Origin of the sequence: Nocardiopsis sp. NPDC006198, from assembly GCF_040613895.1 — a bacterium.
In the GTDB taxonomy this organism is placed as follows: domain Bacteria; phylum Actinomycetota; class Actinomycetes; order Streptosporangiales; family Streptosporangiaceae; genus Nocardiopsis; species Nocardiopsis tropica.
In genome coordinates this window covers 169,312-225,349 of record NZ_JBEXSY010000004.1, presented here as the reverse complement: position 1 = coordinate 225,349, position 56,038 = coordinate 169,312, and the positions used below count along the sequence as shown (strand labels likewise).

The window sequence follows — 56,038 nt, the reverse complement described above, 5'->3', positions numbered from 1 at the left end:
AGTCCACGACGGCGCGCAGGGAGCGGCCGATCAGGCGGGAGATCTCGTGGGTGCGGCCGCCGATCTTCCCGCGGACCGACTCCCGCGCCCCGCGGGTGTCGGTGGCGCGGGGCAGCATCGCGTACTCGGCGGTGACCCACCCCTCGCCGGTGCCCCGGCGCCAGCGGGGGACCCCGTCCTCGACTGTGGCGGCGCACAGTACGCGGGTGTCCCCGAACTCGATGAGTACGGAGCCCTCCGCCTGGCGCAGCCAGTTGCGGGTGATCGTCACGGGGCGGAGTTGGGTCGGAACGCGTCCGTCAGGTCGGGCCATGCCAAGAGCGTATATCCGAGGAGGGTCCGGCGGTGCTGGTGGGCACGAATGCCCCTCCTGTGCGACGCCCGCCGCGTTCCGCCGGCCGGTCAGCCGCCGATCGCGTGCACCTGGCCGCTGCGGGCCAGGCCGATCGGCCCCGCGAAGGTGGAGCTGGCCTCGGCGAGGGTGACCTCGTCGTCGTTCCACGGCACGAGGTGGGTGAGGAGCAGTTCGCGGGCCCTCGCGCGGTTGGCGTGGTCGCCCGCCTCGCTGCCCGTCAGGTGCATGTCCTTGGGGTGTTCCAGGTGGTCCTGGAAGGCCGCCTCGCACAGGAACAGGTCGGTGTCGGTCGCGAGTTCGACCAGGGAGTCGCAGACGCCGGTGTCCCCCGAGTAGGCCATGGACGCGCCGCCGTGCTCCAGGCGGATGCCGAAGGCCTCCACCGGGTGGTTGACGTAGTCGACCCGGGCGGTGAAGGGGCCGATCTCCAGGGCGCCGGGGACGAGCTCGTGGAAGTCGAAGACCTCGGTCATGCCCGGGTCCGGTTCGAGCCCGTACGCCTCCGCGACGCGGTCGGCCACGCCCCTGGGCCCGTAGACCGGGATGCGGGGCTTGGCGCCCTCGGGGTGGAACATCCTCGCCACCCAGTAGGAGCACAGGTCGAAGCAGTGGTCGGCGTGCAGATGGCTCAGGTAGACGGCGTCGACGGAGTAGATGTCGATGTACCGCTGGAGTGCTCCGAGCGCGCCGTTGCCCATGTCGAGCAGGAGGCGGTAGCCGTCCGCCTCCAGCATGTAACAGGAGGCCGGGCTGTCCGGCCCGGGGAAGCTCCCCGAGGACCCGATAATCGTGAGTCGCACGTCGTCGTCGCCTTCTCGATGGGCCGCGCGGCGTCCGTGGCACCCCAGGCGTGTGGTGAGGAGTGCGGATGGCGGCTGGTTCTGCGGATGTCCCGTTGTTACGGGTCTACCCCAATGCCCGCCCGGGTGGTACAAAATGTGGCCCGCGTCTCACGCGACCTCGGTCACGTGTGAATTTTTCACACACTTTGACGCTTTCTGTCTTGTTTGTTCAGGGCATGTTTCGGGCGTGTTCAGAACAGCAAGAGGGCCGGCACCCATCGCGGGTGCCGGCCCCCACCGCCTTCCGGTCCGGGAGGCGTCGGACGGCTCAGGCCCAGAGCTGGCCGTCGAGCCGGTCCTCCGCCTCCTCCAGGGTGCCCTCGTAGGCGCCGGTGGACAGGTACTTCCACCCCGCGTCGGCGATGACGAAGGCGATGTCGGCGCGTTCGCCCGCCTTCTCCGCCTTCGCGGCCACGCCCATCGCGGCGTGCAGGGCTCCGCCGGTGGAGATCCCGGCGAAGATGCCCTCCCGGTCGAGGAGCTCGCGGGTGCGCCGGAGCGCCGCCTCGGCCGGGACCGAGAAGCGGGTGGTGAGCACCGACTCGTCGTACAGTTCCGGGACGAAGCCCTCGTCGAGGTTGCGCAGCCCGTACACCAGCTCGCCGTACCGGGGCTCGGCCGCGACGATCCGGACGTCGGGCCGCTGTTCGCGCAGGTAGCGCCCCGCTCCCATGAGGGTCCCGGTGGTACCGAGACCGGCCACGAAGTGGGTGATCCCCGGCAGGTCGGCGAGGATCTCGGGGCCTGTGGTCTCGTAGTGGGCCCGCGCGTTCGCCGGGTTGCCGTACTGGTAGAGCATCACCCAGTCCGGGTGCTCCTTCGCCATCTCCTTGGCGACGCGGACCGCCTCGTTGGACCCGCCCGCCGCCTCGGAGTAGTGGACCTCGGCCCCCCACATGGCGAGCAGCTGCCTGCGCTCCGCCGACGTGTTCTCCGGCATGACGCAGACCATGCGGTAGCCGCGCAGCTTGGCGACCATCGCCAGCGAGATGCCGGTGTTCCCCGAGGTCGGCTCCAGGATGGTGCAGCCGGGGGACAGCAGGCCGTCCTTCTCGGCCTGCTCGATCATGAAGAACGCGGTGCGGTCCTTGATCGAGCCCGTGGGGTTGCGGTCCTCCAGCTTGGCCCAGAGCCGGACCCGGGGCGAGGGCGAGAGGCTCGGCAGGCCGACGAGCGGCGTGCCCCCGAGGGAGTCGAGCAGGGAGTCGTAGCGCATGCCCGGCCTAGCGGCTTCCGCCGGCGACGGCCGGCAGGACGGTGACGCTGTCGCCGTCGGAGAGCTCCGCCTTCAGGCCGCCGACGAAACGCACGTCCTCGTCGTTGAGGTACACGTTGATGAAGCGGCGCAGCTTGCCGTCCTCCACCAGGCGCTCGCCGATGCCCGGGTAGCGGCCGTCCAGGTCGGTGAACAGCTCTTCGAGGGTGGCGCCGGACCCCTCGACGACCTTGGCGTCGTCGGTCAGGTTGCGCAGGATGGTGGGGATGCGGACCTCGATGGCCATGAAGAGTGACTTCCTTCGCGGTGGTTGGTGTGCGTTCATTTCCAACAGGGGACGTCTCGCGGCCATTCCGGGGCGGGGCCCACGAGACGCGGCGCCTACCGGCCGGCGCCCGTACCGGTGATCTCCACCGGCTCCTCGGTGACCTCGCCGTCGACGATCCGGTAGGACCGGAACTCGACGGTGTCCGGCTCACGGGTGGAGACGAGCACGTAGTGCGCGCCGGGCTCGGACGCGTAGGAGATGTCGGTGCGCGAGGGGTAGGCCTCGGTGGCGGTGTGGGAGTGGTAGATCACGACGGGCTCCTCGTCCCGGTCGTCCATCTCCCGCCAGACCTTGAGCTGTTCGAGGGAGTCGAACCGGTAGAAGGTCGGTGACCGCTCCGCGTTGGCCATCTCGATGAACCGCTCGGGGCGGTCGGACTTCTCGGGTCCGGCCACGACGCCGCACGCCTCGTCCGGGTGGTCGCGACGGGCGTGGGAGACGATCTTGTCGTAGATCGAGCGATCAATCCTCAGCATGCGACCAGGGTACCCGCATCCTGTTCCCTACCAACCGAATGGGTATTGTTAGCGACCCAGGGAGGCCCCGCCGTTCCGGGGCTGGTGGGGCGGCCTCCGTGGCCCATCGCACACGGATTAGGCTCGTGCCCATGAGCGACGACAGCAGCAGCGCGCTGCTCACCGACCACTACGAACTGACGATGCTCCAGGGGGCCCTGCACAGCGGCGCCGCCCCGCGTCGGTCGGTGTTCGAGATGTTCGCCCGGCGCCTCCCCGAGGGGCGGCGGTACGGGATCGTCTCCGGGACCGGCCGCTTCCTCGACCTCCTGGAGAGGTTCAGGTTCGACACCGGGGAACTGGACTTCCTGTCCGACAACGGGGTGGTGGACGACCGCACGCTCGCGTGGCTGGCCGACTACCGGTTCTCCGGGAACGTGTGGGGCTACGGCGAGGGGGAGGCGTACTTCCCCGGCTCCCCCATCCTCGTGGTCGAGGGCACGTTCGCCGAGGCCGTGATCCTGGAGACCCTGGCGCTGTCGGTGTACAACCACGACAGCGCCATCGCCTCCGCCGCCAGCCGGATGTCGGCCGCGGCGGGCGACCGCCCCCTGATCGAGATGGGCTCGCGCCGCACGCACGAGCGGTCGGCCGTCGCCGCGGCGCGCGCCGCGTACGTGGGCGGGTTCGCCACCTCCTCCAACCTCGAGGCGGGGCGCACCTACGGGGTGCCGACCGGCGGCACCGCGGCGCACGCGTTCACGCTCCTGCACGACAGCGAGAGACACGCGTTCAAGGCCCAGTTGGAGTCCATGGGCACGGGGACGACACTGCTCGTGGACACGTTCGACGTGGAGCGGGCGGTGGCCACCGCCGTGGAACTGGCCGGCCCGGAGCTGGGCGCGGTGCGCATCGACTCCGGCGACCTCGGCGCGACCGCCTCCCGGGTGCGCGCACAGCTGGACGCCCTCGGCGCGACCGGGACCCGCATCGTGGTGACCGGCGACCTGGACGAGTACTCGATCCTGGCCCTGGCCGTGGCGCCCGTGAACGGTTACGGGGTGGGTACCTCTCTGGTGACGGGGTCGGGGGCGCCGACGGTGTCCCTCGTGTACAAGCTGGTGGCGCGGGCCCGCGGCCTGGAGCCGGACGCCCCTCTGGAACCGGTGGCCAAGCGCTCGGTGGGCAAGCCCAGCCGGGGCGGCCGCAAGTGGGCGTCGCGACGCCTGGACGACAAGGGGACCGCCGTGGCGGAGGAGGTGTTCCCCCATGACCCGTCTTCGGGCGTGGGATTGCGTCCGCTGCTGCGGCCCCTGGTGTCCGAGGGCGTCGTGGTGGGAAAGGAGAGCGTCCACGACGCGAGGGAGCGGCACCGCGCGACGGTCGCCGAGCTTCCCGAGCAGGCGCTCCGGATGTCGCGGGGCGAGGCCGCGCTGCCGACGGTCTTCCACTGAGCCGTTCCGGGAGACCGGCCCCTGAGTTCCGAGACCTGACCGACAGACGCGAGAAAGGGGTGCCGGGATGACCAGGGCACTCATCGTGGTGGACATCCAGAACGACTTCTGCGAGGGCGGGAGCCTGGGGGTGAGGGGCGGCGAGCGGACGGCGGCCGCCGTCACCGACCACGCCCGGGCCAACGCCGACTCCTACGACCACGTGGTGGCGACCCGCGACTACCACATCGACCCGGGACCGCACTTCTCCGAGAACCCGGACTTCGTGGACAGCTGGCCCCGGCACTGCGAAGTGGGGACGCCGGGGGCCGAGTTCCATCCGGAGTTCGACGCCTCGCTGGCCGAGGAGGTGTTCAGCAAGGGGCTGTACACGGCGGCCTACAGCGGTTTCGAGGGGACCGCGGGGGACGGGACGACCCGGCTGGCCGACTGGCTGCGCGAACGGGGGGTGGACAAGGTGGACGTGGTGGGGATCGCCACCGACCACTGCGTCCGCGCGACGGCGGTGGACGCGGCTGCCGAGGGCCTGCGCACGCGGGTCCTGCTCGGCCTCACCGCGGGTGTGTCCGGGGACACCGTGACGACCGCGCTGGAGCGGCTGCGCGCGGCCGGGGTGGAGCTGGAGGGCGAGCCGCTGGTGGGCTGACGCACGGGCGGGGGCGGCGCGGAGCGCCGCCCCCGTGGCCTGTCGCGCCTCAGGCGACGCCGACGGCGGCGCGCACCCGGTCGATCGTGGCGCGCGCACGCTCGCGGGCGCGCGCGGAACCGGCCTCCAGGATCGCGTCGATCTCGGAGGGGTCGTCCATCAGCTGGTCGTAGCGCTCGCGCTTGGGGCCGAGTTCGGCGTTGACCGCCTCGAACAGCTCGTTCTTGAGATCGCCCCAGCCCATGCCGCCGGCCTCCAGCCGCCGCCGGACGTCGGCGACCTTGTCGGCGTCGGCGAAGTGGGCCAGGAGCTGGAAGGGCACCGAGCCGTCGGCGTCCTTGGGGTCCTCCACGGGGGTGGAGTCGGTGGGGATGCGGCGGATGGCCTTCTTGAGCTTGTTCTCCGGCAGGAACAGCGGGATGTGGTTGTCGTAGGACTTGCTCATCTTGCGGCCGTCGGTGCCGGGCAGGATGCTGCCGTCGCCCTCGTCGATGACGCCCTTGGGGACCGGGAAGGAGTACCCCTCGCCGAAGCGGTGGTTGAAGTACCCGGCGATGTCGGCCGTGTACTCGATGTGCTGGGACTGGTCGCGGCCGACCGGCACGTGCGTGCCCTCCATGACCAGGATGTCGGCGGCCATGAGGATGGGGTAGTTGTACAGCCCCATGTTGATCCCGGCGTCCAGGTCGCTGTTCCCGGCCGCGGTGTTGCGGTCCCGCGCGGCCTTGTAGGCGTGCGCGCGGTTCATGAGGCCCTTGGGGGTGAGGGCGCTCAGGATGGTGGTGAGCTCGAAGGTCTCGGGGACCTTGGACTGCTGGTAGACGACCGTGCGCTCGGGGTCGAGGCCGCACGCGAGCCAGGTGGCAGCGCCCGACCGGATGCTGTGGCGGAGCTCGGCCGCGTCCTTGACGGTGTTGAGCGCGTGGTAGTCCGCGACGAAGTAGTACGTGTCGTACTCACGGGCCGCGGCCAGGGCGGGCTTGATCGCGCCGACGTAGTTGCCCAGGTGGAATTCCCCGGTGGGCTTGATGCCGGTCAGGTAGGTGTTCGCTGCCATGTCCTCAGCCTAGCGGCGTTCGGGGGCGCTCCCCCGTACAGGTCCTCCCGGCGGCCGTCCCCGGACCGGGGCCCTCTCCCTCCGGGCCGGTGTGGTGTCCGGGGGCCCGGGGCTCATGCCCCGGGGCCCCGGACACGGCCGCCCGTACCGCCGTGTCAGGAGCGGAAGGCCGCCCAGTGCTCGACGATGCGCCGGGCCTGCCCCTCGGTGAAGTGGGTCATGCAGCCGTCGTCGCTGTAGTTCATGAAGTTGGTGACGGGGTCGTCGCCCTTCTTGCGGGGGCAGGAGTCCCTGCCGACCGGGCAGCCGGACGCCGCCTCGCGCTCGTAGGGGGTGTCGTCCACGTAGTCCCCGGGCGAGGCGCACCCGTTCTGGAACGTGTGGAACAGCCCCAGCCAGTGGCCGACCTCGTGGGTACCGGTGTGGCCGAGGTCGAAGCCGTCACGGCCCCCGCCGGGCAGGGTGTCGTGGGAGAGCACGACCCCGTCCTGGTCGGGCGCCGCCTCGTAGTCCTGCGGGAAGGAGGAGTACCCGAGCAGCCCCGTCCCCAGTTGGGCCGTGTAGACGTTGAGCGTCCCGGCGCCGCCCCGGTGCAGCTCGGCCCGGATCGTGTCGCGGTACTCGTCGAACCGGGTGAACCAGGTGTCGTTCACCGTGCGGGTGGTCTCGGACAGCTCGAAGCGGAAACCGGTGTCGGCGCCGTCCGTCCCGTAGCCGCCCGAGAAGGCGGTGTTGAGGACCTCGATCTGGTCGTCGACACGGGCCTGCGGAACGTCGCCCCGGCCGTCCTCGGCGGAGATGACGTGCACCACGACCGGCACGTTCCGGGGCGCCTGCATCTCCTGGCCGCGCAGGGGAACGAGGGCCTCGCGGAACCGCCTGTCGTAGTCCTCGGCCTGCTGCGGGGTGAGCTCCCCTCCCTCGGGCACCGCCGCGTCGGGATCGCTCACGCGGGCGGCCTGGCCGGCGCGGCCCGGCGGGCACTCCTCCAGGAGGGAGCCCTCCTCCCCCGGGGCCAGGGTCCGGGCGGTCTCGGCCCCGGCCGGTTCGGGCGGCAGGCCCGCGACCGTCCCGGTCAGAGCGAGACCGCACATGAGCAGTCCGGTCCAGAGCGCGGCTGTGCCGCCGCGAGAGCTTCGTCGATTCACATCACGGAATGTAATCAAACGGGCACGTTGCGCACAGCAGCCGTGCGCACGCTGACGAAGTGTTTGCCCTTTTCGGGACAACCGGGACTACTTGCCCCCGACCGCCCAGGTGCGGAGCTTGGCGATCCGCTCGCGGATCTGGGTCGGGGAGGCCTGCGCCACCGGCGGGCCCCCGCACGCGCGGCGCAGCTCGTTGTGGATGACCCCGTGCGGCTTGCCCGTCCGGTGGTGCCATGCGCCCACCAGTCCGCTCAGCTCGCGGCGCAGCTCCGCCACGACCTCGTGGGTGGGGCCCTCCTCCTCGGCCGGGTCGTCCTTCTTCGCCCTGCGCTCACCCGCGCGGATGTCGGCCTTGCGCTTGCGTAGGAGCTGGGAGACCTGTTGCGGGTCGAGCAGGCCCGGAAGCCCCAGGAAGTCCTCCTCCTCGGAGGAGCCCGGGACACCGCCGTACTCGGCCCCGTCGTAGAGGGCGCGGTCGAACTCGGCCGCCGACTCCATCGTCTCGAACGGCAGCTCCTCGCCGGCGTCCGGGCTGTCCCGCTTTCGGTTGGCCTCCTTGAGGAGGTCCTCCTCCGGGTACTCGTCGTCACCGGGCGGCGGCTTGTCCAGCACGTGGTCGCGCTCGCGCTCCATCTCGCCCGCGTACTCCAGCAGGGTCGGCACCGAGGGCAGGAACACCGACGCCACCTCGCCCCGCTGGCGCACGCGCACGAAGCGGCCGATGGCCTGGGCGAAGAACAGGGCCGTGCTGGTGGAGGTGGCGTACACGCCGACCATCAGCCGGGGCACGTCGACCCCCTCCGACACCATGCGCACCGCGACCATCCACCGGTCGTCGCCCACGGCGAAGCGGGAGATCTTCCGGGAGGCCGTGGGGTCGTCCGAGAGCACCACGGTCGCGCCCTTGCCGGTGATCTGCCGGATGATGCGCGAGTAGGCGCGGGCGTTCTCGTGGTCGGTGGCGATGACCAGGCCGCCCGCGTCGGGGTGCGTCTTGCGGACCTCGGTCAGGCGCCGGTCCGCGGCCTGGAGCACGCGCTTGATCCAGTCGCCCTTGGGGTCCAGCGCGGCGCGCCAGGCCTGGGAGAGGGCGTCCTGGGTGAGGGGCTCCCCGAGTCTGGCCGCGAGTTCGTCCCCGGCGCGGGTGCGCCAGCGCATCTCACCGGAGTAGGCCATGAAGATGACGGGGCGCACGACCCCGTCCTCCAGGGCCGGGCCGTACCCGTAGTTGTAGTCCCACGAGCAGCGGCGCACCCCCGCCGCGTCGGGGACGTAGTCCACGAAGGGGATGGGGTTGATGTCGGAGCGGAAGGGGGTGCCGGTGAGGGAGAGCCTTTTGGTCGCCGGGTCGAAGGCCTCGCGCGCGGCGTCGCCCCAGGAGAGGGCGTCGCCCGCGTGGTGGACCTCGTCGAAGATCACGAGGGTCTTGCGCGCCTCGGTCCGGTTGCGGTGCAGCATCGGGTGCGCGGCGACCTGCGCGTAGGTGACGGCCACCCCGATGTACTGGCGGCCGAGCGCCCCCTGGCCGTTCTTGAAGTCGGGGTCGATGGCGATGCCGAACCGGGCGGCGGCCTCGGCCCACTGCTTCTTGAGGTGCTCGGTGGGGCACACGATGGTGATGGCCCTCACCGCGTGCCGGTGGAGGAGTTCCGTGGCCAGGGTGAGCGCGAAGGTCGTCTTGCCCGCACCGGGGGTCGCCACGGCGAGGAAGTCGCGCGGCTCCCGGCGGAAGTACTCCTCGAACGCCTCCCGCTGCCAAGCGCGGAGCCCGCGCAGGCGGTCCTCCGTAGTGGTCTGCGTCACCGTCATTCTCAGAACCGTCCCCCGTTGCTCACCTGCTAGAGGTTAGCGGTCGTGGCGGACCGGACCGGGAGCCCCGCCAGTGGTGCCGCCCACACGACCGCGCCGCGGCCCCGGACCGGGCCCGGGGCCCCGCGGGCGGCCCGGGGCCGGGCGGACGTCAGCCCCCTGCCCCGGGGACCTCCGCCCCGGAGGCCCCCTCTTCCCCGGAAAGCCCTTCGGCCCCCGGGTCCTCGGAGACCTCTCCCGTGCCCGCCTCCCCGCCCGTGCCGACGCCCTGGGTGTCGACGGCGCCGTCGTTGAACGGCATGTGCGGGGAGATCGCCGGGAAGGCGAAGAACCACAGGAGCGCCGCGGCGCCGGCCAGCAGGCCGACCGCCATGATGAACTTGGAGGCCCAGGGGCCGGGCAGGATGCGCCAGATCAGACCGTACATTCGCGTTACCCCTACTCGGCCTCGGCGGTCTCGGGGGCCATGTGCGCGATCGAGTCGGGCATCCCCTCGGACTTGGGCGTGGTCTCGACCAGCTCACCCCAGACGATGAGCCGGTGCGTGTTGTTCAGCTTCGGCGCACAGGTGGTCAGCGTGATCAGGGACCGCTCGGGCTCCCCCTCGCCCGCCCCCTCGACGTCGTCGAACGGGTCCGGCTCGATCACCCACACGTCGGTGGGCAGGACCGTCTCCTCCTGGAAGACCTCGTACGTGTAGAAGTTCTCCCCGTCCTCCAGGACCAGCACGTCACCGTTGTCCAGCAGGTCCATGTCCCAGAACAGGCCCGGGGTCCGGTGGGCGGCGATCGCGTAGTTGCCCGCGCCGCCCGCGCTGCTGGGGTACTCGGTGTAGTGGCCGGGGCTGTAGCGGATGTCGTCGGGGGTGGTGCCGTTGACCACGACCCAGTCCAGGTCGAGGCTGGGGATGTAGAGGCGGCTGTCGGCGCTGCCGGGCAGCGGCTCGGAGTCCGGACCGGACTCCTCCGCCGTGGCCGCCCACGCCTCGTTCAGCCCGTCCGCCAGGCCCTGCTGCTCGCGGTCGGTCTCCCACTGGGAGCCGTAGACCTCGTACCCCGCGTAGAAGAGCATGAGCAGACCGGCCGTCAGGAGGATCTCGCCGACGAACCGGACGAAGCCGCGCACGACGTCTCCCGGGGTGGCCCTGGGCCGGGGCGCCCGGCGGCGTCGGCCGCCCGCGCTCCGTCCACGCCCCTCCCGCCGCTCGTACGGTGGCTCTTCGTGTGGCTGCCGTTCAGTTGTGGACACCAATACGACCTACTCCTGTGGACGCTCTCATGTGCGCCGGACACCTACCGGAGGGGCACGACCAGCGGGACCCCGGTACGCGGGTGCGGCAGGACTTCGACCTCGTGCTGGTAGACGTTGCCGAGCAGGGACGCGGTGAACACGTCGGCGGGGGCTCCCTGCGCGGCGATCCGTCCTCCGGAGAGTATCGCCACACGATGGGCGTAGGCCGCCGCAAGCCCCAAATCGTGCAGGACCACGATAACCGCACCACCGTCCTCCGAGATCTGACGCGCGATGGACAGTACGAGTTCCTGGTGCCTGATGTCCAGGGCCGCCGTCGGTTCGTCGAGCATCAGCACCTGCGTGTCCTGGGCGAGGACACGCGCGAGCATCACCCTGGCCCGCTCTCCCCCGGAGAGCGTGGGGAACCGGCGTCCGGCCAGGTGGGCGACGCCCGTGCCGTCCATGGCCGCGGCGACCGCGGCGTCGTCGGCGCCGGGGGCGCACAGCCCCGCCCAGGGGGCCCGGCCCATGGCGACGAGCTCGGCGACCGGGAACGGGAAGCTGACCGACGCCTCCTGCGGGAGGACGGCCCGCCGCAGCGCGAGCTGTGGCGGGGTCCACTCCGGCAGGGGCCGGCCGAAGAGGAGCACGGCGCCCTCGTCGGCCTCCCCCCGGGCGGGCCCGCCGGTGACGTCGCCGGACAGGGCGGCCAGCAGGGTGGACTTGCCGGCCCCGTTGGGGCCCACCAGGGCCAGGAGCTCTCCGGCGCGCACCGTGAGGTCGACCCCGTCCAGGAGGGCGCGTCCGCCCCGGCGGACGGTGACCCCCTCGGCGCGGACCACCTCCGAGCCGGTCGCGGCGCGGACGGGGAGCGCGGGGGGACGGGACAGGGGGGCGAAGGCGGCGGAGACCCGCCGGCGCAGACGGGGAAGGGTGTTCACGACCATCCTCCCTGCTTGGCGCGGGTGCGGTGCAGAAGGTAGAAGAAGAACGGCCCGCCGAGGGCGGCGGTGACCACGCCGAGGGGGATCTCGGCGGGTGCGGCGACGGTGCGGGCGAGCAGGTCGGCGGCGAGCAGGAGGAGCCCTCCGCCGAGCGCGCTGGCGGGCAGCAGGACCCGGTGCCCGGGACCGGTGACCATGCGGATGATGTGCGGGACGACCAGGCCGACGAACGCGACGATCCCCGCGAACGCGACGGCGGCCGAGGTGAGCAGCGCCAGGGCGCAGATGAGGACGAGGCGCATGCGCTCGACGTCCACGCCCAGGTGGCGGGCGGGCCCCTCGCCGAGCGCGAGCAGGTCGAGGCGCCGGGCGTAGAGGGGGATCACGGCCAGTCCGGCCAGGAGGCACGGGGCGATGGCGGCGACCTTGGACCAGGTGGCGGTGGAGACGCTGCCGAGCTGCCAGAAGGTGATGGTCTGGATCTCGGCGTCCTGGGAGAAGTTGGTCATCAGGCCGATGGCCGCTCCCGCCACGGCGTTGACGGCGATGCCCGTGAGGAGCAGGGTGACGACCTCGGTGCGGCCGCGCGAGCGCGCGAAGACGTACACGAACAGGGTCGTGGCCAGGCCGAACACGAACGAAGCGGCGATGATCGTCCAGTGGCCGAACACGGTCAGGCCCGTGAAGACGACCGTGATCGCGCCGACCGCCGCGCCGGAGGAGACCCCGATGACGCCGGGCTCGGCGAGGGGGTTGCCGAAGATCCCCTGCATCATGGCCCCGGCGGCGCCGAGGGCGGCGCCGACCATGACCGCCAGGACGACGCGGGGGAAGCGCACGTCCCACAGGACGGTCCGGCCGATCCGGTCGGGGGGTGTGCCGACCTCCAGCCCGACCGCGTGCAGGACCGAGGAGGCGACCTGGCCGGCGGGCACGGGGTAGGCGCCGGCGCCGGCCGCGACGAGCGAGACCGCGACCAGGCCCGTGCCGAGCCCGGCCAGCAGGAGCACGGCCCGGAGGCGGTGTGCGGCGCGCCCCCCGGGTCCCGGCGGGGGGCCGCCGTCCACGCCGGCCCGTTCGGGGGCGGTGGTGTCGGGGGCGGTCACCGACCCTCCCCCTCCGCCTGGAACGCGGCCAGTTCGTCCGCGAGGGCCGCGACGACCTGCGGCGTGCGGGGGCCGAAGTTGAGCAGGACGCCGTCCTCGAAGTCGACGACCGCCCGTGCCGCGCCGGCCGGTGTCTGGGCGACGCCGGGGATCTCGACGAGCCCGTCGACGCCGCCCACGGACTCCAGGCCCTGGGTCATGACGAGGAGCACGTCGGGCCGGGCCGCGATGAGGGCCTCCGTGGTGATGGGGGTGAACGGTGTGGTCAGGCCCATCTCGACCCCGGCGTCGCGCGCGCCGGTCTCGGCGAGCACGGCGTCGGCGCCCGAGCCCTCGCCTCCGAGGAGGTAGACCCCGGCCGTGCCCCGCAGGTAGAGGAAGGCCACGAGCGGGCCGTCGCCGGAGCCGTCCGCCTCCTCCCGGACCTCGGCCATCTGCGCCCGCGTGCGCTCGGACAGGGCCGCGCCGTCGTCGGGGACCCCGAGGGCCTCCGCGACCCGCTCGAAGCGCGGGTACATCTCGTCGATGGACCAGGCCTCCTCGACGATGACGACGGGGACCCCGGACCTCTGGATCTGCTCGACGGCCTCGGACGGGCCCGTCTGGGTGTCGGCGAGGATCACCGTGGGTTCGAGGGCGAGGACGCTCTCGGCGGAGACCTCGTGCCCCTCGCTGATGACGGGGAGGCCGGCGGCCTCCTCGAACGTGGCGGCGACGTCGCGGCCGACCACGTTGTCGCCGAGGCCGAGCGTGAAGACGATCTCGGCGAGGCTGCCGGTGAGCGGGAGGATGCGGCTGACGTCGTCGACCTCGACCTGCTCGTACTCCAGGGGGTCGGAGCTCGTGCGGTACGGATCGAGGACGACGGAGTCGACGGTGACGGGGAGCTCGGGCTCCCCGGTGCCCTCCAGCGGCTGGAGGCGGTTCTCGGAGAAGTCGGGGATGTCGGCGGCGCCGTCCCCCCGCGAGGGGGCCTCGGGCGCACCGCCTCCTCCCACGGCGCAGCCGGCCAGTGCCAGCGCGAGGGCGCAGGCCGCGGCGAGGGCCGGGACGGATCGTGCGTGCGGGCGGTGTCCGCGCGGGCGGCGCCGCGCGTCGGCGAGTGGCATGGGGGTCGCTTTCGGTGGTCCGTGTGCCGGGTGCACGGGCGGGTGTCGCCGGGGAGCGGGGAGGCGACAACGCCCTTTATATGACACTTCGTCATCATCTTGACAAGCCTGATGCTTCGGTGTTCAACTGTTCCGGCGCGGACTTCGAGTTAGGCAAGGCTCACTTCACAAAGGTAAGCGTAACCTAAAGAACTCTCCCCACCTCACGCGGAGGGCGGTCTCCCACCGCCCCGCACGAAGCGAAGGCCTCTGATGCAAGCAGCGGTTTCCCCCCGCCCGGGCCACGGGCGGCGCCGCGGGCTCGTCCCGCCCCTCGCAGCCACCGCCGTCGCGGCGGTGCTGTCCACGACGGTTCCGGCGGCGGCGCTCGCCGAACCCGTCCCGTCCCCGGACGGCGAACACGGCCGCCCCCGCGTCACCACCGTGGACCGGACCGGGGGCCTCGACCCCGCGGGCGACACCGTCACCGTCTCCGGGATCGGCCACGCGCCCGGCTCACTGGTCGAGGTCGCCACCTGGGCCGTGCCGGCCGGTTCCGCGGACACCCGTTCCGCCGACGACGGCGCCGTCCCCGACGACGGCAACGCGGTGACGGTCGAGGTCGGCTCGCGCGGGACCTTCACGGTCGTCCTCGACACCGGGGCGGGGTTCGCCGCCGGGGCCGGCCTGGACGCGGAGGAGGACCCGTTCGAGATCCGCCTCCTGGAGCTCGCACCCGCCCCCGCCGGGGAAGCGGTCGCGGCCGCCGGGGGGACCTGGGCGCCCGGCCCGGCGGAGGACACGGGCGGGGGCGCCGGGGAGGACGCGTCCGGGGACACCGGCGGGTCCGCGCCGGCCGCCTCCCCCGGTGCGGGGACGAGCGTCTCCGAGGCCGTCCCGGAGGCTCCCTCCGCCCCGGTCGTGGTGGGCCGGGTCCCGGTGGCCTTCGCCGTCACGGGCGCCGTCCCGGAGACGGCGCCCGTGACGGTCCCCCAGGCGGAGCCGCGGGCCCGGCCCGCCGCCCCGCAGGCCCCCGCCCCCCGGGAGCCCGGCACCCCCGCGCTGACCGTCTCCAGGACCTCGGGGCTCGACCCGGCCGGTGAGACCGTCACGGTCACCGGCACCGGCTACGACACCTCCAAGGGCGTCTACGTCGCCCTGTGCGACACCAGCTCGGCCGGCCCGGCGCAGGCCCCCGGACCGTGCATCGGCGGCGTGGACATGGACGGCTCCGGCGGCGCATCGGTATGGGTCTCCAGCAACCCCCCGCCCTACGGCGAGGGGCTGACCACCCCCTACACCGGCAGCGGCGCCGACGGCGGCTTCAGCGTCCAGCTCGAGGTCCGGGCCGGTGACGAGAACACCGACTGCACCGCCTCCGGCACGGAGTGCGCGGTGGTCACCCGCAACGACCACACCCGGTCCAGCGACCGCGGCCAGGACGTGTTCGTCCCGGTCTCCTTCGGCTCGGGCTCGGGTTCGGGCGACGGCGGCTCCGGTTCCGGCGGCGAAGCCGGGAACTCCGGCGGCGGAGGCGGAGGCAACGGTGACGGCGGGAACGGCTCCCCCGGCCGACTCCCCCGGACCGGCGCCGAGCTCCACGGCCTCGTCCTGGCCGCCTCGGTGGCCGCCCTGGCGGGCGCCGCGGCCCTGTTCGCCACGCGCCGCCGGCGCGGGAACGACACCGCGACGGACCCGTCCGCCGGCTGACCGCCCCCAGACCCCCCACCGGCGGGCCCCGCCGCCCCCGCTCGGCAGGGGCCGCCGACCCGCCGGCCCCCGGCACGCGCCGGGGGCCGTCCCCTCCACCCATCCCCCTCACGATTGGACCGACGAATCCCATGACCACGACCACGACAGGCGGGAGCGGAGCCCCGGGCAGAGCCCGCCGGGCCCTGCGCGCCCTCACCGCCTACGCGGGTGTCGCCGCCCTCGGCGCCTCGCTCGCCGTCGCCGCGGCGCCGGCCTCCGCCGACGAGACCGTGCCCCTCGAGGGGGGCTCGGCCGTCTGGGGCGTGAAGCAGTCCTTCCGCAACTACATCTCGGGGCCGATCGCCCACGGCGGCTACGAGGCCTCCGACGGTGCGACGGTGCTGGCCGACGGCACCGTGGACTTCCCCACGGCGGGCGGCTCGGTGTCCAAGGAGGACGCCTCCGGTGAGGTGGACTTCGCCGGGACCGTCGTCTTCAGCGGCCACGACTACGGCCGGGGCCCCGTCCTGGAGGTCCGGGTCTCCGACCCGCGCGTGGTGTTCGACGGCGACGCCGCCACGGTGTACGCCGACGTGACCAGCCGCGAGTTCGGCGGCGCCGACCCGAACCTGCCCCCGGGCGACCTGGTCGGGTACGGAGAGGTCGCGGTCGCCGAGCTGACCGGCGCCGAGCTGACCGTCGAGGGCGAGGAGATCGCCTTCACCTCCGCCTCGGCCAGCCTGCACGCCGACGCGGTCGAGCCGTTCGCGAGCTTCTACGCCGCCGGGTCCCCGATGGACCCGCTGTCCTTCACCGCCGGCATCGCGGACGTCACCGAACCGGGCGGGCCCGACCCCGCTCCCCGGGTCACCGTGGCCCCGGACTCCGGCCTGGACCCCGAGGGTGACACCGTCACCCTCGAGGGCGCCGGCTTCCGCCCGGGCCAGGGCGTCTACGCTGCGCTGACCGCCCTCCCGCGGTCGGCCGACTCCTTCCCGGCCCACTACACCGGAGCGGTGTGGCTGCGCGGCGCCACCGCCCCGGGCGAGGACGGCGCCTTCAGCGCCGAGGTGGCGGTGACCGGCTCCTACGACAAGGACGGCACCACCTACGACTGCGTCGAGTCGCAGTGCTACGTGGCGGTCTTCAACGACCACACCGACATCGCCAACCGCGACCAGGACGTGTGGACGCCCGTCTCCTTCGCCTCCGGGGAGGAGCCCACCGAGGAGCCGACCGACCCCACCGAGGAGCCGACGGACCCCGTCGACCCCACGGACCCCGACGGCCCGCTGACCGTCCACAACGGCCGCGCGGACTGGGGGGTGAAGGAGTCCTTCCGCGACTACATCACCGGCAACATCGCCCACGGTGAGATCAGCACCCGCAACGGCGCGACGACGAACGAGGACGGCACCTACGCGTTCACGAACGGCAGCGGCGAGGTGGACCTGTCCGCGTCCACGGCCGACATCGGCTTCGAGGGCACCGTCGTCTTCGAGGGCCACGTGTACGACGGGGCCGACCCGCTCCTGCACATGACGGTCAGCGACCCCCGAGTGGAGATCGAGGACGGCGCGGGCGTCCTGTACGCCGACGTGGTCAGCAAGTCGCTCGCCGGCGAGGAGCTCGTCTCCTACGAGGACGTCGCGTTCGCCGACCTGGACCTGTCCGGGGTGGAGTACGAGCTCGCGGACGGCGTCCTGAGCTGGGACCCGATCCCCGCCTCCCTGACCGCCGAGGGCGTGCCCGCCTTCGCGGACTTCTACGCCGAGGGGGCGGCGCTGGACCCGGTCGCCCTGACGGTGAGCGTGGACGAGGACGTCACGGTCCCGGGCGGCGGCGACGGCGCCGGGGGCGCCCCCGGCGGTCCGGGCGACGGCGGGGGTGACGGCGGCGGCGACAATCCCGGCCTGCCCAACACCGGCGCCGCCCTCACGGGCCTGCTCGCCGCCGCCGCGGTGGCCGTGGCCGCCGGCGGCACGGCCGTGTACGCCGCCCGCAGGCGCCGCGCCCCGGTCCCCGAGGACGCCGCCTGACCCCGGAGCCGCTGGGCGGGCGCCCGGACCGGAGGCCCTGAGCGGGCACGGCCCGGGCGCCCGCGGGGCCCCGGAGGCCGCGGAGCGCGTCCGCCGGAGAGCGGGGGCACGCGCGCGGCGGCCGGGGGCCCGCGGAGAGCACGAAGGCCTTGGCACGTTCGTGTGCCAAGGCCTTCCGTGTGGCGCCCACCGCGTGGAGGCGACGTGGAGACGTCCTACTTCATCATCTCCTCGTAGGCCTTCTTGCAGTCGGGGCACACCGGGAACTTCTTGGGGTCCCGGTTGGGGACCCAGACCTTCCCGCACAGGGCGATCACGGGGTTGCCGGTGACGGCGCTCTCGGTGATCTTGTCCTTCTGCACGTAGTGGGCGAACCGCTCCCGGTCCCCGCTGTCGTGGGAGATGTCCGGCCTGGTCTCGCTGTCAGGAAGGACCTTGTTGAGGATGTCCATCGCCATCGTGCCTCACACCTTTCGACGTCTGCGTTCCACGGTATAGGGTGCCGCACCCACACCGGTGGGCGCTCAGTTCATGGTGGGATCGTCCGGGTAGGTGGACAGGAGCGCCATCCGCCCGCCCTGGCGCCGCAGCACCCGGGCCCACAGGCCCTCGGGGGACGTGGTGAACACGTCCGAGGGGACCGCGTCGACCACGAACCACGCGCCCTCGTCGATCTCCTCCCGGAGCTGGCCCTCGCTCCACCCGGCGTAGCCGGCGAACACGCGGAACGCTCCCAGGGCCGTCCCGAGCACCTGCGGGGGACCGTCCAGGTCCACCACGCCGACCGCTTCCAGGCCCAGCCCCGGGGCGAGGCCCTCCAGGGGCGCCCAGCCCGGAGGCGGCTCCCCGACCCCGGCCGCGCCCAGGGCTATCCCGGAGTCGGCCCCGACGGGGCCGCCCGAGAACATCACCGCCGGTTCGCTCGCATAGGCGCCCCAGTCGGTGACGACCTCGTCCACGGCCATACCCAGGGGGCGGTTGAGGATCACCCCGAGTGTGCCGTCGGCCGTGTCGTCCACGACGAACACCACCGAGCGGCGGAAGGAGTCCTCCTGGAGGAGGGGGGCGGCCACCAGGAGCCGCCCGGTCATAGTCGACTGGTCCATGCTGCACCTCTACCCCGGAACAGCCGCCGATCCGCCCGTGTTCCCAGGCCGTTACACGCCCGGGTCCACCGCTCCCTCCCGCGGGGCGCCGCCCCCGGGTCCGGCGTCACTGGACCTGGTCGCGCAGCCCGCGCTGGGCGACCTCGCGCACCGCGGTCGCCACGTGGGTGGACAGGTCGGAGTGGAACACGCTGGGGATGATGTAGTTCGGGCCCAGCTCGTCCTCGCTGACGACGTCGGCGAGGGCCTCGGCGGCGGCGACCATCATGTCGGAGGTGACGTGGTGGCTCTGGGCGTCGAGCAGCCCGCGGAAGAAGCCGGGGAAGACCAGGACGTTGTTGATCTGGTTGGGGTAGTCGCTGCGGCCCGTGGCCACGACGGAGGCGTGCAGGTGCGCGACCTCCGGGTCCACCTCCGGGTCGGGGTTGGCCAGCGCGAAGATGATCGAGTCGTCGTTCATCTCGGCGATGTCCTCGCCCTCGAGCAGGTTGGGGGCGGAGACGCCGATGAAGACGTCCGCTCCGGCGACGGAGCCGCGGAGGTCGCCGCTGTAGCCCTCGGGGTTGGTGTGCTCGGCGATCCACCGGAGGTTGGGGTCCAGGTCGTCGCGCCCGGTGTGCACCGCGCCGCGGACGTCGCTGACGATGATGTCGCGGGCCCCGGCGTGCATGAGGAGCTTGAGGATGGCGGTGCCGGCCGCACCCGCGCCGGACATGGCGATGCGGACCTCGCCGAGCTTCTTGCCGACGACGCGCAGGGCGTTGCGCAGGGCGGCGAGCACGACGATGGCGGTGCCGTGCTGGTCGTCGTGGAAGACGGGGATGTCGAGCAGCTCGCGCAGGCGGGCCTCGACCTCGAAGCAGCGGGGCGCGGAGATGTCCTCCAGGTTGATCCCGCCGAACCCCGGGGCGATCACCTGGACGGTGCGGACGATCTCGTCCACGTCCTGGGTGTCCAGGGCGATGGGCCAGGCGTCGATGTCGGCGAAGCGTTTGAACAGGGCGGCCTTGCCCTCCATGACGGGCATGGCGGCCTCGGGGCCGATGTTGCCCAGGCCCAGGACGGCGGACCCGTCGGTGACGACGGCGACGCTGTTGCGCTTGATGGTCAGGCGGCGGGCGTCGTCCTTGTTCGCGGCGATGGCCTGGGAGACGCGGGCGACGCCGGGGGTGTAGGCCATGGAGAGCTCGTCGCGGTTGCGCAGCGGCACCTTCGACTTCATCTCGATCTTGCCGCCCAGGTGCATGAGGAAGGTCCGGTCGCTGACCTTGTGGACGACCACGCCCTCGACGGCGCCCAGCGCGTCGACGATGGCCTGCGCGTGCTCGGTGTCGCGGGCGGCGCAGGTGACGTCGATGCGGATGCGCTCGTGCCCGGCCGCGGCCACGTCCAGCGCGGTGATCATGCCGCCCACCTGCTCGACGGCGTTGGTGAGGCTGCCGACAGCGCTGCCCCCAGCGTCGAGTTCGAGGCGGACGGTGATGGAGTACGAAACGCTGGGAAGGGTGGCCACGTGTTGCTCCTCGGCTCTGGCTCGGTGTTGTGCGCCCGTCGGGCACGCGGACGGCCCCTCACGGGGACGCGCTGCCGGCGTCGGGGGACCCTCCCGCCGCGGGGCCGCGCCGCGCTCTCGCGGCCCGGCCGGGGCCCGGTGCGGTAGGCGCGTGCGCGGGGCGGCGCTCGCGTCCCGCCCGTGTGCGGGGCGAGGGTGTCCTGCGTGTCCGGTTCGCGCGGTCCCACCGTGGTGGCGGCCGCACGCGGACCTCGGTTGCGGGTGGGGGCTGGTCGGGACCCGGAACCAAGTCGCCTTACCTTACCCGAGTCAAGCGCCCACCGTCAGCACAAGGTGACAATTACCGCGATGGTAAAAAATCGCACAAATTACGACGAATCAGAAGTGTCGTCGGGGCGTCGGCCGGCCTGGGGCGGGAGGTCCCCGGCGGGGGCCGCCCGGTCCCCGGCGGCCCTCACGACAAGGTCGGTACAGGCTTCCAGGGACAGCGCCGAGGTGTCCAGGACCAGGTGGTAGTGGCGCGGGTCGGCGGGGTCGGCGCGGTAGAAGCGGCGCACGTACGAGGCCCGGGCGCGGTCGTTGTCGTCCAGCAGCCGCAGCGTGGGCACGCCCTCCCCCCAGCCGTGCCCGGAGCACTCCTCCCGGGCGCCCGCCTCCCACAGGGCGCGGGCCCTGCGCAGGCGCGCGTCGCGGTCGCCGTCCAGGCGCACGTGCAGGGCGGCGGGGTGGTCGGCGAGGACGACGGCCCCGGCGCGCCCGAGGACGACGCCGCCGCTGTGGGCGACCTCGCCGATGACGAGTTCGGTCTGCTCCACGAACTCGTGGTCGTAGAGGAGTCGCCCCTCCTCGTCGGTGGTGCCGATGAAGGCGGTGTCGACGCTTCCCAGCGTGACGGTGGGAAGGCGTGCGGCACTGGCGAGGAGGCGTTCGAGCCCTCCGGGGGCGCGGTCGTCGCGCTGGAGGACCTCGTCCAGGGAGCAGCCGATCTGGGCCGCCACGGCGCTGGGGATCGCGCGGTCGAGGAAGGCCACGCCCAGCCGTGCGGCGACGGCCGGCCCCACCGCGCTGCCTCCCGCGCCGTAGGTGGCCGAGATCGTGACCACGGGCTCGCCGGTCCTGCGGGGGTCGTCGTCGCTCGCCATGGGACACCTGCCGGGTCGACCTGCGGGCCGTGCCGGCCCGCCTCTTGCGGACTCTTTACCCAGGCGGCGGCGGACCACCCGTGATCGCCCGCGCAAGAAAGCGCCGGTTTTCCGCGGCCCCCGGACCGGTCGGCGGACCTCCGTGGCCGGTTCCGGACGGAACCCGCCGGGGTCCGCCCGTGCCGGTCCCGGTCGGAGCGACCGGGGCCGGCACGGGCGGACCGCTCCCCCGCTCCGTCCTCAGAACAGCGCGGAGGTGAGCTTGCGCCGGGCCGCGCCCACACGCGGGTCGCCCGGGGGCAGCAGGTCGAACAGCCCCAGCAGGTGCTGGCGCGCCCGGTCGCGGTCCTTGTCGCGCGTCGCCCTGACCGTGGCGACGAGGCGGTCGAAGGCGTCCTCGAACTTGCCTCCGTACATGTCGATGTCGGCCGCGGTGGTCTGCGCGTCCACGTCCGCCGGGTCGGCGTCGGCGGCCGCACGGGCGGCGTCCGGGTCGACGTCCTGGAGGCGCCCCACCAGGCGCACCTGGGCGAGCTTGCTCCTGGACTCGGTGTCGCCCGGGTCGGCCTCGACGGCCTTGGCGTAGACGGCCGCGGCGGCGTCGAAGTCGCCCCGGTCCAGGGCCTCCTGGGCCTCGGCGTCCACCGGGCGGCCCTGGGGCGCCTCCGGCTGCGCGCCGGCGGCGTCCTCGGGCCCCGGCTCCCCCGCGAGGGTTCCGGGGTGGCCCGGGGGCAGCGCGCCCTGCTCCTGGAGGGCGGCGAACGCCTCGGTGAGCCAGCCGGTGAGCTGCTCCTCGGTCGCCGGGCCCGCCGGGCCGGGCAGGAGCTGCCCCTGGACGGCCACGATGATCATCGGGGCCGTGGGCACCCGGAGGGCCTGGACCAGCTGAGGGCTCGCGTCGCTGTCGACCTTGGCGAGGAACCAGTTCCCGCCGGAGGCCGCCGAGAGCTTGTCCAGGACGTCCTCGAACTGCTTGGACTGGTCGGACCAGCCGGCGAGGACGGCCAGCACGACGGGAGCGGTCATGGACCGCTCGAGGACCTGGGCCTGGAAGGAGGACTCGTCGACGTCGAAGGCGTAGGGGTTGGATCGACCCGCCGACTCCGCCGCACGCTGTTTGGCCTCGCGTTCCATGGCCGCCTTGCGCGCGCCGAGGTCAACGGCACTGTTCGGTGAAAAGTCCGAAGGCTGCATGCTTCCATCCTGCCGTATCCGCGGGGAGGGCGTGGACCGCCCGCGAAGGGGCCGGGCCGTGTTCGGCCGAACACGGCCCGGGGGCGGGCCTCCCCTCCTGCCCCCGCGTGACGAACGACGGGCCCCGCCGGAGGGTTCCGGCGGGGCCCGTGCGGATCGTGGGAGCCCGGTCTCAGAAGCGCGGGTCCTCGGTGTAGGTCCCGAACTCCTCCCCCATCGTCGCGCAGATCTCGCCCATCGTGGCCTCGGCCCGGGCGGCGTCCATGATGAGGGGGATCAGGTTGCGGTCGTCCGCGCGGACCCCCTCCAGGAGGGCCGCCAGCGCCGCGTCCACGGCGGCGCCGTCGCGGCGCGACCGGCGCTCGGCCAGCTCGCGCTTCTGCTCGTGCTCCACCTCGTGGCTGATCCGGAGGATGTCCAGTTCGCCGGAGACGGTGCCGGTGTGGCAGTTGACCCCCACGATCCGCTTGTCGCCCTTCTCCAGGGCCTGCTGGTACTGGAAGGCCGACTCGGCGATCTCCGAGCTGAAGTAGCCGTTCTCGATCCCGGCGAGGATGCCCGAGGTCATCGGGCCGATCGCGTGCTCGGCCCCCTCCCCGCCGCCCATCCGCAGGATCTCCGCGAAGATCCGCTCCGCCTCGGCCTCCAGCTCGTCGGTGAGCGCCTCCAGGTACCAGGAGCCGCCGAGCGGGTCGGCCACGTTGACGACTCCCGTCTCCTCCATGAGCACCTGCTGGGTGCGGAGGGCGATCTCGGCGGACTGCTCGGTCGGCAGCGCCAGGGTCTCGTCCAGGGCGTTGGTGTGCAGGGAGTTCGTGCCGCCGAGCACCGCGGCGAGGGCCTCGACCGCGGTCCGGACCACGTTGTTGTAGGGCTGCTGGGCCGTGAGGGAGACGCCGGCCGTCTGGGTGTGGAACCGCAGCCACTGGGCCTTCTCCGTGCGGGCGCCGTAGACGTCCCTGAGGCGGCGCGCCCAGATGCGCCGGGCGGCCCGGAACTTGGCGATCTCCTCGAAGAAGTCGATGTGCGCGTCGAAGAAGAACGACAGCCCGGGCGCGAACGCGTCCACGTCCAGCCCCCGCGAGAGGCCGAGCTCGACGTAGCCGAAGCCGTCGGCGAGCGTGTAGGCGAGCTCCTGCCCGGCCGTGGCCCCGGCCTCGCGGATGTGGTAGCCCGACACCGACAGCGGTTTGTACGCGGGGATGTGCTCCGCGCAGTACTCCATGAGGTCGCCGATGAGCCGCAGCTGGGGCTCCGGCGGGTACAGCCACTCCTTCTGGGCGATGTACTCCTTGAAGATGTCGGTCTGGAGCGTGCCGTTCAGGGTGCGGGTGTCGACGCCCTGGCGCTCGGCGGCGACCAGGTACATGCAGAACGCCGGGACGGCGGGGCCGCTGATGGTCATCGAGGTCGTGGTGGCGCCGAGGGGGATGCCGTCGAAGAGCAGGTCCATGTCGGCCACGGAGTCGATCGCCACCCCGCAGTGGCCGACCTCTCCCAGGGCGTGGGGGGAGTCCGAGTCGTGGCCCATGAGGGTGGGCATGTCGAACGCGACCGAGAGCCCGCCGCCGCCGGAGGCCAGGATCATCTTGTAGCGCTCGTTGGTCTGGCGGGCGTTGCCGAAGCCGGCGAACTGGCGGATGGTCCACGCCCGCCCCCGGTAGCCCGTGGAGTGGAGTCCGCGCGTGAAGGGGAACTCGCCGGGCCAGCCGACGCGCTCGAAGCCGGGCACCTCGGCCCCGGGCGCGGGCCCGTAGACCGGCTGCAGGGGGCGCCCGGACAGGGACGTGAAGTCGGCGTCGCGTGTGCGCGCGGAGTCGTAGCGGCGCTGCCAGCGCTCGCGCCCGGCCTCGATCTCCTCGGCCCCGCCGCCGTCGGTGGGGTCGCTCGTGGTGTTCGCCATGACGAAATAGTAGGACGTCCAACTAAATATGTACAGGGACGACACCTGCGGCGCCCCGCCCGGAGCGTGCGGTTCAGCGACCCTCGGCGGCCCCGGACACGGGTTCGGGGAAGTCGCCGAAGTCCACCCTGAGCTTGGTGAACGTCTCGTGCATGCGCCACAGCTCCTCGTCGGAGTAGCAGCCCAGCCCGAAGTCCATGCCCAGCAGCGCCCGGGTCGCCTCCTCGGTGACGGCGCGCCCGGTGTCGGTGATGTCGGCCAGCACGCCGCGGCCGTCGCTCGGGTTGGGGCGGCGGCGCACGAAGCCCTGCCCCTCCAACCGGTCGATGGTGTTGGTGACGCTGGTCGGGTGCACCATCAGGCGCTCACCGATCTTGCCCAGGGGCAGGGAACCGGAGGCGCTGAACGTGAGCAGGACGAGGGCCTCGTAGCGGGCGAAGGTCAGACCGAACGGCTTGAGTGCACCGTCCAGCTCGCCGATCAGGATCTGCTGCGCGCGCATGACCGAGGTGACCGCCGCCATCGCGGGCGAGGCACCCCATCTGCGCGTCCAGTTGTCGTGTGCGCGCTCGATCGGGTCGAACGGAAGATTCAACGGGTTTCCCACGCCGTCACTCTAGGGCGTACCCGGAGGGCGCCGTCCGCCACGAGGGACGACCACCCGCCGTAGCATTCGCACGACGCGGAGTCAATGGCTTCCGGTGGCCACAAGGGGACACGGGCACCCCAGGAGGCCGGTCCACCCCTCCAACTCGGAAAACCCGAAACCACGGCGGATGGTCTCCAGAAAGTTCACGGGAGGCCGTTGACGCCACCCGTAATTATTAGTTAAGTTTCCTAAAAATTTATCCCCCCACGTCAGAGGCACCGGAACGTTTTCCAGGACCTCACTTCACTCGTGGACCACCCCTGCCGGAAGACCGCGCAGGCGCCCTCCGACCGACCGGCCGCAGCCCATCCCACCCGCTCCGCGGTGCGACGGTCATCCCCCCGCCCCCCCGCTCATGACCAGGAGATCTCCCGACGTGAGAGCACGACGTTCCGGCACCCTGCTCGCGGCCCTCGCCGCAGCAGTGCTGGCCGCCCCACTGGCGGCGGCACCTTCCACCGCCGCCGCAGAGGAGGCCGACGCCTCCGACCTCACGGTCACCTACGTCGAGTCCGCCCGCTGGAACACCGGCTACACCGGTGAGATCACCGTCCACAACGCCTCGGACACCCCCGTGAGCGACTGGACCGTCGAGTTCGCGCTGCCCGACGGCAGCCGCATCCACGAACTGTGGAACGCGAGCCTGGCGGGCACGGCCGAGGGCTACACGATCACCCCGCCGCGCTGGGGCGCCACCGTCCCCGCCGGCGGCGAGTACTCCTTCGGCTTCAACGGCCTGCACGCCGACGGAGGCACCGACCCCGTCGGCTGCCTCGTCAACGGCTCACCCTGCTCCGGCGGCGAAGGCCCCTCCCACGACAGCTACTCCGTCGCCTACTTCACCCAGTGGGGACCGAGGGAACGCGACTACCACGTCCGCGACCTCGTCGACAGCGGCAGTGCCGAGAAGCTCACGCACGTCCAGTACGCCTTCGGCAACGTCAGTGCCGAGGGCGAGTGCGTCATGACCGACGAGGAGGGCCAGGGCGACGCCCTCGCCGACTACGGCCACCCCGTCCCCGCCGACCAGAGCGTCGACGGCGTCGCCGACGACCCCGCCCAGCCGCTGCGCGGCAACTTCAACCAGATCCTCGAGCTCAAGGAGCAGTACCCCGAGCTGGCCGTCAGCATCTCCCTCGGCGGCTGGGAGTGGTCGCGCCACTTCTCCGACGCCGCGCTGACCGCGGAGTCCCGCGAGAAGCTCGTCAGCTCCTGCATCGACCTCTACCTCCGGGGCGACCTCCCCGAGCTCAACGGCGCGGGCGGCGAGGGCGCCGCCGCGGGCGTCTTCGACGGCATCGACCTCGACTGGGAGTGGCCCGGCTCCGACGGCAACCCGCACAACGTCGTCCGCCCCGAGGACAAGGAGAACTTCACCGCCCTCGTGCAGGAGTTCCGCGACCAGATGGACGAGCTCGGCGCCGAGGACGACCGCCACTACGAGCTGACCGCCTTCCTGCCCGCCGGCGGCTGGCGCCTGGACGCCGGCTTCGAGCTGGACGAGCTGATGCCGAACTTCGACTTCGTCACCGTCCAGGGCTACGACTACCACGGCACCTGGGAGTCGGTCACCAACCACCAGTCCAACCTCGTCACCGACGCCCGCGACCCCGAGCCGGTCATCTCCGCCGAGCTCATCCACCAGGCCTACATCGACCGCGGGGTCGACCCGGCCAAGCTGGTCCTGGGCATCCCCTTCTACGGGCAGGGTTGGACCGGCGTGGAGCCCGGCCCCGACGGCGACGGCCTCTTCCAGCCCGCGACCGGCCCCGCGCAGGGCACCCACGGCACGGGCACCGAGGACTGGAAGGTCCTCCGCGGACTCACCGACGAGGGCTACGAGCTGTACCGCAACGACGAGGCCGGGACGGCCTGGCTCTACGACGGCCGGACCCTCTGGACCTACGACGACGAGACCGCGGTCGCCCAGAAGACCGACTGGGCCCAGGCCCAGGGCATGGGCGGCGTGATGATCTGGTCCATCGACGGCGACGACGCCGAGGGCAGCCTCATGGCGGCCATCGACGCGGCGCTGGCCGACTGACCCCTCGAACCCCCGGTCCGGCGTCCCCGGACCGGGACCGGGCGGCGTCGGTGCTCTGATCCGGGGAGCACCGCCGCCACGGCCGGCGCGGACCGATGTGCGACGGTCCGCGCCGGCCCCTCCCCCACCCCTCCTCCACCCCACGGGAGGACCCGCCATGCCCCTGCCACGCACACGCCACCGCTCACGCGCACCCCCGCCCCGGTCCCTGTCAGCTCCGATCACCGCACTCCCTGGGCGCACACCCCCGGCCGAGCGCCGCCCGAGACACTCCCACGGCGAACGGCACCCCCCACACCGCTCACGCTCCAGGAGCAACCAGTGAGAGCACGACGACTCAGGAACCGCCTCGCGGCACTCGTGGCCGCCGTCATCGCCGTCCCCCTCGCCCTGTCCGCCACCCCCGCCGCCGCGGACACCGCCGGCGTCACGGTCACCTACGTGGAGACCAGCCGCTGGGAGACCGGCTACGGCGGACAGATCACCATCTCCAACACGTCCGACACCCGCCTGACCGACTGGTCCGTCGAGTTCGGGCTCCCCTCCGGCACCGCCATCACGTCCCTGTGGAACGCCACCCTGGCCCGGTCCGGCGGGACCCACACCCTCACCCCGCCCTCCTGGGGCGCCGACGTCCCGGCCGGCGGCAGCTACTCCATCGGGTTCAACGGCACCCACAGCGGCGGCGACACCGCCCCCGTGAACTGCCTGATCAACGGCAACAGCTGCTCCGGCGAGCCCGGCGCGCCCGACACCGAGCCGCCCACCGCCCCGGCGGGGCTGACCGTCACCGGCACCACCTCCACCACCGTGACCCTGGGATGGCAGGCGGCGACGGACGACGTCGCCGTCACGGGCTACGAGGTCCTCTCCGGCGGACAGGTCGTCCGCGCCGTCACGACCGAATCCGCGACCGTCACCGGGCTGGCGCCCGCGACACAGCACTCGTTCACGGTGCGCGCCTACGACAGCTCCAACAACCGGGGGCCGGAGACCGCGGCCGTGACGGCCACCACCGACGCCGGGGGCGGTCCCACCGATCCTCCCCAGGAGCGCCGCGTCGCCTACTTCACCCAGTGGGGCATCTACGACCGGGGCTACCTCGTCCGGAACCTGGAGACCTCCGGCACCGCCGAGAAGCTGACCCACATCAACTACGCGTTCGGCAACATCAACGCCAACGGCGAGTGCTTCATGGCCAACCAGCTCGGCCAGGGCGACGCCTGGGCCGACTACGGGCGCTCCTTCACCGCCGACCAGAGCGTCGACGGCGCGGCCGACACCTGGAACCAGTCCCTGCGCGGCAACTTCAACCAGATCCTCAAGCTCAAGGAGATGTACCCCGACCTGAAGGTCAACATCTCCCTCGGCGGCTGGACCTGGTCCGAGCACTTCTCCGACGCCGCCCTGACCCCCGCCTCCCGGGAGCGCATGGTCTCGTCCTGCATCGACCAGTTCCTGCGCGGCAACCTGCCGCTCTTCGACGGCGCGGGCGGCCCCGGCTCCGCCGAGGGCGTCTTCGACGGCATCGACCTCGACTGGGAGTGGCCCGGCTCGGCCGGGCACGAGCACAACACCATCCGCCCGGAGGACAAGGAGAACTTCACCGCCCTCGTCTCGGAGTTCCGCACCCAGCTGGACGCCCTCACCGCCGAGACCGGCCGTCCCTACGAGCTGACCTCCTTCATGCCGGCCGACCCCAGGAAGATCGACCTCGGCTTCGAGATGCAGCCGCTCATGGCCGACTTCGACTTCATCACCGTCCAGGGGTACGACTACCACGGCGCCTGGGAGAACACCGCCAACCACCAGTCGAACCTCGTGACCGACGCCGCCGACCCCGGCCCCGACGTCTACTCCACGCAGACCACGGTCCAGGCGTACCTCGACCGCGGCGTCGACCCGGCCGACATGGTCCTCGGCGTCCCCTTCTACGGCCGCGGATGGACCGGGGTCTCCCCCGGGCCGAACGGCGACGGGCTCTTCCAGCCCGCCACCGGAGCGGCCCCCGGCCGCTACGAGGCGGGGATCCAGGACTGGAAGCTGCTCAAGGACCTGACCGGCTACCAGCTGCACCGTGACGACGCGTCCGGGACGGCCTGGCTCTACAACGGCTCCACCTTCTGGAACTACGACGACGAGATCTCCATGGCCCAGAAGACCGACTGGGCCCAGGCCAACGGCCTCGGCGGAGTGATGATCTGGTCCGTCGACGGCGACGACGCGAACGGCAGCCTCATGAACGCCATCGACACGGCGCTGGCCGACTGACCCCGGCCGGCACCGGACCCGACAGGGCCCGCCCCCCGGCCGGGGCCGGGCGGGGCCGTCGCGGACAGCCGTCCGCGGCGGCCCCGTCGCCGCCCCCGGGGCGGCGCCCCACCGACGCCGCCCGGCCGCGGAGGCCGCGCCCGGCCGTGTCGGACGGCCCCGACCGCCGCACGGCGGGGCGGGCACCCCCGCACGCCCTACGCCCCGAGCTCCTCCAACAGCACCTCGGCAGCGGCGTACGGGTCGCTCCGCCCCTCGGCCACCTCCCGGGCGAGCGCGTCCAGGCCGGTCTCCTCCCCGAGGCCGCCCAGACGGGAGCGCAGGCGCTCCAGCACGATCGCCTGGACCTCGGCCCTCGCCCGGGCCCGGCGGCGCACGGCCAGCCCGCCGGTCGCCTCCAGGTGGGCGAAGTGCTCCTCCACCCGCTCCCACAGCTCGGCGACGCCCTCGTCCTCCGCCGCGACGGTCATGACGATCGGCGGCTTCCACTCGTCGTCGGCGCGGTCCTTCATCGCGACCATCTGGCGCAGCTCGCGCAGGGTCACCCTCGCCCCGTCCCGGTCCGCCTTGTTCACGGCGAACACGTCGGCCACCTCCAGCACACCGGCCTTCGCCGCCTGCACCGCGTCCCCCATGCCGGGCGCGGACAGCACCACGGTCGTGTCGGCCCGGCCCGCGATCTCCACCTCGGCCTGGCCCACGCCCACCGTCTCGACCAGGATCACGTCGAACCCGGCGGCGTCCAGCACCCGCAGCGCGTGGGGGGTGGCCCAGGACAGCCCGCCCAGGTGTCCCCTGTTGGCCATGGAGCGGATGTAGACGCCCGGGTCGGTGGCGTGCTCCTGCATCCGCACGCGGTCGCCGAGCAGTGCGCCCCCCGTGAACGGGGACGAGGGGTCCACCGCCAGGACGGCCACGGTCAGGCCCTTGGCCCGCACGGCGCGCACGACGGCGTTCGTGGTCGTGGACTTGCCCACGCCCGGCGAGCCGGTGAACCCGACCACCCTCGCGCGCCCGGTGCCGGGGGCCAGGCCCGCCATGATCGCGCTCAGTTCCTCGGCCCCGTTCTCGACGAGGGTGATCGCGCGGGCCAGGGCCCGGCGGTCACCCTTCCGAACCCGTTCGACCAGCTGGGGGGCGTGCATGGGACTCCTAGGTGTCGGCAGGAGCAGGACGGGGCGAGGGCTCGTGGCCCCCGCCCCGCCGCTGTCGGGTGCGTCGCGCGCTCCGGGGCTCCCCCGGGCGCGGTGTGTCTTCGGAACAGTGTCTTCGGACGCGCCGCCCCCGCCGGGATCCGCCACGCGGGCGGCCGGGGGTCGCCCGGGACCGCGCGCGGGCCGGGGGGACGGGCGTCCGGCCCCTGTGGCGCACGGGGCGCCCGGGGCCGGGCGCGCTACTCGGCGGGAACCGTGAACAGCAGGGCGTCGCCCTGGCCGCCGCCCCCGCACAGGGCCGCGGCGCCGAAACCGCCTCCGCGGCGGCGCAGCTCGTTGACCAGGTGCAGCGCGATGCGGGCCCCGGAGGCGCCGATCGGGTGGCCGATCGCGATCGCGCCGCCGTTCACGTTGACGATGTCCTCGGAGACGCCCAGGTCCCTGATGGACTGCAGGCCCACCGCGGCGAACGCCTCGTTGATCTCGATCAGGTCCAGCTCCTCCACGGACCTCCCGGCCTTGGCCAGCGCGTGCCGGATCGCGTTGGACGGCTGGGAGTGCAGCGAGTTGTCCGGGCCCGCGACGTTCCCGTGGGCGCCGATCTCGGCGAGGACCGGGACGCCCAGCTCCTCCGCCCTGGCCCGGCTCATCACGACCACCGCGGCGGCGCCGTCGGAGATCTGGGACGACGAGCCCGCCGTGATGGTGCCCTCGCTGTCGAAGGCCGGGCGCAGCTTGCCCAGCCCCTCCGCCGTGGTGCCGGGCCGCACGCCCTCGTCGGCGGCGAACACGACCGGGTCGCCCTTGCGCTGGGGGATCTCCACGGGGACGATCTCCGCGTCGAAGTACCCCGCCTCCGCCGCTGCGGCGGCCCGCTGGTGCGAGCGGGCCGAGAACTCGTCCTGCTCGCGGCGGCCGATGCCGAGCTTGGCGTTGTGCCGCTCCGTGGAGGCGCCCATGGAGTCGCCCTCGAAGGCGTCGGTCAGACCGTCGTGCGCGGTCGCGTCCAGGACCTCGATCGACCCGTACTTGTAGCCCTTGCGGGACTTGGGGAGCAGGTGCGGGGCGTTGGTCATGGACTCCATGCCCCCGGCCACCACCACGTCGAACTCGCCCGCGGAGATGAGCTGGTCCGCGAGGGCGATCGCGTCGAGGCCCGACAGGCAGACCTTGTTGATCGTCACCGACGGCACGCTCATGGGGATGCCCGCCTTGACGGCGGCCTGGCGCGACGGGATCTGCCCGGCGCCGGCCTGGAGCACCTGTCCCATGACCACGTATCCGACCTGTTCGCCGCTGATGCCCGCGCGTTCCAGGGCGGCCTTGACGGCGAAGCCGCCGAGATCGGCGGCGGAGAACCCGGCGAGGGAGCCGAGGAGTCTGCCGGTGGGGGTACGCGCCCCACCGACGATGACGGAACCGGGCATCGTAACTGGCCTCCAAGTGATGGGTGACGCACCTGGTCTGCAACGATACCCACACCGCCGTCCTCGACCCTCGGGAGGTTCACGACATGGGCGAAGCACCCGGCCCGGCCAGCGCGTTCCCCGGCCTCACCCGCCTCGACCACGTGGGGATCGCGTGCCGCGACCTCGACGCGTCCATCGCGTTCTACAGGAGGACCTACGGCTTCGAGGTGGAGCACGAGGAGGTGAACGAGGAACAGGGCGTCCGCGAGGCGATGCTCCGGATCAACGGCACGGACGACGGGGGCGCCACGTATCTGCAACTGCTCGAACCCACCCGCGACGACTCCCCGGTCGCGAAGTTCCTGGAACGCAACGGCGAGGGGGTGCACCACATCGCCTTCGGCACGTCCGACGTCGCGCGGAGCGCCGAGGGGATCGGCGCACGCGGGGTGCGTGTGCTGAACCCCGAGCCCCGCACCGGGACGGCCGGGTCCAGGATCGTCTTCCTCCATCCGAAGGACAACGGGGGCGTGCTCACGGAGTTGGTGCAAACCGCGCACTGACGCGGACGCGATTCCGAAACGACGTCACAAGGGCGTTCCGGACACATCACATCTTGAGTTCCAGCCGCACGGCTGACCTCAGACCCCGGCGGAAGTTACACGAAACCCTCTTCCCAGGGGTTCCACGCTTGATAAAGTCGGCTAGCTGCCGGATGTGTTTTCCGGAGCTGGTCCATGTCTTGCAGTCCGGTGGTCGAGCCGGGTGGGCCGTCACACCGTGCCGCCGTGTCGTGATGGCATGGCGTACGCGGACGACATCGGAGGCGGTCAGGGGCTGCCGGGCCCGCCGCACCGGTCCACCGCCCCCCGGTTCGCACACCCCCTCCGGACACGCCCGTCCACCGGGGACGGCGCCACCGCCCCCATGTCGTCCCCGGTCCGTTTGCAAGTTAGCCGTCTCGCACCCGTTCAGGATTCCGCCACATGCCGTCAAACAACATTGACACCCAGCTCAACAACATCTTCGACGAAGACAACACCCCGCCCGAATTCGACGTGGTGCTGCGTGGCTATGACCGCACCCAGGTGACGGACTACCTGGACGGCCTGCGCAACGAGGTCAAGCAGAACAGCAAGCAGATCGAGAAGTTCAAGGCCGAGCTCACCTCCAAGAACCGTCAGCTCCAGGAGCGGGAGCGCCCCTCCTACTCCGGCCTGGGCTCGCGGATCGAGGAGCTGCTGCGCCTCGCGGAGGAGCAGGCCAACGAGCTGGTCCAGAGCGCGCAGATCGACGCCAACGACATCCGCTCGGCCGCCAAGATCGAGGCCGCCGAGATGCGCGCGGCCGCCGAGTCCGAGGCCACCGAGGTCCGGACCCTCGCCCAGCGCGAGGCCGACGAGCTGCGGCAGACCGCCGAGGCCGAGGCCGAGGAGATCAGCACCACGGCCCGCCGCGAGGCCGACGAGCTGGCCTCCACCACCGAGCGCGAGGTCCAGAAGAAGCGCTCCGCGGTCGACCACGAGATCGCCGAGAAGCGCGCCACCTTCGAGGGCGAGATCGCCAAGCTGCGCACGACCACCGAGCGCGAGTGCGCCCAGGCCCGTGCCGCCGCCAAGCGCGAGCGCGACGAGACCATCCAGTCGGCCAAGAGCCAGGCCGAGGAGCTGCGCAAGAACGCCGAGCGCGCGTTCGCCGAGTCCGAGGCCCGCCGCACCGAGACCGAGGACCAGTTCGAGCTCCAGCTGGCCGACCGCCGCGCCGAGGCCGAGCGCCAGGACGCCGAGCGCCTGGCGGCCGCCCAGGCCGCCACCCAGAAGATGGTCAACGAGGCGGAGGAGCGGGCCTCCAGCGCCGAGCAGCGCGCCACCAAGGCGAGCCAGCAGGCGGAGCAGACCCGCCGCGACGCCGAGAACCACGCCAAGCAGCTGGTCGGCAACGCCAAGAAGAACGCCTCGCAGATCGAGGCCGAGGCCAAGTCGAAGTCGGAGCACCAGCTCAGCGACGCCAAGGCCGAGGCCAACCGGATCATGACGGCCGCCCGCAAGGAGGTCGACGAGCTCAACCGCCAGCGCGACAGCATCCAGTCGCACCTCCAGCAGCTGCGCCAGCTGCTCGGTGGCGGCGCCGCCCCGGCTCCGGCCCCGGTCGCCCCCGCCGCCCCGGCCCCCGCCGCGATCGCCCACCAGGAGCCCGCCGCGGCCGAGGAGACCAAGCAGCCGGCGCACTCCGGCAAGGGCGCCGACGACGAGGACTGGTGGCAGGAGTAGCGCCCAGGCCGCACCGCGGCCGCCGCGTCCCCGCCCCGGGCGGAGCCGGTGAGCGCACGGAAGGGCCCGCCTCCCCCCGGGGAGGCGGGCCCTTCGCCGTCGAAGGCCCGTGACCTGCCACGCGGCCGACGGTGACGGCACGTTCCGCCCGTCCGTCCGGGCCCGCGCGGGCCGAGGCCGACGTGACCACCGGGGCCGGAGCAGCCGCAGGGGTCGATGTGGCTCAAGAGGCCCCCGGGATCGAGAACGCCTCCACGGGGAGACGTACGACTCATCTCCCCCGCGGGGGTCCGCTCCTACGCGAGGGTGCGGACGTCCTTCTCGTAGGGGCCGTCCCACTCGGTCGGCAGCGGGTACGCCTCCGGGCTGACCCTTCTGACGATCTCGTCGAGCACCCGGCGCACGTACGGCTCGCCCACCCACAGGTGCTTGGCCCCGTCCACACCGATCACCTCGGCCTGCGTGAGCGGCTTGAACCGCTCCCTGGCCTCGGCCGGGCGCAGGTAGTCGTCGTGCTCGGGGACCAGGGCCACCACCGGCTTGCCGGTCTCGGCCCACGCCGCCATGTCGGACTCGTCGGCGCGGTGCAGCGGCGGGGACAGCAGGAGGGCGCCCCGCACCTGCGGGTCTGCGCCCCACTTGAGGGCCAGCTCGGTGCCGAAGGACCAGCCGAGCAGCCAGGGCTCGGGCAGGCCCTCGAACTCCGTGAACTCGATGGCCGCGACCACGTCGTGGCGCTCGGTCTCGCCCTCGCCGAACTCGCCCTGGCTGGTGCCGTGGCGCGACGTTGTGCCGCGCGTGTTGAACCGGAGCACCGCGACGCCGGCCAGTGCGGGGAGCCGGAACGACGCCTTGCGCAGGACATGGCTGTCCATCATGCCCTCGGCGGTGGGCAGCGGGTGCAGGCACACCAGCGTGGCCACCGGGGCCCGGTCCTCGGGCAGGGCCAGCTCACCGACCAGCTCCAGGCCGTCGGCGGTGTGCAGGGTGATGGGTCGTCTCACGGCGGGCAGCACCGTGGTGGCTCGAATCTCCATGGCTCCTCGTCTCCTGGGTGGGTGGGCGCCCCGCGCGGCGGGCCTGCCGACGCGGGCCCGCGGGAGGCGGACCGGGGCGGGGTGTGCGCCGGGGCGGGGCGGACCGGGGGCGGGTCCTCCGGGCGGCCGGGCTCAGCGGCGCGGGGCCCGGGGGGAGCGGTGCGAACGCCGGTCCCAGCAGGAGGAGTGCCAGTGACGCCGGTCCCCGCCGTCGCCGTAGGGGCGCCAGGCCACCACGTGGGGCATGCCGGACGGGATCTCCTGCGCGCAGCCGGGGCACCGGTAGGCCTTGACGGCGGACGCCCCGGGGATACGACGTGTGACCCACTCCCCGTCCGGGCCGGCCTCGCGGCGCTGCCCGCCGGTGACGCGCAGCATGAGTGCGTCCTCGTCGGGGACCCCACCGGAGGAGTCACGGCCCCGGGTGGGTTTGCGGCGGGGGGAGTTTCGTCGCGGGCTCACACCGTCAAGGGTAGGAGAGAAACAGCAGTGGCCGCCGTCACACCGGCGACGGCGGCCACTGCGTGAGCGGGCCCGGAGCGGATCAGCCGTGGCAGGCGCAGCCGCCGCCGTGGCCCTGCCCCTCCTCGGCGTCGGGCAGCTGGTCCATCAGGAGCGGTGCGGGCACCGCGATCGTGGTCAGGCTGTACTCGCCCATCGCCATCAGGGTGGTGACCACGGACTCCGCGCCGCGGTCCGCCAGGAGCTCGGTCGGACCCTTGGGGTAACCGCAGCCGAACCGCATCGCGGTGTCGACGTCCTTGGCCGAGGCGTAACCGTCGCCGATCATGCGCAGGGCGTCGTCGATCTGCGGGGCGATGAGGATCTCCCCGAGGTCGAGGGTCTCCTCGTCCCGGATCATCTCGGCGTAGCGGCTCTCGGCCCGGGGCTCCGGCTCCTCGGAGCGGCCCTCGTGGAAGCCCAGGCCGGTCTTGCGGCCCAGCTGTCCCGCGGCGACCATGCGGCGCAGCAGCGGCGAGGCGGTGAAGCGCGGGTCGCGGTTCTCCTCCCACAGGACGTCCATGACGGCGAGGCACACGTCCAGGCCGACCAGGTCGGCGAGGGCGAGCGGCCCCATGGGCAGGTCCGCGGCCTTCTGGGCGGCGGCGTCGATCTCCGCGCGGGTGGCGATCCCCCGCTCGTACAGGCGGACGGCGTCGTTGATGTAGGGCACGAGCAGTGCGTTGGCGACGAACCCGGCACGGTCCCCGACCGCCACGGGCGTCTTGCCGATGCGCTTGGCGACCTCGGTGACCACGTCGACGGTCTCTTCGCCGGTGGACACCGTGGTGATCACCTCGACCAGCTTCATGACCGGCGCCGGGTTGAAGAAGTGCAGACCGACGACCTTCTCGGGCCGTCCGGTGAGCGCCGCGATCTCGGTGACCGACAGGGACGACGTGTTGGTGGCCAGGATCGTCCCGGGCGGACAGATCCTGTCCAGGTCCGCGAAGACGTCCTTCTTGACGTCCATCCGCTCGGGGACGGCCTCGACGACGAAGTCCGCGTCGGCGAGATCCTCCCGCGAGGTGGTGAACGTCAGGCGGGCGTCGATCCCGGAGCGTTCCTCCTCGGTGAGTTTGCCCTTGCTGACCGCGCGCGAGAGGGACTTGTCCATGTGGCTGCGGCCGCGGTCGACGGCGGCCTGGTCGATCTCGACCCCGATGACGTTGAACCCCGCGCGGGCGAACACCTCTGCGATGCCCGCGCCCATCGCGCCGAGTCCGACGACACCGACCTTGTCAAATTCCTGCACCATACGCCCAAGACTAAAGGGCGGGACCCCGTGGACGGCGCACGGGATGCCCCGGGCGGGCACTGCGTGCCGCGGGCGGCGCCGAAGCGCCGGCACCGAGGCGCTCCCCGCCTCCGGCGCGCCCCGGCCGCGTCCGGCCCCGGGCACGGGGAGGAGGGCCCCGGACCCGTCCGGGGCGGCCGCTCCCGGCGGGAGGGCGGTTCGGGTCCGCCCGCCCGCCGGAGGCGGTAACGTGGCGTTTCGTGCGTCTCGTCATCGCTCGGTGCAGCGTCGACTACGTCGGCCGGCTCACCGCACACCTGCCCATGGCTCCCCGGCTGATCCTCATCAAGGCCGACGGGAGCGTGTCCATCCACGCCGACGACCGGGCGTTCAAACCGCTGAACTGGATGAACCCGCCGTGCAAGCTCCGTGAGGAGACCGTCGAGGACGGGCCGGACCTGTGGACCGTCACCCACGGCAAGTCCGGCGAGAAGCTGGTGCTGACCGTCGAGGAGGTCATGCACGACACCTCCCACGAGCTCGGCAAGGACCCCGGCCTCCAGAAGGACGGCGTCGAGGCCCACCTCCAGGAACTGCTCGCCGAGCACATCACCACGCTGGGCGAGGGCTACACGCTCATCCGCCGCGAGTTCCCGACGGCGATCGGCCCGGTCGACATCCTGTGCCGCGACGCGGGCAACGCCACGGTGGCCGTCGAGCTGAAGCGCCGGGGCGACATCGACGGCGTCGAGCAGCTCACGCGCTACCTGGAACTGCTCAACCGGGATCCGCAGCTCGCCCCCGTGCGCGGCGTCTTCGCGGCTCAGGAGATCAAACCCCAGGCCCGCGTCCTGGCCGAGGACCGCGGCATCTCCTGCGTGGTGCTGGACTACGACGCGCTGCGCGGTATCGAGCCCGACGTCCTGCGCCTGTTCTGACCCCCTCCCGGCCGCCGCCCGCGGCGCCGGACCCCACCCGGCTCTCCGAGGCCCCCGGCGACACCCGCCGGGGGCCTCCGCCGTGCCCGCCCCGCCGCTGTCGTCCGATCGGAGGACCCCCGGCGGCCCGGCGGCCGATACCCCCGGCGGCCCCGTGCCGGAAGAGTCGGTCCCATGAGCGGAGAAGCGATCGAGGTACGCGGCCTCACCAAGAGATACGGGGACGACACAGCCGTGGCGGGCGTCGACCTGACCGTGCACCGCGGCGAGGTGTTCTCGTTCCTCGGCCCCAACGGCGCGGGGAAGTCCACCACCGTCGAGATCCTGGAGGGCTTCCGGCGCAGGGACGGGGGCGCCGTCCGCGTCCTCGGCGAGGACCCGGGCACGGCCGGGCGCGTGTGGCGGTCGCGGATCGGCGTCGTCTGGCAGCAGGAGACCCAGGTCCCCGCGCTCCCGGTACGCGACCTGGTCCGCCACTTCGCGGGCTACTACCCCGAGAGCCACGACCCCGACGAGGTGGTCGAGCGGGTCGGCCTGGCGGAGAAGGCCAAGGCGCTGCCCTCCTCCCTGTCCGGCGGACAGCGCCGCCGGCTGGACGTGGCCCTCGGCATCGTGGGCCGTCCCGAACTCCTGTTCCTGGACGAGCCCACCACGGGGTTCGACCCGCAGGCCAGGAGGGACTTCTGGTCCCTCGTCCGCGAGCTCGCCGACGGGGGGACCAGCATCGTGCTGACCACCCACTACCTGGAGGAGGCGGAGGAACTCGCCGACCGCGTGTGCGTGATCGCGCGCGGGAGGGTCCGGGCCCTGGGCGATCCCGCCACCCTGGGCGGACGGGCCTCCGCCCGGGCCACGGTGCACTGGACCGTCGAGGGGCGTCGGCGCGAGACCGTCACCGACGAGCCGGCCCGGCTCGTGGGCGAGCTGTCCGCGTGCTTCGGCGGCGAGGTGCCGGGGCTGAGCGTGCACCGCCCCACCCTGGAGGAGACCTACCTGGAACTGATCGGACAGGACGGCGGCGCGGAGGCCGCCGGGAGGAGCACCGTATGAGCACCGACACCGCGCCGGCCCCCGGGCCGGCCCCCTCCGGACCGGGGCACGCCCGTCGGCTGCCCGGCGCCCTGCGGATCGGCCTGTCCCGGGGACGGGTCGAGATCCGGTCGTTCAGCCGGGAGTGGGAGAGCCTGGTCTTCACGTTCAGCCTGCCCGCGCTGATCCTGGTCCTGTTCGCGTCCGTCTTCGACGGCATGTTCGACATGGGCATGCCAGCCGTCGACCACTACCTGCCGGGCATGATCGCCATGGGCCTCATGTCGGTGAGCTTCCAGCTCCTGGGCACCGGCATCGCCGGTGAGCGCGAGAACGGCGGGCTGCGCCGCCTGCGCGGCACGCCGATGCCGCCGAGCGCCTACTTCATCGGCAAGACCGTGCTGGTGGCCTTCCTGTCGTTCGGCCAGACGGTCCTCCTGCTGGGCGTCGCCGTCCTGGGGTTCGGCGCGCGGCTGCCCTCCGACGCCGGGTCGTGGGCCACCCTGGCGTGGGTCCTCCTCCTCGGCACCGTCTCGTGCGCCCTCCTCGGGATCGCGGTCAGCTCACTGGCCCGGTCCGCGCAGGCGGCCTCCGCCGTGGTGGTCGTGCCCTTCCTCGTCCTGCAGTTCACGTCGGGCGTCTTCGTGCCGGTCGCGGCCCTGCCCGACTGGGTGGTGGACGCGGCGGGCCTCTTCCCCCTCCTGTGGATGGCCCAGGGCATGCGGGCCGGGTTCTTCCCCGAGGAGATGGCCGCCCTCGAGCCCGGCGGCTCCTGGGACCTCCCCCAGGTGGCCCTGGCCCTGGGCACGTGGTGTGTGGTGGGCTTGGTCCTGACACTGGTGACGTTCCGGTGGAAGACGCGAAGGGACGGGTGAGCGACGTGGCCGAGGCTGTCGCCGACCGGGACCGGGGCGCGGACGGCGACGGGCGGCCCGCCGTCGGGAAGGACCCCGGTGCCGGCGAGCGGCACGCGTGGGACCTGGGCGGCTGGTGGGACCTGTACTTCACCGGCACGATGCTCGGTATGGTCCTGCTCGCCCTGGTGAGCGGCGATCCGGACGGGCGCTGGCTGCCCGCGTCCCTGACGGCGGGCGTCATCGCCGTCTACTACGCGTACGGCAGGAGGCTGCTCCTCCTGGACGGTTCCGACTGGGACCTGCCCCGCTCGCTGGTGCTGAGCGCGCTCCTCCTCCTGTGCATCCTGCCCGCGGTGCTCCTCAACCCGAACCTGACCTTCATGCTCATCGCCGTCGCCCCGCTCTGCTTCATGACGTGCGGGTCCGCGGTGGCCGTCCCCACGGTGGCGGTCGTCCTGCTGCTGCCGGGACCGGTACGGGGGCTGGCCGGCACGGAGGAGTGGAACACGGTCCTGGTCACCGCGCTGGTCCACGGCGCGATCGTCGGATACGCCCTGTGGTTCGGGCGGTGGTTCGAGCTGATCGTGGAGCAGAGCTACGAGCGGTCCGAGTTGATCGCCGAGCTCCGCGAGAGCCGCTCCGAGGCGGTCAGGCTGTCGGAGGAGTCCGGTGCCATGGCAGAGCGCGAACGCCTCGCCCGCGAGATGCACGACACCCTGGCGCAGGGGCTGACCAGCATCGTCGCCCTCACCCAGGCGGTGGAGTCGGAGCTGGACTCCGATCCCGCGACCGCGCGCCGCCACCTGGCGCTGATGCGCGAGACCGCCGCGGAGAACCTGGCGGAGGCGCGGGCGATGGTGGCGGCGCGCCAGCCGGCGCCCTTCGCCGCCGGGGACCTGGAGGCGGTCCTGGCGAGGATCACCGCGCGACTCGGCGACGAACTCGCCGCCACCGCGCACTCCAGGGTGGAGGGCTCCCCGGCGCCTCTCACCAACGACCTGCAGATCTGCCTGCTGCGCACCGCGCAGGAGGCACTGTCCAACGTGCGCAGGCACTCCGGGGCCCGCCGTGTCGAGGTGGTCCTGGGCTACACGGAGGCGTGCGTCGAACTGACCGTCTCCGACGACGGACGCGGATTCGTCCCCGGGGAGGTCTCCGCGGGCCGCGGTCTCGCCAACATGGGGCACCGGGCGGCGAGTGTGGGCGGGACCCTGGACGTCGAGGCCGTCCCCGGTTCCGGCACTACCGTCCGCATGTCCCTCCCGTCGGCGGGGGCCTCCGCCCCCGGCCGAACCCTCACCGGCCCCACTTCCCATGAGACACACGAGGAGCGCATACCGTGATCCGCGTCCTGCTGGTCGACGACCACCCGGTGGTCCGCGAGGGGATCCGCGGCATGCTCGGCGCCGAGCCGGACCTCAGCGTGGTCGGCGACGCGGCCTCCGGACCCGAGGCCCTGGCCCTAGTCGCCGCGCTCTCCCCCGACGTCGTCCTCATGGACCTGCGCATGCCCGGCGGCGACGGGGTCTCGGCCACCGAGCGCATCACCGCCGACCACCCCGGCGCGCACGTCCTGGTGCTCACCACCTACGACACCGACGGCGACATCCTGCGGGCCGTCGAGGCGGGCGCCACCGGCTACCTGCTCAAGGACACCCCTCGCGCGGCCCTGGCCGACGCGGTCCGCGCCGCGGCCCGCGGGGAGACCGTGCTCACCGGCCGGGTCGCGGGCAAGCTCCTGTCCGGGATGCGGCAGCGGACCGCCCCTCCCGCGGCCGTCCTGTCGCCCCGCGAGACGGAGGTGCTGCGCCTGGCCGCCGAGGGTCGGACCAACGCGGCCATCGGCCGCGCCCTGCACATCAGCCAGACGACGGTGAAGACCCACCTGGTGCGGGTGTACGACAAGCTCGGCGTGGGCGACCGCACGGCGGCCGTCTCCCGGGCGATCCGCCGCGGGCTGCTCCCGGACCGGTGACTCCCGGGGAGGGAGGGGCGCTTCAGGGTCGGCTCAGGGATCCTCCCGGATGGCACGCGCGTGCCGCCGGGGAAGAATCGTCATATGGTGGACCCGATGAACGACGCCAATCCCCCCGAGCACGGTCGGCTGCGCGCTTCCGACGCCGACCGCGACTCCGTCGCGCACCGCCTGCGCGAAGCCCTCGCCGAAGGCCGCCTGGACCCGGACGAGCACAGCGAGCGCCTGGACGCGGTCTACCGCGCCAAGACCATCGGCGAGCTCGTCCCCCTCACGGAGGACCTGCCCGCGACCGACGGCGGCCCCTCCTCCCTGACCCCCGTCTCCGGCGACTTCCGCTCGCCCCGCCCGATCTACGGCAGCGGCCGGGTCACCCCCCGGGCGACCCCGACCAGTACCGCCGCCGTGGCCGTGATGGGCGGCTCCGACCGCGCCGGGGCGTGGGTGGTCCCCAAGAACTTCTTCGCGCTCGCCCTCATGGGCGGCGTCGAACTGGACCTGCGCGAGGCGCGGTTCGTCCACCGCGAGACCACGATCTGGACCGGCTGTGTGATGGCCGGGATCGAGATCAAGGTCCCCGACGACATCCAGGTCCGCGTCCACGGGCTGCCGATCATGGGGGGCTTCGGTACCGAGGGCGGCGATCCGCCGAGCGTGGTGGACCCGGACGCGCCGATCGTGCACATCCGCGGCCTCGCGGTCATGGCCGGCGTGGGCGTGGTCTACAAGCGGCGCAAGCACCAGCGCAAGCGCGACCGGGGCGACGAGGACTGAGCCGCGCCCCGGGGGCCGGCCGCTGGACGATCGGTCCCTCCGGGGCTCCGCCACGGGCACAGTGCGCACCGAACGCGTAAGTTGCGTGGCTGATTGTGGCAATCAGGCTTGTCACTCCTTGCCGGGAACACCGTTCCGGTGACAGGCTGCAGCGAAACTTCACCCACCAGAGGTGTCCACCCCCCACGCCGCGGAGCGGTGGACCCCCGCACTCCGGAGGAAGACCGTTGCGCCCCACACACCGACGGGCCACGCTCGGCAGAGCGTCCGCCTTGGCATCCCCCTCCTCCCCCCGGCCCGGCGGGCGCACCGCCGCGGCGGGCCTCGCCGCCGTCCTCATGGCCTCCGGGGCCCTGGCGTCGGGCCCCGCCCACGCCGAGAGCGAGCCCGACCGCCTCGCCGACCTGGTCACCGCCGGCGCCGTCCGGGAGCACATGGAGAACCTGGACACCATCGCCGAGTACAACGGCGGCAACCGGGCGACGAACACCCCCGGATACGACGTCGCCGCCCTGTACGTGGAGGACCAGCTCGAACGCGCGGGCTACGAGACGTACCGGCACGAGTACGACTACGAGCTCTGGCGCGAGCAGTCGCCCTCCGTCCTGGCGCAGACCGCGCCCGGCGAGGCCGTCTACGAGGCCGATGTCGACTACGTCCCCATGAGCTACTCCGGCTCAGGGGACGTCACCGCCCCGGCCGTCGCCGTCAACGCGGACAGCACGGCGAGCGGGTGCTCCCCCGACGACTTCGCGGGCTTCCCCGAGGGCGCGGTCGCGATCACCGTGCGGGGCACCTGCCCCTTCTCCGAGAAGGTCCAGAACTCCGCCGACGCGGGCGCCGCCGCCGCCGTCGTGGTGAACAACGCGGACGAGGTCTTCCTCGGCACCATAGAGACCGTCTCCGCCATCCCGGCCGTGGGAGTGTCCGGGCTGACGGGCGCCGACCTGATCGCCGCCGACGGGCTCGAACTCCGGGTGAAGGTGGACGCCACCGTCTCCGCCGAGAGCTCCTACAGCGTCCTCGCCGAGACGGCGGAGGGCCGCGACGACAACGTCGTGGTCGTGGGCGCCCACCTCGACAGCGTCGAGGACGGCCCCGGCATCAACGACAACGGCAGCGGCACGGCGTTCGTGCTGGAGACCGCTATCCGCCTCGCCGAGCAGGCCGACCCGAACAACAAGGTCCGGTTCGCCTTCTGGGGCACCGAGGAGGAGGGCCTGGTCGGGTCGACCGAGTACGTGGCGGACCTGACGGAGCAGCAGCTGGAGGACATCGCCCTCTACCTCAACTTCGACATGATCGGCTCGCACAACTACGGCCGGTTCGTCCTCGACGGCGGCATGGAGCTGCCCGACTCCTCGGGAGCCCCCTCCGGGTCCGGGGCGATCGCCAAGGTCTTCGCGGACTACTTCGCCTCGCAGGACCAGGTGAGCGAGCCCGGCGTGCTGAGCGGGCGCAGCGACTACAGGGCCTTCATGGAGTCCGGCATCCCGTCCGGGGGGCTGTTCAGCGGCGCCGACGGCATCAAGAGCGAGGAGCAGGCCGAGTGGTACGGCGGCACCGCCGGTGAGGCCTTCGACCCGTACTACCACACGGCGGACGACACGATGGAGCACATCGACTGGGACTCGGTGGCGGAGCTGTCGGCCGCCGGCGCCCACGGCGTGGAGTTCTTCGCCGAGAGCACCCTTCCGGTCAACGGTGTGCTGAGGTCCTCCGCACCGGCCGAGCTGCCGCGCACGGGAGACGCCTGGCTCCGCTAGGCGGGCGGGTCCGGGGTCCCCGCGGGGGCTCCGGGCCCCGGCGCCCCGGCCGGGACGCCGCACATGGGGGCGGGCGGTGTGAACCCCCCGGTTTCACGCCGCCCGCCCCTCGCGGTGCCTCCCCCTGCGCGGCGGCCCCGGGTGGCCCCCTCTTCCCACCCGGGACTTGACGCGTAGAACACCACCGGAAACTACGTTGAGTAGCCCCCTCGTGTCTCAATGTATCAGTGAGGTGCATCACCTTCACCCCTTGATACTGAACAGTTATCCTCCGTGACGAACGGAGTGCGGGCGTCCCGCCCGCAGCCCGGGGCGGCGCTTCCGGTCGGCCCTCCCCGGCGGGCCCGCGGAGGCGGCGCCGGTGCGAGCGGGCCCGACCCGGCGCACCCGTGCCCGCCGACGGTTCCGCCGCCCGGACGGGCCGCGACCGGGGGACGGCGGCGCCGGAGTGGCGCGGGGCCGCCGCACTAGGGTGGGGGCATGACCACACGGGACAAGGACAAGCCGGTCGTTCTGTCGAAGATCTACACGCGTACCGGCGACGCCGGTACGACGGCCCTCGGCGACATGAGCAGGACCGGCAAGAACGACACACGCCTCGTCGGCTACGCCGACACGGAGGAGGCCAACGCGGCCATCGGCGTCGCGCTGGCCCTGGGGGACGTCCCCGGGGACGTGCGCGCCCTGCTCGGCCGGGTGCAGAACGAACTGTTCGACCTGGGCGCCGACCTCTCCACGCCGATCGTGCCGGACCCGGAGTACCCGCCGCTGCGGGTCCTCCCCGAGTACGTCACCCGGTTGGAGGAGGCCTGCGACCACTACAACGCCGGTCTCCCCACCCTGCGCAGCTTCATCCTCCCCGGAGGCTCCCCCACCGTGGCGCTGATGCACACGGCGCGGATCGTGGTGCGCCGTGCGGAGCGCAGCGTGTGGGCCGCCGTCGAGGAGCACGGCGACACGGTCAACCCGCTCACCGCGCAGTACCTCAACCGGCTCTCCGACCTGCTGTTCATCCTCGGCCGGTACGTGGCGGACGAGGGCGACGAGGTGCTCTGGAAGCCCGGGGGCGAACGCTAGGACTGCTCCGCGGAGCGTTCCGGGCCCGCGGCGACCGGCGCAGGCGCCGAACCCGCCGACAGCACCCGCGGACCACGCGCCGGCCCGTGTCCCGGCCGTCTCAGCACTCGGGCGGGAACTCCTCCTGCGGGACCGCCCCGGCGGCGGAGGCGCCGTCGGCCTCCGTGTACACCCCCTGCTCGGCGGCCAGCGCCCCGGTGGTGAAGGTGAGCGTCCCGATGTCGTGCTCGGCGGGCTCCCCGGGCTCCGCCTCGGCCGACCCCACGCCGAGGGTGTACTCCTCGTCCGGGGATTCCGGGCCCATCCTGTAGACGGCCCTGCCGTCCTCGTCGAGGATCTCCCAGTCCTCCCCCGGCGCGGCCAGGTCGACCTCCAGCTCGCTCCCCCCGAACTCGCGGGTGGCGACGAGGTGCAGGCTCCGGGATTCCCCCGCCAGGTCGATCTGGCGGGGCGGGTCGTCACCGCACCAGGTGACGATCACGACCGGGAACCGGTGCTGGGCGGTGAAGTGGCCCGTGGCCACAGCACCGACGTGGCCGCCGGACGGGTAGCAGCCGGCGAGCAGGGGCGCCAGGAGTAGCGGCGCGAACAGGACGCGGAATCGGGAAGTGGCCATGGAACCGCATACTGCCGTGTCCGACCGGTTCCGCGGAAGGACCCGGGGGCCTCAGGAGTCGCCGAGTTCCCGTTCGACGGCCTCGACCTTGCTGTGCAGGCCGTCCGAGACGCCCTCGCGGATGTCGGCCTTGAGGGTGAGGGACACCCGCGAGGAACCCTCGCCCGCGGCGGCGACGGCCCGCTTGACGACGTCCATCACCTCGTCCCACTCGCCCTCGACGCTGGTGAACATGGCTGTGGTCTCGTTGGGCAGCCCGCTCTCGCGTACGACCTTCACGGCCCGCGCGACGGCGGGGGCGACGGACTCGCCGGCCCCGAGCGGAGAGACAGAGAATGCGACGATCATGCGGCCATGCTAGGCACAGCACGGGTCGGATGTGAACCCTCTCGGGGTCACGCCTCCCACTGTGTCCCCGGGGGCATCGACTCCAGCCAGGACAGGAACCCCGTCAGGGCGCTCTCGCTCATGGCGATCTCGTACACCGCCTCCCGGGGCTCGCTGCCGTCCTCAGCGGCCCAGCCGATCCGCACGACGGTCACGTCCACGGGCAGGTGCTCGGTGTCCTCGCCGCTCGGGACCCGCCTCCCCACGACGACGAGGCCGCGGCGCGACAGGAACACTGTCGGCCGCGGCCTGAGGGAGAAGATGGGGAACCAGCCGAGGTTCTCCGTTCCGTACCGGCCGAAGCCGATACGCCAGGAGCCCCGGCGGCCCCGCCCGCCCGGTGTGCGCAGGTAGCACTCGACCGCGCCGCCCCGCTGGACGAGTACCCAGCGGCGCACGGTGACGGCGAGCACCACCGCGAGGAAGACGAAGAGCAGGGCGAAGAACACCCACTGCGCGGACCCCAGCCAGGAGCCCGGTCCCGCCTGAGCGGGAAGCGGTCGTTCCATGCCCACTGCCGTTCCGCCGTCCCGGTTCGCTAGGCGACGTCCTCGCCAGCAGCGCGCAGGCGGCTCCGAGCGCGGCCCAGGGCGACGGTGTCGCCGGCCTCGGCCGCGTTCTTCAGCGCCGTGCGCGCACGGTCCACATCGATGTCCTCGGCGAGCTCGGCGGTCTCGGCGAGGATGGAGACACGACCCTCACCCGAGACCGAGACGAACCCGCTGTGCGCGGCGGCCCGGACCTCTCCGGTCTCCCGCGCACCCAGTACGCGAACGACGGCGTCGTGGGCCAGCAGCGAGAGCACCGGGATGTGCCCGGGCTGGACGCCGATCTCGCCCTCGACGGTCTTCGCGATGACCATGTCGCCCTCGCCGGCCCAAATCTCACGTTCGGGCGAGACGATCTCGACGAAAAGCTTCTTCGACACTGCCACAAACTCCTCGGCTAGCGGGTGGGTTCGGCCGGGCCGGCCCCGACGTGTTGTCGTTCGGGACCGGCCCGGCCGGAGAAACTGTCCCGCCCGTCGCCCGCCACCACCCTGAACGGACGCTTCGCGCGGTTCTAGCCCTGAAGCTGCTTGGCCTTCTCGACCGCCATGTCGATGTTGCCGACGTCGAGGAAGGCCTGCTCGGGCAGGTGGTCGTACTCACCGTCGCACAGGCCCTTGAAGGAGGCGATGGTCTCCTCCAGGGGGACGAACACGCCCGGGGTACCGGTGAACTTCTCGGCCACGAACATGTTCTGCGACAGGAAGCGCTCGATGCGGCGGGCGCGGTTCACGACGATCTTGTCCTCTTCGGACAGCTCGTCCATACCGAGGATGGCGATCTGGTCCTGGAGGTCGTTGCTCCGCTGGAGGATCTCCTTGACGCGCTGCGCCACCTGGTAGTGCTCCTCGCCCACGTACTGCGGGTCGAGGATGCGGGAGGTGGACGTCAGCGGGTCCACCGCCGGGTAGATGCCCTTCTGCGAGATCGGGCGGGAGAGCTCGGTCGTCGCGTCCAGGTGGGCGAAGGTGGTCGCCGGCGCCGGGTCGGTGTAGTCGTCCGCGGGCACGTAGATCGCCTGCATCGAGGTGATCGAGTGACCGCGGGTCGAGGTGATCCGCTCCTGGAGCTGACCCATCTCGTCCGCCAGGTTGGGCTGGTAGCCCACGGCCGAGGGCATGCGGCCCAGCAGCGTGGAGACCTCGGAGCCCGCCTGGGTGAAACGGAAGATGTTGTCGATGAAGAGGAGCACGTCCTGGTTCTGGACGTCGCGGAAGTACTCCGCCATCGTCAGAGCGGACAGGGCGACCCGCAGACGGGTGCCCGGGGGCTCGTCCATCTGGCCGAAGACGAGAGCGGTGTCCTGGAGGACCTCCATCTCGTCCATCTCCAGGAACAGGTCCGTACCCTCACGGGTGCGCTCGCCGACGCCGGCGAACACGGACACACCGCCGAAGTTGCGGGCGATACGGGTGATCATCTCCTGGATCAGCACGGTCTTGCCGACACCGGCGCCACCGAACAGACCGATCTTGCCACCGCGCACGTACGGGGTGAGGAGGTCGATCACCTTGATGCCCGTGACCATCATCTCGGTCTTGGACTCGAGCTGGTCGAAGGACGGGGCCTTGCGGTGGATCGGCCAGCGCTCGGTGACGCCGAGCTCCTCCGCCGACACGTCCAGGGGCTCGCCCAGGGTGTTGAACACGTGGCCCTTGACGAGGTCGCCGACGGGCACGCTGATGGGCGCGCCGGTGTCGCGCACCTCGGCGCCGCGGACGAGGCCGTCCTGCGGGGCCAGGGAGATGGTCCGCACCAGGTTGTCACCCAGGTGCTGGGCGACCTCCATGGTGATGGTCTTGGCCTTGCCGCCGACGGTCACGTCGGTGTGCAGGGCGTTGTAGATGGCGGGCAGGGAGCCGACGGGGAACTCCACGTCGACGACCGGCCCGGTCACCCGGGCGATACGGCCGGTGGCGGTGCCAGCCCCAGCCGTCTCTTCAACTGTCGCAGTCACTTTTGCTACTCACTTCCTGCGCTGGCAGCGGAGAGGGCGTCGGCACCGCCGACAATCTCACTGAGTTCGTTGGTGATCTCGGCCTGGCGCGCCTGGTTGGCCAGGCGTCCCAGGTTCTTGACGAGGTCCTCGGCGTTGTCCGTGGCGGCCTTCATGGCCGCACGGCGGGACGCCTGCTGGGAGGCGGAGGCGTCGAGGAGCGCGAAGTAGATCCTGTTGGTCACGTACTGCGGGAGCAGCGCGTCCAGCGCCTCCTCCGCGGACGGCTCGAACTCGTACAGCGGCAGCGGCTCACTTCCGTGGGCGGCCTCGAGTTCGCTCTCGTCGCTCTCCTCGACCTCCAGCGGCAGCGCGCGGACGGTGCCGGCCCGCTGGGTCAGCATCGAGACGAACTCCGTGGAGACCACGTGGATCTCGTCGACGCCGCCGTCGGACGTGTCCGCCAGGAACTTCTCAATGAGGGCGGAGCCGATCTCCTGGGCGTGCGCGTAGGTCGGACGCTCGGTGAAGCCCTCCCACTGCGCCTCGATCGGACGATCGCGGAACTTGTAGAAGGCCACGCCCTTGCGGCCCACCATGTAGGTGAGAACCTCCTTGCCCTGCTCCCGGAGGAGCTGGGTGAGGGATTCCGCCTCCTTCAGCACGTTGGCGGAGAAGGCGCCGGCCAGGCCCTTGTCACTGGTGATGACCAGGACGGCAGCGCGGGTCGGGTTCTCGGACTCGGTCAGCAGCGGGTGGTCCGACACCCGGCTGGCCAGGGCCGAGACCGCCCGGGTGATCTCCCGCGCGTAGGGCCCAGCAGCCTCAGCCGCACGCTGCGCCTTGGTGATGCGCGTCGTGGCGATGAGCTCCATCGCGCGGGTGATCTTCGCCATCGACTTCGTCGAGCGGATCCTCCGGCGATAGACGCGAAGCTGTGCACCCATGGGTTACTTCCCGCCCTTGGCGACCTTGATGGTCTCCTGGCCGACCTTCTCCTCGGAGAGCGCCTCGGCCTCGGCCTCGGTGCCCAGGAGGGAGCCCGCGGAGGTCTGGAAGCCCTGCTTGAACTTCTCCAGGGCCAGGTCGAGCGACTTCTCGGTCTCGGACTCGAACTTGCCGGTGTCCCGGATCGTCTCCAGGATGCCGGCGTGCTCGCGGCCGAGGTGCTCCAGGAAGTCGTCCTCGAAGCGGCGGACGTCCTCGACCGGGACGTCGTCGACGCGGCCGGTGGTACCGGCCCAGATCGACACGACCTGCTGCTCCATGGAGTAGGGCGAGTACTGGCCCTGCTTGAGGAGCTCCATCAGACGGGCGCCGCGCTCCAGCTGCTGCTTGGAGACGGAGTCCAGGTCCGAGCCGAAGGCGGAGAAGGCCTCGAGCTCGCGGTACTGGGCCAGGCCCAGACGGAGGGTACCGGAGACCTTCTTCATCGCCTTGGTCTGCGCCGCGCCACCGACACGGGAGACCGACACGCCGACGTTGATGGCCGGACGCTGTCCCTGGTTGAACAGGTCGGACTCCAGGAAGACCTGGCCGTCGGTGATGGAGATGACGTTGGTGGGGATGTACGCCGAGACGTCGCCCGCCTTGGTCTCGATGATCGGCAGCGCCGTCATCGATCCGCGGCCCATCTCGTCGGAGAGCTTCGCGCAGCGCTCCAGGAGACGGGAGTGCAGGTAGAAGACGTCACCGGGGTAGGCCTCACGGCCCGGCGGGCGGCGCAGCAGCAGCGACACCGCACGGTAGGCCTCGGCCTGCTTGGTGAGGTCGTCGAAGACGATGAGGACGTGCTTGCCCTCGTACATCCAGTGCTGGCCCAGGGCCGAACCGGTGTAGGGGGCCAGGTACTTGAAGCCGGCCGCGTCCGACGCCGGGGAGGCGACGATCGTGGTGTACTCCATCGCGCCGGCCTCTTCGAGGGCGCCGCGCACACCCGCGATGGTCGAGCCCTTCTGGCCGATCGCGACGTAGATGCAGTGCACCTGCTTGTCGGGGTCGCCCGACTCCCAGTTGGCCTTCTGGTTGATGATCGCGTCGATGCAGACCGCGGTCTTGCCGGTCTGACGGTCGCCGATGACCAGCTGGCGCTGGCCGCGGCCGATCGGGGTCATCGAGTCGATCGCCTTGATACCGGTCTGGAGCGGCTCGTGGACCGGCTTGCGCTCCATCACCGAGGCGGCCTGGAGCTCCAGCTCACGCCGCTCGGTCGACTCGATCTCGCCCTTGCCGTCGATGGGGGCGCCCAGGGGGTCCACCACGCGGCCGAGGAAGTTGTCACCCACCGGCACCGAGAGGAGCTGGCCGGTGCGACGCACCTTCTGCCCCTCCTCGATGCTGGTGAAGTCGCCCAGCACGACGACACCGATCTCGCCGACCTCAAGGTTCTGGGCCAGACCGAGGGTGCCGTCCTCGAACTTCAGCAGCTCGTTCGCCATCGCCGAGGGAAGGCCACCGACGCGGGCGATGCCGTCACCGGAGTAGGTGACGGTACCGACCTCTTCCGCGCGGGTGGCTTCAGGCTCGTACGACTGGACGAAGCGCTGTAGCGCGTCCCGGATCTCGTCCGGCCGGATCGTCAGCTCCGCCATCTCTACGTTGTCCTTGCTCTCAAATGGCGCCGGGCTGGCGCCGTGCGTGCTTGCCTTGCGTACTGTCAGCCGGCCAGGCGGCGCTGGACCTCGGCGATACGCCCGGCGATGGTCCCGTCGATGACCTCGTCACCCACCTGGATGGACAGGCCCCCCACGATCTCGGGGGCGACCTCGGTGTTGAGGTGGATGTCGCGGCCGTAGGCGCGCGAGAGCGCGGCCCCGAGCCGGGACTGCTGGCTCTCGCTCAGGGCGACGGCGCTGCGGACGACGGCCACGTAGCGCTTGGCGCGCTCCGAGACGAGTCCCCCGAAGTGGTCCAGCGCCTGCTCCAGCGTACGTCGCCGGGGTCGGGTCACCGCCTCGCCGACCAGCGTCAGCGTCGCGGCGTTCACCTTGCCCGAGAGCAGGCTCTCCAGGAGGGAGAGGCGCTGCTCGGGGGCGACCCCCTCACGGGTGAGGGCGTCGCGCAGCTCGGGCTGGGCGGCGACGATCCGCTGGAAGCGGAACAGCTCGTCCTCCAGCTCGTCGAGCGCCGAGGCGTTCTGGAGCGCGGCGACGGTCGCGTAGACCGCCATCCGCTCCATCGCGTCCACGAGGTCGCGCGGACCGGACCACTTCGCCGAGACCACGTCGCCGGCCACGATGACCGTGGACGGGGAGACCTTGGTCTCCAGCAGCTCGCCGATCAGCTCGGTCTTGCGCTCTGCCGGGTTCGCCTGGTCGGCGAGCCACCGGCGGAGCGAGTGCTGGCTCCCGAGAAGGGCGACGACCTCGAAGAGCTCGCTGCCCAGGGAGACACCACTCTGCGCGGTGCCGGCCGACGCCAGGACGTTCTCGTCCAGGCGCCGGGTCACCTCGACCAGCGACGTGCGGCTGATACCACGCATCAGCGCACCTCTGCTTGCTGCGTGCTCTGGCTCTGCTCCAGCTCGTCCAGGAACCGGTCGATGACGCGGTTCTGGACGGCGCTGTCGCTGAGGGTCTCACCCACGATGCGACCGGCCAGGTCGGCGGACAGGCCGCCGATCTCGCCGCGCAGCTGCACCATGGCCTGCTGGCGGTCGGCCTCGATCTGGGCGTGGGCCGCCTCGACGATGCGGCGCGCCTCGGCCTGGGCCTCCTCGCGCGCCTCGGCGATGATCGCCGCCCGCTGCTCCTTGGCCCTCTCGAGCTCCTGGGCGGACTCGCGGTGCGCCTCCTCGAGCTTCTCGCGGTACTGCTGGCGGATCTCCTCGGCCTCGGCCTCGGCGCGCTTGGCCCGCTCGATGCCGCCCTCGATGGCGTCATGACGCTCGTCGAGGACCGCCATCACCTTGGGAACCGCCTTGCGGGCCACAAAGAAGTAGACCACGGCGAGCGCGATCGCACCGAAGGTGAACTTCACCCAGTCGATCCGCAGAATGTTGTAATCGGCTGCCAACTCCACCAACATGGTCAGCCCTCCTTCGCGTCAGTTGCCATCAGAAAACGGTTGGCAAGTTCGACTAGCCCTGGGGAGCGGCGAAGGCGAGGACGAAGCCAAGGATCGCCAGGGCCTCGATGAGGGCGAAGCCGAGGTAGATGTTGGTCTGCAGCGGGCCGCGGGCCTCGGGCTGGCGGGCGATGGCCTGCATGCCGAGACCGAACACGATACCGACACCAATACCGGCGCCGATGACGCTGATGCCGTAGCCGATGGTGTTGATGTTGCCGGTGATCGCAGCGATGTCCATTGATGTTTCCCTTTACTCGACGTCCGGCGTTGCTCGTCGCAATTGGTCAGTTCGCCGGTGTGGACGGGTCAGTTCTTCTCGCCCCTGGCACGGCCGGTCGGCCGCGCAGGAGGGGAAGGGGGTCTAGTGGGCCGCTTCGAGCGACTGGTTGATGTACAGGCTCGCCAGCAGCGTGAAGATGAACGCCTGGACGAGCATGATCACGATCTCGAAGACGAAGAAGGCGAGGTAGCCGAACAGCGCCGCTCCCGAGAAGAGGAGCGAGACACCGACCAGCAGGGGCTCGGCCGTCAGGTTGAGCATGTACCAGCCGCCGTAGGCGAACACGGCGAGCAGCAGGCTGCCCGCGAACATGGTCGCGAACAGACGCAGGGCGTGCGTGACCGGGCGGATCAGGAAGACCGAGAGGATCTCGATCGGGGTGACCAGGATGTAGATCGCCTTGGGCATCCCGGGCGGGAAGATCTGGTTCCGGAAGTAGCCCCAGCCGCCCTGGTTGCGGATGCCGATCACGATGGTCATCACGTAGATGACCCCGGCGAACATCGCGGTGAAGGCCAGGTTGCTGTTGACCGGGAGCATGCCCGGGATCAGCCCCGTGAAGTTCATGGCCAGGATGAGCGTGAAGACACCGGTCATGAACGGGATGAACCGGTCGCCCTTGGCACCCATCGTCGGGCGGGTGATCTGGTCCCGGATGAACAGGACCAGCATCTCGCCGACGCTCTGCCTGCGACCAGGGACGAGGCTCAGCTTCTTGCTGAACCACGACCACAGAAGCAGGACAGCACCGACGGCGACGAGAAGCAGGACCAGGTACAGGTCGATGCCCGCGCTGCCGGGGATGTTGGCGAACCACGGTTCCGGGAAGAACATCCCGATAGTGGGCGGCGTGAACCCGCAACCGTTGTCACCGAACAGGTGGCAATTCGGTTCGGCCGCGAGAATGCGCACGTCAGCACTCACGGCGAATCCTTTCGTCGTGACGCAAGAAAGCCTCGTTGATGGTTGTTACAGAGCGTCGTCGCACGATCGTCGACGCCGGACTGGCGGGAGGGTTCAGACCTGGCGGGTCTTGACGACGATCACGTAGATCGCGCCGACCATGCCCAGAACCGCCCCGATGGGCAGGAAGAGCGCCTGGAACCCCAGGAGCTTGTCCGCGGCCCAGCCGATCGCGCTCCAGACGAGCACGCCCGAGAGCAGAGTGGAGAAGAGTGCCCAGCCGTCGGACTCGCGCGGTGCCGGGGGCGTGCGCTTCTCCGATTTTCTGGCTGGTTCGCTGCTCATCTCGCTCCGGAATATAGCATGTGGGCCTTGGCGGGAACGGGGCCGTCCGCCTGCCGAGGTTCAGGGTAATACGCCCTTCCCGACGGGCTGCAACGGGGCACCCCATCACGCGTTCTCCGAACCCTCGTTCGGGGTCACGTGAAGGATCTTGGCCTTCGAGATCGCCCACGTCTGGCCGCCCAGCCAGGCGAGCACGACCGCCAGGGCGCTGTAGACGAAGGCTGCACTGCTGAGGTCCTCGACGAGGGGACTGCGGCCGAGGGTGACGAGGATGACGCCCAGCACCGCCATCTTGACGACGAAGCCGAGCATGTTCGCCGCCAGGAAGAGGTCCTTGTTGCGGCGCGTGATCATGAGGACGGCCCACTGCCCCAGCCCGAAGCAGCCGAGCACGATTACCACGGCGAACAGGGAGCTGAGAGCTCCGGGGACGCCGGCGAGGAGCGCGGAGACCGCAATGGCCAGGAGCCCGCACGCAGCGCTGGGAAGCGCGGCGCCACGGAGGATCCGGGCGTCGTGTTCCTGCATCACAAAGCTCCGTAGGGGTTCAGTGGGTACCTGCTCGTGAAAGCTATCACAAGGTTCTCGGTGCTGAATCCGGGGGTTCCTTAACGCGACCTTAACGCCCCGCAAAACGCCCGTTCCGGGCGTCCTCCAGGGCCTGTGTCACCTTCACCACACCGGTCCGGCCTCCGCCTTCGCAGGTCACCGCCACCGCCTTCCGAGACCTTGGTCCCGAATGCCGACGCCCTCTCAGGCATCAGATGGCGAATCGTGACCTGCCCCCGTCTTAACGCGGTCCTTGCGGTCCCACGGCAGGAGGCCCCGGCGCCGCAGGCGGGGCAGGGCGATGAGGCCGACAGCACACGTGGCGACCAGCGCGGTGACCGTCAGGACGATCACCGGGGAGTCGAACACCGACAGGGAGACCGCGGCGAACGCCACGATCCCCGCCCACAGGTACATGAGGAGAACGGCCCGCATGTGGCTGTGGCCCATGTCCAGCAGGCGGTGGTGGAGGTGGCCGCGGTCCGGGGCGAAGGGGGACTTGCCCGCGAGGGTCCTCCGCAGCACGGCGAGCACCAGGTCGGCCAGCGGCAGCGCGATCACCAGGAGCGGCAGGGCGATCGGCAGGAACACCACGAGCCCGCCGGAGTTGAACTCCTCACGTGCGGTGTTGGCGTCGAACTGGCCGGTCACCGTGATGGTGATCGAGGTGAGCAGCAGTCCCAGCAGCATCGAGCCGGTGTCGCCCATGAACACCCTGGCCGGGTGGAAGTTGTGGAAGAGGAAGCCCGCGCACGTGCCCGCGAGGATGATCGCGATCATCGCCGGATACGACTGGCGGACGAAGCCCTGCTCGACGGCGACCACGTAGTAGTACGCGAAGAACGCCAGGGAGGAGATGCCGACGATGCCCGCCGCCAGCCCGTCCAGGCCGTCGGCGAAGTTGACCGCGTTGATGGTCACCACGATGAGCAGGATCGACACCATCGCGCCCAGCCACGGCCCCAGGGACAGCTGGGTGCCGGGCAGCGGCAGCCACAGCAGCTGCACGCCGTTGGCGACGAGGATGCCGGCGGCCACGACCTGGCCGGCCAGCTTGCTGAGCGCGTCCATGCCCCAGCGGTCGTCGATGATCCCGATGACCGTGATGAGGCCGCCCGCGAGGAGGAGCCCCAGCCAGGTGTCGGCGA

The 56,038-nt window shown here is 72.1% G+C and carries 55 protein-coding genes (2 of these 55 running past the window's edge); 16 read left to right on the top strand and 39 right to left on the bottom strand.

Going from position 1 to position 56,038, the window contains the following annotated elements:
• The 5 genes from rph to ABZ234_RS05260 all read right to left on the bottom strand — a co-directional run.
• Window positions 1-313, bottom strand: the beginning of a protein-coding gene (rph, locus tag ABZ234_RS05280; protein ID WP_355011102.1) for a ribonuclease PH. It extends 407 nt beyond the left edge of the window; 313 of the gene's 720 nt are visible here — the first part of the coding sequence; it begins with the start codon at window positions 311-313; the stop codon falls past the left edge of the window.
• A gap of 89 nt (window positions 314-402) precedes the next feature.
• On the bottom strand, window positions 403-1,155 hold the full coding sequence (locus ABZ234_RS05275) for an MBL fold metallo-hydrolase (protein ID WP_267946295.1): 753 nt from the start codon (window positions 1,153-1,155) through the stop codon (window positions 403-405).
• A 310-nt stretch (window positions 1,156-1,465) separates the two neighbouring features.
• Complete coding sequence (locus ABZ234_RS05270) at window positions 1,466-2,413, bottom strand: cysteine synthase (protein WP_355011101.1); 948 nt, start codon at window positions 2,411-2,413, stop codon at window positions 1,466-1,468.
• Between the two features lie 7 nt (window positions 2,414-2,420).
• The gene (locus tag ABZ234_RS05265; RefSeq protein WP_267946297.1) at window positions 2,421-2,699 is read right to left on the bottom strand and encodes a MoaD/ThiS family protein; all 279 of its coding nucleotides are present in this window, start codon (window positions 2,697-2,699) and stop codon (window positions 2,421-2,423) included.
• Window positions 2,700-2,794: 95 nt separating this feature from the next.
• Entirely contained in the window at window positions 2,795-3,217 is a 423-nt protein-coding gene (locus ABZ234_RS05260; RefSeq protein ID WP_355011100.1) for a M67 family metallopeptidase, read from the bottom strand.
• Between the two features lie 131 nt (window positions 3,218-3,348).
• Here ABZ234_RS05260 and ABZ234_RS05255 point away from each other — a divergent pair, with 131 nt between their 5' ends.
• Window positions 3,349-4,650 carry a nicotinate phosphoribosyltransferase gene (locus ABZ234_RS05255; protein ID WP_355011099.1) on the top strand — a complete coding sequence of 434 codons (1,302 nt, stop codon included), beginning with the start codon at window positions 3,349-3,351 and terminating at the stop codon, window positions 4,648-4,650.
• A 67-nt stretch (window positions 4,651-4,717) separates the two neighbouring features.
• Window positions 4,718-5,296, top strand: a complete 579-nt coding sequence (locus ABZ234_RS05250; RefSeq protein WP_355011098.1) for a nicotinamidase — start codon at window positions 4,718-4,720, stop codon at window positions 5,294-5,296.
• 49 nt (window positions 5,297-5,345) lie between these two features.
• Here the strand turns inward: ABZ234_RS05250 and ABZ234_RS05245 are convergent, their stop codons facing one another.
• From ABZ234_RS05245 to ABZ234_RS05210, 8 genes are all read right to left on the bottom strand, one after another.
• Window positions 5,346-6,353 (bottom strand): tryptophan--tRNA ligase, encoded by a 1,008-nt coding sequence (locus tag ABZ234_RS05245; RefSeq protein WP_355011097.1) that lies wholly within the window; start codon window positions 6,351-6,353, stop codon window positions 5,346-5,348.
• 155 nt (window positions 6,354-6,508) lie between these two features.
• On the bottom strand, window positions 6,509-7,447 hold the full coding sequence (locus ABZ234_RS05240; protein WP_355011107.1) for a zinc metalloprotease: 939 nt from the start codon (window positions 7,445-7,447) through the stop codon (window positions 6,509-6,511).
• 141 nt (window positions 7,448-7,588) lie between these two features.
• Complete coding sequence (locus ABZ234_RS05235; RefSeq protein WP_267946303.1) at window positions 7,589-9,310, bottom strand: DEAD/DEAH box helicase; 1,722 nt, start codon at window positions 9,308-9,310, stop codon at window positions 7,589-7,591.
• 151 nt (window positions 9,311-9,461) lie between these two features.
• On the bottom strand, window positions 9,462-9,737 hold the full coding sequence (locus tag ABZ234_RS05230; protein ID WP_344184536.1) for a hypothetical protein: 276 nt from the start codon (window positions 9,735-9,737) through the stop codon (window positions 9,462-9,464).
• Window positions 9,738-9,748: 11 nt separating this feature from the next.
• A complete protein-coding gene (locus tag ABZ234_RS05225) occupies window positions 9,749-10,435 on the bottom strand; it encodes a class E sortase (protein WP_267946305.1) in 687 nt (228 codons plus the stop codon).
• Between the two features lie 167 nt (window positions 10,436-10,602).
• Window positions 10,603-11,484 (bottom strand): heme ABC transporter ATP-binding protein, encoded by an 882-nt coding sequence (locus ABZ234_RS05220; RefSeq protein WP_352984183.1) that lies wholly within the window; start codon window positions 11,482-11,484, stop codon window positions 10,603-10,605.
• Window positions 11,481-12,554 (bottom strand): iron ABC transporter permease, encoded by a 1,074-nt coding sequence (locus ABZ234_RS05215; RefSeq protein WP_344184542.1) that lies wholly within the window; start codon window positions 12,552-12,554, stop codon window positions 11,481-11,483. Before ABZ234_RS05215 ends, ABZ234_RS05220 begins: the two co-directional genes overlap by 4 nt.
• 35 nt (window positions 12,555-12,589) lie before the next feature.
• The gene (locus tag ABZ234_RS05210) at window positions 12,590-13,702 is read right to left on the bottom strand and encodes an ABC transporter substrate-binding protein (protein WP_355011096.1); all 1,113 of its coding nucleotides are present in this window, start codon (window positions 13,700-13,702) and stop codon (window positions 12,590-12,592) included.
• A 252-nt stretch (window positions 13,703-13,954) separates the two neighbouring features.
• Between ABZ234_RS05210 and ABZ234_RS05205 the strand changes: the two genes are divergently transcribed.
• Together ABZ234_RS05205 and ABZ234_RS05200 are read left to right on the top strand one after the other, a co-directional pair.
• Window positions 13,955-15,391, top strand: coding sequence for an LPXTG cell wall anchor domain-containing protein (locus ABZ234_RS05205; RefSeq protein WP_355011095.1), 1,437 nt, complete (start codon window positions 13,955-13,957; stop codon window positions 15,389-15,391).
• 131 nt (window positions 15,392-15,522) lie between these two features.
• A complete protein-coding gene (locus tag ABZ234_RS05200) occupies window positions 15,523-17,412 on the top strand; it encodes an HtaA domain-containing protein (RefSeq protein WP_355011094.1) in 1,890 nt (629 codons plus the stop codon).
• 215 nt (window positions 17,413-17,627) lie between these two features.
• On the opposite strand, the gene ABZ234_RS05195 is transcribed toward ABZ234_RS05200, so the two are convergent.
• The 7 genes from ABZ234_RS05195 to ABZ234_RS05165 form a co-directional block, all read right to left on the bottom strand.
• Window positions 17,628-17,870 (bottom strand): DUF3039 domain-containing protein, encoded by a 243-nt coding sequence (locus tag ABZ234_RS05195; RefSeq protein ID WP_267946310.1) that lies wholly within the window; start codon window positions 17,868-17,870, stop codon window positions 17,628-17,630.
• A 66-nt stretch (window positions 17,871-17,936) separates the two neighbouring features.
• Entirely contained in the window at window positions 17,937-18,518 is a 582-nt protein-coding gene (locus ABZ234_RS05190) for a YqgE/AlgH family protein (RefSeq protein WP_355011093.1), read from the bottom strand.
• A gap of 106 nt (window positions 18,519-18,624) precedes the next feature.
• The gene (locus tag ABZ234_RS05185) at window positions 18,625-20,031 is read right to left on the bottom strand and encodes an NAD-dependent malic enzyme (protein ID WP_267946312.1); all 1,407 of its coding nucleotides are present in this window, start codon (window positions 20,029-20,031) and stop codon (window positions 18,625-18,627) included.
• A 368-nt stretch (window positions 20,032-20,399) separates the two neighbouring features.
• Entirely contained in the window at window positions 20,400-21,173 is a 774-nt protein-coding gene (locus ABZ234_RS05180; RefSeq protein WP_355011092.1) for a cytidylate kinase-like family protein, read from the bottom strand.
• A gap of 240 nt (window positions 21,174-21,413) precedes the next feature.
• Window positions 21,414-22,367, bottom strand: a complete 954-nt coding sequence (locus ABZ234_RS05175; protein ID WP_267946314.1) for a tetratricopeptide repeat protein — start codon at window positions 22,365-22,367, stop codon at window positions 21,414-21,416.
• A 172-nt stretch (window positions 22,368-22,539) separates the two neighbouring features.
• The gene (locus ABZ234_RS05170; protein ID WP_267946315.1) at window positions 22,540-24,270 is read right to left on the bottom strand and encodes a methylmalonyl-CoA mutase family protein; all 1,731 of its coding nucleotides are present in this window, start codon (window positions 24,268-24,270) and stop codon (window positions 22,540-22,542) included.
• Between the two features lie 73 nt (window positions 24,271-24,343).
• Window positions 24,344-24,865: a MarR family transcriptional regulator gene (locus tag ABZ234_RS05165; RefSeq protein ID WP_267950494.1), complete on the bottom strand. Its 522-nt coding sequence runs from the start codon at window positions 24,863-24,865 to the stop codon at window positions 24,344-24,346.
• A gap of 430 nt (window positions 24,866-25,295) precedes the next feature.
• Here ABZ234_RS05165 and ABZ234_RS05160 point away from each other — a divergent pair, with 430 nt between their 5' ends.
• Window positions 25,296-26,963 carry a glycosyl hydrolase family 18 protein gene (locus tag ABZ234_RS05160; protein ID WP_355011091.1) on the top strand — a complete coding sequence of 556 codons (1,668 nt, stop codon included), beginning with the start codon at window positions 25,296-25,298 and terminating at the stop codon, window positions 26,961-26,963.
• A gap of 321 nt (window positions 26,964-27,284) precedes the next feature.
• On the top strand, window positions 27,285-29,234 hold the full coding sequence (locus ABZ234_RS05155) for a glycosyl hydrolase family 18 protein (RefSeq protein ID WP_355011090.1): 1,950 nt from the start codon (window positions 27,285-27,287) through the stop codon (window positions 29,232-29,234).
• A 197-nt stretch (window positions 29,235-29,431) separates the two neighbouring features.
• Here ABZ234_RS05155 and meaB read toward each other — a convergent pair whose 3' ends face one another.
• A complete protein-coding gene (meaB, locus tag ABZ234_RS05150; protein ID WP_355011089.1) occupies window positions 29,432-30,379 on the bottom strand; it encodes a methylmalonyl Co-A mutase-associated GTPase MeaB in 948 nt (315 codons plus the stop codon).
• A gap of 248 nt (window positions 30,380-30,627) precedes the next feature.
• Complete coding sequence (locus tag ABZ234_RS05145) at window positions 30,628-31,815, bottom strand: acetyl-CoA C-acetyltransferase (RefSeq protein ID WP_267946319.1); 1,188 nt, start codon at window positions 31,813-31,815, stop codon at window positions 30,628-30,630.
• An 86-nt stretch (window positions 31,816-31,901) separates the two neighbouring features.
• Here ABZ234_RS05145 and mce point away from each other — a divergent pair, with 86 nt between their 5' ends.
• Window positions 31,902-32,360, top strand: coding sequence for a methylmalonyl-CoA epimerase (gene mce, locus ABZ234_RS05140; RefSeq protein ID WP_267946320.1), 459 nt, complete (start codon window positions 31,902-31,904; stop codon window positions 32,358-32,360).
• A gap of 423 nt (window positions 32,361-32,783) precedes the next feature.
• Window positions 32,784-34,067 carry a DivIVA domain-containing protein gene (locus ABZ234_RS05135; RefSeq protein WP_267946321.1) on the top strand — a complete coding sequence of 428 codons (1,284 nt, stop codon included), beginning with the start codon at window positions 32,784-32,786 and terminating at the stop codon, window positions 34,065-34,067.
• A gap of 296 nt (window positions 34,068-34,363) precedes the next feature.
• Here ABZ234_RS05135 and ABZ234_RS05130 read toward each other — a convergent pair whose 3' ends face one another.
• The 3 genes from ABZ234_RS05130 to ABZ234_RS05120 all read right to left on the bottom strand — a co-directional run bounded on the left by ABZ234_RS05130 (window position 34,364) and on the right by ABZ234_RS05120 (window position 36,863).
• Window positions 34,364-35,104, bottom strand: a complete 741-nt coding sequence (locus ABZ234_RS05130) for an alpha/beta hydrolase (protein ID WP_267946322.1) — start codon at window positions 35,102-35,104, stop codon at window positions 34,364-34,366.
• Window positions 35,105-35,236: 132 nt separating this feature from the next.
• Window positions 35,237-35,566, bottom strand: coding sequence for an ATP/GTP-binding protein (locus ABZ234_RS05125; protein ID WP_267946323.1), 330 nt, complete (start codon window positions 35,564-35,566; stop codon window positions 35,237-35,239).
• Window positions 35,567-35,648: 82 nt separating this feature from the next.
• Window positions 35,649-36,863: a 3-hydroxybutyryl-CoA dehydrogenase gene (locus tag ABZ234_RS05120; RefSeq protein WP_355011088.1), complete on the bottom strand. Its 1,215-nt coding sequence runs from the start codon at window positions 36,861-36,863 to the stop codon at window positions 35,649-35,651.
• Window positions 36,864-37,102: 239 nt separating this feature from the next.
• Between ABZ234_RS05120 and nucS the strand changes: the two genes are divergently transcribed.
• From nucS to ABZ234_RS05080, 8 genes are all read left to right on the top strand, one after another.
• Window positions 37,103-37,780, top strand: coding sequence for an endonuclease NucS (gene nucS, locus ABZ234_RS05115; RefSeq protein WP_267946325.1), 678 nt, complete (start codon window positions 37,103-37,105; stop codon window positions 37,778-37,780).
• Between the two features lie 174 nt (window positions 37,781-37,954).
• Complete coding sequence (locus ABZ234_RS05110; protein WP_355011087.1) at window positions 37,955-38,830, top strand: ABC transporter ATP-binding protein; 876 nt, start codon at window positions 37,955-37,957, stop codon at window positions 38,828-38,830.
• On the top strand, window positions 38,827-39,684 hold the full coding sequence (locus ABZ234_RS05105; RefSeq protein WP_355011086.1) for an ABC transporter permease: 858 nt from the start codon (window positions 38,827-38,829) through the stop codon (window positions 39,682-39,684). Before ABZ234_RS05110 ends, ABZ234_RS05105 begins: the two co-directional genes overlap by 4 nt.
• The gene (locus ABZ234_RS05100; protein WP_355011085.1) at window positions 39,660-41,009 is read left to right on the top strand and encodes a sensor histidine kinase; all 1,350 of its coding nucleotides are present in this window, start codon (window positions 39,660-39,662) and stop codon (window positions 41,007-41,009) included. The genes ABZ234_RS05105 and ABZ234_RS05100 overlap by 25 nt, the downstream gene beginning before the upstream one ends.
• Window positions 41,006-41,641 (top strand): response regulator transcription factor, encoded by a 636-nt coding sequence (locus tag ABZ234_RS05095; protein WP_267946329.1) that lies wholly within the window; start codon window positions 41,006-41,008, stop codon window positions 41,639-41,641. Before ABZ234_RS05100 ends, ABZ234_RS05095 begins: the two co-directional genes overlap by 4 nt.
• Window positions 41,642-41,725: 84 nt before the next feature.
• Entirely contained in the window at window positions 41,726-42,415 is a 690-nt protein-coding gene (locus ABZ234_RS05090) for a DUF1707 domain-containing protein (protein WP_267946330.1), read from the top strand.
• Window positions 42,416-42,753: 338 nt separating this feature from the next.
• On the top strand, window positions 42,754-44,181 hold the full coding sequence (locus ABZ234_RS05085; RefSeq protein ID WP_355011106.1) for a M28 family peptidase: 1,428 nt from the start codon (window positions 42,754-42,756) through the stop codon (window positions 44,179-44,181).
• Window positions 44,182-44,661: 480 nt separating this feature from the next.
• Window positions 44,662-45,258, top strand: coding sequence for a cob(I)yrinic acid a,c-diamide adenosyltransferase (locus ABZ234_RS05080; RefSeq protein ID WP_267946331.1), 597 nt, complete (start codon window positions 44,662-44,664; stop codon window positions 45,256-45,258).
• Between the two features lie 100 nt (window positions 45,259-45,358).
• Here the strand turns inward: ABZ234_RS05080 and ABZ234_RS05075 are convergent, their stop codons facing one another.
• From ABZ234_RS05075 to ABZ234_RS05010, 14 genes are all read right to left on the bottom strand, one after another.
• Entirely contained in the window at window positions 45,359-45,874 is a 516-nt protein-coding gene (locus ABZ234_RS05075) for a hypothetical protein (RefSeq protein ID WP_267946332.1), read from the bottom strand.
• Window positions 45,875-45,925: 51 nt separating this feature from the next.
• Complete coding sequence (locus tag ABZ234_RS05070) at window positions 45,926-46,222, bottom strand: MTH1187 family thiamine-binding protein (RefSeq protein WP_267946333.1); 297 nt, start codon at window positions 46,220-46,222, stop codon at window positions 45,926-45,928.
• Window positions 46,223-46,269: 47 nt separating this feature from the next.
• Entirely contained in the window at window positions 46,270-46,770 is a 501-nt protein-coding gene (locus ABZ234_RS05065; RefSeq protein ID WP_267946334.1) for a DUF2550 domain-containing protein, read from the bottom strand.
• Window positions 46,771-46,799: 29 nt separating this feature from the next.
• Window positions 46,800-47,189 carry a F0F1 ATP synthase subunit epsilon gene (locus tag ABZ234_RS05060; RefSeq protein WP_355011084.1) on the bottom strand — a complete coding sequence of 130 codons (390 nt, stop codon included), beginning with the start codon at window positions 47,187-47,189 and terminating at the stop codon, window positions 46,800-46,802.
• A gap of 134 nt (window positions 47,190-47,323) precedes the next feature.
• The gene (atpD, locus tag ABZ234_RS05055) at window positions 47,324-48,766 is read right to left on the bottom strand and encodes a F0F1 ATP synthase subunit beta (RefSeq protein WP_267946336.1); all 1,443 of its coding nucleotides are present in this window, start codon (window positions 48,764-48,766) and stop codon (window positions 47,324-47,326) included.
• A gap of 5 nt (window positions 48,767-48,771) precedes the next feature.
• Complete coding sequence (locus ABZ234_RS05050; protein WP_267946337.1) at window positions 48,772-49,692, bottom strand: F0F1 ATP synthase subunit gamma; 921 nt, start codon at window positions 49,690-49,692, stop codon at window positions 48,772-48,774.
• A 3-nt stretch (window positions 49,693-49,695) separates the two neighbouring features.
• The gene (atpA, locus tag ABZ234_RS05045; protein WP_267946338.1) at window positions 49,696-51,336 is read right to left on the bottom strand and encodes a F0F1 ATP synthase subunit alpha; all 1,641 of its coding nucleotides are present in this window, start codon (window positions 51,334-51,336) and stop codon (window positions 49,696-49,698) included.
• 65 nt (window positions 51,337-51,401) lie between these two features.
• Complete coding sequence (locus ABZ234_RS05040; protein ID WP_344185915.1) at window positions 51,402-52,226, bottom strand: F0F1 ATP synthase subunit delta; 825 nt, start codon at window positions 52,224-52,226, stop codon at window positions 51,402-51,404.
• Window positions 52,226-52,768: a F0F1 ATP synthase subunit B gene (locus ABZ234_RS05035; protein ID WP_267950496.1), complete on the bottom strand. Its 543-nt coding sequence runs from the start codon at window positions 52,766-52,768 to the stop codon at window positions 52,226-52,228. The genes ABZ234_RS05040 and ABZ234_RS05035 overlap by 1 nt, the downstream gene beginning before the upstream one ends.
• 55 nt (window positions 52,769-52,823) lie before the next feature.
• Entirely contained in the window at window positions 52,824-53,051 is a 228-nt protein-coding gene (atpE, locus tag ABZ234_RS05030; protein WP_267946340.1) for an ATP synthase F0 subunit C, read from the bottom strand.
• Between the two features lie 123 nt (window positions 53,052-53,174).
• Window positions 53,175-54,005: a F0F1 ATP synthase subunit A gene (gene atpB, locus ABZ234_RS05025; RefSeq protein WP_267950497.1), complete on the bottom strand. Its 831-nt coding sequence runs from the start codon at window positions 54,003-54,005 to the stop codon at window positions 53,175-53,177.
• Window positions 54,006-54,110: 105 nt separating this feature from the next.
• Entirely contained in the window at window positions 54,111-54,341 is a 231-nt protein-coding gene (locus ABZ234_RS05020) for a hypothetical protein (protein WP_267946341.1), read from the bottom strand.
• Window positions 54,342-54,446: 105 nt separating this feature from the next.
• Window positions 54,447-54,869: a hypothetical protein gene (locus ABZ234_RS05015; RefSeq protein WP_267946342.1), complete on the bottom strand. Its 423-nt coding sequence runs from the start codon at window positions 54,867-54,869 to the stop codon at window positions 54,447-54,449.
• 225 nt (window positions 54,870-55,094) lie between these two features.
• Window positions 55,095-56,038, bottom strand: partial view of an MraY family glycosyltransferase gene (locus tag ABZ234_RS05010; RefSeq protein WP_267946343.1) — the 3' portion only. 223 nt of this gene lie beyond the right edge of the window; only the last 944 of its 1,167 coding nucleotides appear in the window; its start codon lies beyond the right edge, outside the window — the gene reads right to left on this strand; its stop codon occupies window positions 55,095-55,097.

What these genes read in the sequence shown, in the direction of transcription:
- ABZ234_RS05270 (WP_355011101.1), bottom strand. Translation starts at nt 2,413, where the DNA reads ATGCGCTACGACTCCCTGCTCGACTCCCTCGGGGGCACGCCGCTCGTC.
- ABZ234_RS05265 (WP_267946297.1), bottom strand. Translation starts at nt 2,699, where the DNA reads ATGGCCATCGAGGTCCGCATCCCCACCATCCTGCGCAACCTGACCGAC.
- ABZ234_RS05260 (WP_355011100.1), bottom strand. Translation starts at nt 3,217, where the DNA reads ATGCTGAGGATTGATCGCTCGATCTACGACAAGATCGTCTCCCACGCC.
- ABZ234_RS05255 (WP_355011099.1), top strand. Translation starts at nt 3,349, where the DNA reads ATGAGCGACGACAGCAGCAGCGCGCTGCTCACCGACCACTACGAACTG.
- ABZ234_RS05250 (WP_355011098.1), top strand. Translation starts at nt 4,718, where the DNA reads ATGACCAGGGCACTCATCGTGGTGGACATCCAGAACGACTTCTGCGAG.
- ABZ234_RS05245 (WP_355011097.1), bottom strand. Translation starts at nt 6,353, where the DNA reads ATGGCAGCGAACACCTACCTGACCGGCATCAAGCCCACCGGGGAATTC.
- ABZ234_RS05240 (WP_355011107.1), bottom strand. Translation starts at nt 7,447, where the DNA reads ATGTGCGGTCTCGCTCTGACCGGGACGGTCGCGGGCCTGCCGCCCGAA.
- ABZ234_RS05235 (WP_267946303.1), bottom strand. Translation starts at nt 9,310, where the DNA reads ATGACGGTGACGCAGACCACTACGGAGGACCGCCTGCGCGGGCTCCGC.
- ABZ234_RS05230 (WP_344184536.1), bottom strand. Translation starts at nt 9,737, where the DNA reads ATGTACGGTCTGATCTGGCGCATCCTGCCCGGCCCCTGGGCCTCCAAG.
- ABZ234_RS05210 (WP_355011096.1), bottom strand. Translation starts at nt 13,702, where the DNA reads ATGCCACTCGCCGACGCGCGGCGCCGCCCGCGCGGACACCGCCCGCAC.
- ABZ234_RS05205 (WP_355011095.1), top strand. Translation starts at nt 13,955, where the DNA reads ATGCAAGCAGCGGTTTCCCCCCGCCCGGGCCACGGGCGGCGCCGCGGG.
- ABZ234_RS05200 (WP_355011094.1), top strand. Translation starts at nt 15,523, where the DNA reads ATGACCACGACCACGACAGGCGGGAGCGGAGCCCCGGGCAGAGCCCGC.
- ABZ234_RS05195 (WP_267946310.1), bottom strand. Translation starts at nt 17,870, where the DNA reads ATGGCGATGGACATCCTCAACAAGGTCCTTCCTGACAGCGAGACCAGG.
- ABZ234_RS05190 (WP_355011093.1), bottom strand. Translation starts at nt 18,518, where the DNA reads ATGGACCAGTCGACTATGACCGGGCGGCTCCTGGTGGCCGCCCCCCTC.
- ABZ234_RS05180 (WP_355011092.1), bottom strand. Translation starts at nt 21,173, where the DNA reads ATGGCGAGCGACGACGACCCCCGCAGGACCGGCGAGCCCGTGGTCACG.
- ABZ234_RS05175 (WP_267946314.1), bottom strand. Translation starts at nt 22,367, where the DNA reads ATGCAGCCTTCGGACTTTTCACCGAACAGTGCCGTTGACCTCGGCGCG.
- ABZ234_RS05170 (WP_267946315.1), bottom strand. Translation starts at nt 24,270, where the DNA reads ATGGCGAACACCACGAGCGACCCCACCGACGGCGGCGGGGCCGAGGAG.
- meaB (WP_355011089.1), bottom strand. Translation starts at nt 30,379, where the DNA reads ATGCACGCCCCCCAGCTGGTCGAACGGGTTCGGAAGGGTGACCGCCGG.
- ABZ234_RS05145 (WP_267946319.1), bottom strand. Translation starts at nt 31,815, where the DNA reads ATGCCCGGTTCCGTCATCGTCGGTGGGGCGCGTACCCCCACCGGCAGA.
- mce (WP_267946320.1), top strand. Translation starts at nt 31,902, where the DNA reads ATGGGCGAAGCACCCGGCCCGGCCAGCGCGTTCCCCGGCCTCACCCGC.
- ABZ234_RS05135 (WP_267946321.1), top strand. Translation starts at nt 32,784, where the DNA reads ATGCCGTCAAACAACATTGACACCCAGCTCAACAACATCTTCGACGAA.
- ABZ234_RS05130 (WP_267946322.1), bottom strand. Translation starts at nt 35,104, where the DNA reads ATGGAGATTCGAGCCACCACGGTGCTGCCCGCCGTGAGACGACCCATC.
- ABZ234_RS05120 (WP_355011088.1), bottom strand. Translation starts at nt 36,863, where the DNA reads ATGGTGCAGGAATTTGACAAGGTCGGTGTCGTCGGACTCGGCGCGATG.
- ABZ234_RS05110 (WP_355011087.1), top strand. Translation starts at nt 37,955, where the DNA reads ATGAGCGGAGAAGCGATCGAGGTACGCGGCCTCACCAAGAGATACGGG.
- ABZ234_RS05105 (WP_355011086.1), top strand. Translation starts at nt 38,827, where the DNA reads ATGAGCACCGACACCGCGCCGGCCCCCGGGCCGGCCCCCTCCGGACCG.
- ABZ234_RS05090 (WP_267946330.1), top strand. Translation starts at nt 41,726, where the DNA reads ATGGTGGACCCGATGAACGACGCCAATCCCCCCGAGCACGGTCGGCTG.
- ABZ234_RS05085 (WP_355011106.1), top strand. Translation starts at nt 42,754, where the DNA reads ATGGCCTCCGGGGCCCTGGCGTCGGGCCCCGCCCACGCCGAGAGCGAG.
- ABZ234_RS05080 (WP_267946331.1), top strand. Translation starts at nt 44,662, where the DNA reads ATGACCACACGGGACAAGGACAAGCCGGTCGTTCTGTCGAAGATCTAC.
- ABZ234_RS05075 (WP_267946332.1), bottom strand. Translation starts at nt 45,874, where the DNA reads ATGGCCACTTCCCGATTCCGCGTCCTGTTCGCGCCGCTACTCCTGGCG.
- ABZ234_RS05070 (WP_267946333.1), bottom strand. Translation starts at nt 46,222, where the DNA reads ATGATCGTCGCATTCTCTGTCTCTCCGCTCGGGGCCGGCGAGTCCGTC.
- ABZ234_RS05065 (WP_267946334.1), bottom strand. Translation starts at nt 46,770, where the DNA reads ATGGAACGACCGCTTCCCGCTCAGGCGGGACCGGGCTCCTGGCTGGGG.
- ABZ234_RS05050 (WP_267946337.1), bottom strand. Translation starts at nt 49,692, where the DNA reads ATGGGTGCACAGCTTCGCGTCTATCGCCGGAGGATCCGCTCGACGAAG.
- atpA (WP_267946338.1), bottom strand. Translation starts at nt 51,336, where the DNA reads ATGGCGGAGCTGACGATCCGGCCGGACGAGATCCGGGACGCGCTACAG.
- ABZ234_RS05040 (WP_344185915.1), bottom strand. Translation starts at nt 52,226, where the DNA reads ATGCGTGGTATCAGCCGCACGTCGCTGGTCGAGGTGACCCGGCGCCTG.
- atpE (WP_267946340.1), bottom strand. Translation starts at nt 53,051, where the DNA reads ATGGACATCGCTGCGATCACCGGCAACATCAACACCATCGGCTACGGC.
- ABZ234_RS05020 (WP_267946341.1), bottom strand. Translation starts at nt 54,341, where the DNA reads ATGAGCAGCGAACCAGCCAGAAAATCGGAGAAGCGCACGCCCCCGGCA.
- ABZ234_RS05015 (WP_267946342.1), bottom strand. Translation starts at nt 54,869, where the DNA reads ATGCAGGAACACGACGCCCGGATCCTCCGTGGCGCCGCGCTTCCCAGC.